This window comes from Bradyrhizobium sp. IC4060, assembly GCF_020193715.1.
In the GTDB taxonomy this organism is placed as follows: Bacteria; Pseudomonadota; Alphaproteobacteria; order Rhizobiales; family Xanthobacteraceae; genus Bradyrhizobium; species Bradyrhizobium yuanmingense.
Map to the genome: position 1 here is coordinate 1 of NZ_JADYVJ010000006.1, position 56,236 is coordinate 56,236.

At 64.6% G+C, this 56,236-nt stretch carries 54 protein-coding genes and 2 pseudogenes (1 of these 56 cut by a window edge); 22 read left to right on the forward strand and 34 right to left on the reverse strand.

The features are described 5' to 3' along the window. Both I6F16_RS38040 and I6F16_RS38045 read right to left on the reverse strand, forming a co-directional pair. Positions 1-310 (reverse strand): annotated as a pseudogene (locus tag I6F16_RS38040) (FAD-linked oxidase); the annotation flags it as partial. Further along, positions 279-761, reverse strand: a complete 483-nt coding sequence (locus I6F16_RS38045; protein ID WP_275970742.1) for an FAD-dependent oxidoreductase — start codon at positions 759-761, stop codon at positions 279-281. The pseudogene I6F16_RS38040 and the gene I6F16_RS38045, both read right to left, overlap by 32 nt. A 107-nt stretch (positions 762-868) precedes the next feature. Between I6F16_RS38045 and I6F16_RS20545 the strand changes: the two genes are divergently transcribed. Continuing rightward, positions 869-1,777 (forward strand): LysR substrate-binding domain-containing protein, encoded by a 909-nt coding sequence (locus tag I6F16_RS20545; protein ID WP_225113848.1) that lies wholly within the window; start codon positions 869-871, stop codon positions 1,775-1,777. 240 nt (positions 1,778-2,017) lie between these two features. Here I6F16_RS20545 and I6F16_RS20550 read toward each other — a convergent pair whose 3' ends face one another. After that, complete coding sequence (locus I6F16_RS20550; protein ID WP_225113847.1) at positions 2,018-5,410, reverse strand: adenylate/guanylate cyclase domain-containing protein; 3,393 nt, start codon at positions 5,408-5,410, stop codon at positions 2,018-2,020. A gap of 435 nt (positions 5,411-5,845) precedes the next feature. Continuing rightward, a complete protein-coding gene (locus I6F16_RS20555) occupies positions 5,846-7,084 on the reverse strand; it encodes an MFS transporter (RefSeq protein WP_036015149.1) in 1,239 nt (412 codons plus the stop codon). A gap of 130 nt (positions 7,085-7,214) precedes the next feature. Between I6F16_RS20555 and I6F16_RS20560 the strand changes: the two genes are divergently transcribed. Next, a complete protein-coding gene (locus I6F16_RS20560) occupies positions 7,215-7,823 on the forward strand; it encodes a TetR/AcrR family transcriptional regulator (RefSeq protein ID WP_311735306.1) in 609 nt (202 codons plus the stop codon). A gap of 344 nt (positions 7,824-8,167) precedes the next feature. Here I6F16_RS20560 and I6F16_RS20565 read toward each other — a convergent pair whose 3' ends face one another. After that, positions 8,168-9,541, reverse strand: coding sequence for a PleD family two-component system response regulator (locus I6F16_RS20565; protein ID WP_036025582.1), 1,374 nt, complete (start codon positions 9,539-9,541; stop codon positions 8,168-8,170). A 14-nt stretch (positions 9,542-9,555) separates the two neighbouring features. After that, positions 9,556-9,921 (reverse strand): response regulator, encoded by a 366-nt coding sequence (locus I6F16_RS20570; RefSeq protein WP_225113845.1) that lies wholly within the window; start codon positions 9,919-9,921, stop codon positions 9,556-9,558. A 242-nt stretch (positions 9,922-10,163) separates the two neighbouring features. Between I6F16_RS20570 and I6F16_RS20575 the strand changes: the two genes are divergently transcribed. The 3 genes from I6F16_RS20575 to I6F16_RS20585 are packed head-to-tail and all read left to right on the forward strand — an operon-like array spanning position 10,164 to position 12,168. Next, on the forward strand, positions 10,164-10,475 hold the full coding sequence (locus I6F16_RS20575; RefSeq protein ID WP_225173974.1) for a DUF3572 domain-containing protein: 312 nt from the start codon (positions 10,164-10,166) through the stop codon (positions 10,473-10,475). Then, complete coding sequence (locus tag I6F16_RS20580; protein ID WP_225113844.1) at positions 10,472-11,761, forward strand: DNA polymerase IV; 1,290 nt, start codon at positions 10,472-10,474, stop codon at positions 11,759-11,761. The genes I6F16_RS20575 and I6F16_RS20580 overlap by 4 nt, the downstream gene beginning before the upstream one ends. After that, positions 11,761-12,168, forward strand: a complete 408-nt coding sequence (locus tag I6F16_RS20585; protein ID WP_225113843.1) for an ACT domain-containing protein — start codon at positions 11,761-11,763, stop codon at positions 12,166-12,168. The genes I6F16_RS20580 and I6F16_RS20585 overlap by 1 nt, the downstream gene beginning before the upstream one ends. Positions 12,169-12,269: 101 nt before the next feature. On the opposite strand, the gene I6F16_RS20590 is transcribed toward I6F16_RS20585, so the two are convergent. Continuing rightward, positions 12,270-12,671: a RidA family protein gene (locus tag I6F16_RS20590; protein WP_018646938.1), complete on the reverse strand. Its 402-nt coding sequence runs from the start codon at positions 12,669-12,671 to the stop codon at positions 12,270-12,272. 224 nt (positions 12,672-12,895) lie between these two features. Further along, positions 12,896-13,741: a cell envelope integrity EipB family protein gene (locus I6F16_RS20595; RefSeq protein WP_225113842.1), complete on the reverse strand. Its 846-nt coding sequence runs from the start codon at positions 13,739-13,741 to the stop codon at positions 12,896-12,898. A gap of 231 nt (positions 13,742-13,972) precedes the next feature. Between I6F16_RS20595 and I6F16_RS20600 the strand changes: the two genes are divergently transcribed. The 4 genes from I6F16_RS20600 (at position 13,973) to I6F16_RS20615 (ending at position 17,112) form a co-directional block, all read left to right on the forward strand. After that, complete coding sequence (locus I6F16_RS20600) at positions 13,973-14,440, forward strand: RidA family protein (protein WP_225113841.1); 468 nt, start codon at positions 13,973-13,975, stop codon at positions 14,438-14,440. A 6-nt stretch (positions 14,441-14,446) separates the two neighbouring features. Further along, positions 14,447-15,193: a glycerophosphodiester phosphodiesterase gene (locus tag I6F16_RS20605; protein ID WP_225113840.1), complete on the forward strand. Its 747-nt coding sequence runs from the start codon at positions 14,447-14,449 to the stop codon at positions 15,191-15,193. A gap of 198 nt (positions 15,194-15,391) precedes the next feature. Continuing rightward, entirely contained in the window at positions 15,392-16,633 is a 1,242-nt protein-coding gene (locus tag I6F16_RS20610; RefSeq protein WP_036015190.1) for a GNAT family N-acetyltransferase, read from the forward strand. Positions 16,634-16,686: 53 nt separating this feature from the next. Then, positions 16,687-17,112, forward strand: coding sequence for an HIT family protein (locus I6F16_RS20615; protein WP_057029794.1), 426 nt, complete (start codon positions 16,687-16,689; stop codon positions 17,110-17,112). Positions 17,113-17,233: 121 nt separating this feature from the next. Here the strand turns inward: I6F16_RS20615 and tsaA are convergent, their stop codons facing one another. The 4 genes from tsaA to I6F16_RS20635 all read right to left on the reverse strand — a co-directional run bounded on the left by tsaA (position 17,234) and on the right by I6F16_RS20635 (position 19,956). After that, positions 17,234-17,725 carry a tRNA (N6-threonylcarbamoyladenosine(37)-N6)-methyltransferase TrmO gene (gene tsaA, locus I6F16_RS20620; RefSeq protein ID WP_057029795.1) on the reverse strand — a complete coding sequence of 164 codons (492 nt, stop codon included), beginning with the start codon at positions 17,723-17,725 and terminating at the stop codon, positions 17,234-17,236. Between the two features lie 32 nt (positions 17,726-17,757). Then, a complete protein-coding gene (locus I6F16_RS20625; protein ID WP_036015173.1) occupies positions 17,758-18,108 on the reverse strand; it encodes an AzlD domain-containing protein in 351 nt (116 codons plus the stop codon). Further along, positions 18,105-18,845, reverse strand: coding sequence for an AzlC family ABC transporter permease (locus I6F16_RS20630; protein WP_036039333.1), 741 nt, complete (start codon positions 18,843-18,845; stop codon positions 18,105-18,107). Before I6F16_RS20630 ends, I6F16_RS20625 begins: the two co-directional genes overlap by 4 nt. Before the next feature lie 157 nt (positions 18,846-19,002). After that, positions 19,003-19,956, reverse strand: a complete 954-nt coding sequence (locus I6F16_RS20635) for a lytic transglycosylase domain-containing protein (RefSeq protein WP_109143489.1) — start codon at positions 19,954-19,956, stop codon at positions 19,003-19,005. 88 nt (positions 19,957-20,044) lie between these two features. On the opposite strand from I6F16_RS20635, the gene I6F16_RS20640 reads away from it, so the two are divergent. After that, positions 20,045-20,683 carry an HAD family hydrolase gene (locus I6F16_RS20640; RefSeq protein WP_225113838.1) on the forward strand — a complete coding sequence of 213 codons (639 nt, stop codon included), beginning with the start codon at positions 20,045-20,047 and terminating at the stop codon, positions 20,681-20,683. On the opposite strand, the gene I6F16_RS20645 is transcribed toward I6F16_RS20640, so the two are convergent. Both I6F16_RS20645 and I6F16_RS20650 read right to left on the reverse strand, forming a co-directional pair. Further along, a complete protein-coding gene (locus I6F16_RS20645) occupies positions 20,680-21,717 on the reverse strand; it encodes a phenylacetaldoxime dehydratase family protein (RefSeq protein WP_225113837.1) in 1,038 nt (345 codons plus the stop codon). The two genes, I6F16_RS20640 and I6F16_RS20645, sit on opposite strands and share 4 nt — an antisense overlap. Positions 21,718-21,745: 28 nt before the next feature. Next, positions 21,746-22,762: a carbon-nitrogen hydrolase family protein gene (locus tag I6F16_RS20650; RefSeq protein WP_225113836.1), complete on the reverse strand. Its 1,017-nt coding sequence runs from the start codon at positions 22,760-22,762 to the stop codon at positions 21,746-21,748. 194 nt (positions 22,763-22,956) lie between these two features. On the opposite strand from I6F16_RS20650, the gene I6F16_RS20655 reads away from it, so the two are divergent. The 4 genes from I6F16_RS20655 (at position 22,957) to I6F16_RS20670 (ending at position 27,215) form a co-directional block, all read left to right on the forward strand. Beyond that, entirely contained in the window at positions 22,957-23,913 is a 957-nt protein-coding gene (locus tag I6F16_RS20655) for a helix-turn-helix domain-containing protein (RefSeq protein ID WP_225113835.1), read from the forward strand. A 149-nt stretch (positions 23,914-24,062) separates the two neighbouring features. Further along, entirely contained in the window at positions 24,063-25,088 is a 1,026-nt protein-coding gene (locus I6F16_RS20660; protein ID WP_225113834.1) for an aldo/keto reductase, read from the forward strand. Positions 25,089-25,220: 132 nt separating this feature from the next. Continuing rightward, complete coding sequence (locus tag I6F16_RS20665) at positions 25,221-26,642, forward strand: MFS transporter (protein WP_036025608.1); 1,422 nt, start codon at positions 25,221-25,223, stop codon at positions 26,640-26,642. Positions 26,643-26,765: 123 nt separating this feature from the next. Further along, on the forward strand, positions 26,766-27,215 hold the full coding sequence (locus I6F16_RS20670) for a PEGA domain-containing protein (protein WP_036025610.1): 450 nt from the start codon (positions 26,766-26,768) through the stop codon (positions 27,213-27,215). A gap of 77 nt (positions 27,216-27,292) precedes the next feature. Here I6F16_RS20670 and clpA read toward each other — a convergent pair whose 3' ends face one another. Together clpA and clpS are read right to left on the reverse strand one after the other, a co-directional pair. Beyond that, entirely contained in the window at positions 27,293-29,701 is a 2,409-nt protein-coding gene (gene clpA, locus I6F16_RS20675) for an ATP-dependent Clp protease ATP-binding subunit ClpA (protein ID WP_036015184.1), read from the reverse strand. 286 nt (positions 29,702-29,987) lie between these two features. Further along, complete coding sequence (gene clpS, locus I6F16_RS20680) at positions 29,988-30,320, reverse strand: ATP-dependent Clp protease adapter ClpS (RefSeq protein ID WP_036015195.1); 333 nt, start codon at positions 30,318-30,320, stop codon at positions 29,988-29,990. Positions 30,321-30,798: 478 nt separating this feature from the next. Here clpS and I6F16_RS20685 point away from each other — a divergent pair, with 478 nt between their 5' ends. Continuing rightward, positions 30,799-32,160, forward strand: a complete 1,362-nt coding sequence (locus I6F16_RS20685) for a TadE/TadG family type IV pilus assembly protein (protein WP_074448011.1) — start codon at positions 30,799-30,801, stop codon at positions 32,158-32,160. Positions 32,161-32,232: 72 nt separating this feature from the next. On the opposite strand, the gene I6F16_RS20690 is transcribed toward I6F16_RS20685, so the two are convergent. Next, positions 32,233-32,571, reverse strand: a complete 339-nt coding sequence (locus I6F16_RS20690; RefSeq protein ID WP_028135884.1) for a phasin family protein — start codon at positions 32,569-32,571, stop codon at positions 32,233-32,235. Between the two features lie 387 nt (positions 32,572-32,958). Between I6F16_RS20690 and I6F16_RS20695 the strand changes: the two genes are divergently transcribed. Then, complete coding sequence (locus I6F16_RS20695; protein WP_036025614.1) at positions 32,959-34,809, forward strand: D-alanyl-D-alanine carboxypeptidase; 1,851 nt, start codon at positions 32,959-32,961, stop codon at positions 34,807-34,809. A 232-nt stretch (positions 34,810-35,041) separates the two neighbouring features. Here I6F16_RS20695 and I6F16_RS20700 read toward each other — a convergent pair whose 3' ends face one another. The 4 genes from I6F16_RS20700 to I6F16_RS20715 form a co-directional block, all read right to left on the reverse strand. Next, positions 35,042-35,767 carry a DnaJ domain-containing protein gene (locus I6F16_RS20700; protein ID WP_225113833.1) on the reverse strand — a complete coding sequence of 242 codons (726 nt, stop codon included), beginning with the start codon at positions 35,765-35,767 and terminating at the stop codon, positions 35,042-35,044. Positions 35,768-35,837: 70 nt separating this feature from the next. Then, the gene (locus I6F16_RS20705) at positions 35,838-36,587 is read right to left on the reverse strand and encodes a hypothetical protein (RefSeq protein ID WP_036025619.1); all 750 of its coding nucleotides are present in this window, start codon (positions 36,585-36,587) and stop codon (positions 35,838-35,840) included. Positions 36,588-36,731: 144 nt separating this feature from the next. After that, the gene (locus I6F16_RS20710) at positions 36,732-37,592 is read right to left on the reverse strand and encodes an alpha/beta fold hydrolase (protein WP_036015213.1); all 861 of its coding nucleotides are present in this window, start codon (positions 37,590-37,592) and stop codon (positions 36,732-36,734) included. Between the two features lie 343 nt (positions 37,593-37,935). After that, entirely contained in the window at positions 37,936-38,859 is a 924-nt protein-coding gene (locus I6F16_RS20715; RefSeq protein WP_036015216.1) for a division plane positioning ATPase MipZ, read from the reverse strand. Positions 38,860-39,141: 282 nt separating this feature from the next. On the opposite strand from I6F16_RS20715, the gene panC reads away from it, so the two are divergent. Beyond that, positions 39,142-39,993, forward strand: a complete 852-nt coding sequence (gene panC, locus I6F16_RS20720; RefSeq protein ID WP_225113832.1) for a pantoate--beta-alanine ligase — start codon at positions 39,142-39,144, stop codon at positions 39,991-39,993. Here the strand turns inward: panC and I6F16_RS20725 are convergent. From I6F16_RS20725 to I6F16_RS20740, 4 genes are all read right to left on the reverse strand, one after another. Continuing rightward, the gene (locus I6F16_RS20725; protein WP_036015220.1) at positions 39,990-40,430 is read right to left on the reverse strand and encodes a DUF1489 domain-containing protein; all 441 of its coding nucleotides are present in this window, start codon (positions 40,428-40,430) and stop codon (positions 39,990-39,992) included. The two genes, panC and I6F16_RS20725, sit on opposite strands and share 4 nt — an antisense overlap. Positions 40,431-40,472: 42 nt before the next feature. Further along, complete coding sequence (locus I6F16_RS20730) at positions 40,473-41,474, reverse strand: hypothetical protein (protein ID WP_225173975.1); 1,002 nt, start codon at positions 41,472-41,474, stop codon at positions 40,473-40,475. A gap of 156 nt (positions 41,475-41,630) precedes the next feature. Beyond that, positions 41,631-41,834 carry a hypothetical protein gene (locus tag I6F16_RS20735; protein ID WP_085969273.1) on the reverse strand — a complete coding sequence of 68 codons (204 nt, stop codon included), beginning with the start codon at positions 41,832-41,834 and terminating at the stop codon, positions 41,631-41,633. Between the two features lie 275 nt (positions 41,835-42,109). Beyond that, a complete protein-coding gene (locus I6F16_RS20740) occupies positions 42,110-42,772 on the reverse strand; it encodes a glutathione S-transferase family protein (RefSeq protein ID WP_036025622.1) in 663 nt (220 codons plus the stop codon). Between the two features lie 74 nt (positions 42,773-42,846). Here I6F16_RS20740 and I6F16_RS20745 point away from each other — a divergent pair. Further along, positions 42,847-43,241 (forward strand): annotated as a pseudogene (locus tag I6F16_RS20745) (DUF599 domain-containing protein); the annotation flags it as partial. Between the two features lie 853 nt (positions 43,242-44,094). On the opposite strand, the gene I6F16_RS20750 reads toward I6F16_RS20745, so the two are convergent. The 4 genes from I6F16_RS20750 to I6F16_RS20765 form a co-directional block, all read right to left on the reverse strand. Continuing rightward, a complete protein-coding gene (locus I6F16_RS20750; RefSeq protein ID WP_036009816.1) occupies positions 44,095-44,352 on the reverse strand; it encodes a hypothetical protein in 258 nt (85 codons plus the stop codon). A 121-nt stretch (positions 44,353-44,473) separates the two neighbouring features. After that, a complete protein-coding gene (locus tag I6F16_RS20755) occupies positions 44,474-44,686 on the reverse strand; it encodes a hypothetical protein (protein ID WP_036044357.1) in 213 nt (70 codons plus the stop codon). A gap of 151 nt (positions 44,687-44,837) precedes the next feature. Further along, positions 44,838-45,014, reverse strand: coding sequence for a hypothetical protein (locus I6F16_RS20760; protein WP_225112492.1), 177 nt, complete (start codon positions 45,012-45,014; stop codon positions 44,838-44,840). 124 nt (positions 45,015-45,138) lie between these two features. Next, complete coding sequence (locus I6F16_RS20765; RefSeq protein ID WP_225112493.1) at positions 45,139-46,875, reverse strand: adenylate/guanylate cyclase domain-containing protein; 1,737 nt, start codon at positions 46,873-46,875, stop codon at positions 45,139-45,141. A 317-nt stretch (positions 46,876-47,192) separates the two neighbouring features. Between I6F16_RS20765 and I6F16_RS20770 the strand changes: the two genes are divergently transcribed. Further along, positions 47,193-49,382, forward strand: a complete 2,190-nt coding sequence (locus I6F16_RS20770) for a lytic transglycosylase domain-containing protein (RefSeq protein ID WP_225112494.1) — start codon at positions 47,193-47,195, stop codon at positions 49,380-49,382. 176 nt (positions 49,383-49,558) lie between these two features. Here the strand turns inward: I6F16_RS20770 and I6F16_RS20775 are convergent, their stop codons facing one another. From I6F16_RS20775 to I6F16_RS20785, 3 genes are read right to left on the reverse strand one after another with little or no spacing between them, the layout of a single operon-like run. Continuing rightward, positions 49,559-49,921 carry a hypothetical protein gene (locus I6F16_RS20775; RefSeq protein WP_225112495.1) on the reverse strand — a complete coding sequence of 121 codons (363 nt, stop codon included), beginning with the start codon at positions 49,919-49,921 and terminating at the stop codon, positions 49,559-49,561. After that, positions 49,918-50,106 carry a hypothetical protein gene (locus I6F16_RS20780; protein WP_036009825.1) on the reverse strand — a complete coding sequence of 63 codons (189 nt, stop codon included), beginning with the start codon at positions 50,104-50,106 and terminating at the stop codon, positions 49,918-49,920. The genes I6F16_RS20775 and I6F16_RS20780 overlap by 4 nt, the downstream gene beginning before the upstream one ends. Next, entirely contained in the window at positions 50,103-50,495 is a 393-nt protein-coding gene (locus tag I6F16_RS20785; RefSeq protein ID WP_036031659.1) for a hypothetical protein, read from the reverse strand. The genes I6F16_RS20780 and I6F16_RS20785 overlap by 4 nt, the downstream gene beginning before the upstream one ends. 639 nt (positions 50,496-51,134) lie before the next feature. On the opposite strand from I6F16_RS20785, the gene I6F16_RS20790 reads away from it, so the two are divergent. From I6F16_RS20790 to I6F16_RS20800, 3 genes are all read left to right on the forward strand, one after another. Beyond that, positions 51,135-53,120 carry a PAS domain S-box protein gene (locus tag I6F16_RS20790; RefSeq protein WP_225112496.1) on the forward strand — a complete coding sequence of 662 codons (1,986 nt, stop codon included), beginning with the start codon at positions 51,135-51,137 and terminating at the stop codon, positions 53,118-53,120. Then, entirely contained in the window at positions 53,117-53,788 is a 672-nt protein-coding gene (locus tag I6F16_RS20795) for a response regulator transcription factor (protein ID WP_225112497.1), read from the forward strand. The genes I6F16_RS20790 and I6F16_RS20795 overlap by 4 nt, the downstream gene beginning before the upstream one ends. A gap of 96 nt (positions 53,789-53,884) precedes the next feature. Further along, complete coding sequence (locus I6F16_RS20800; RefSeq protein ID WP_225112498.1) at positions 53,885-54,271, forward strand: response regulator; 387 nt, start codon at positions 53,885-53,887, stop codon at positions 54,269-54,271. Positions 54,272-54,326: 55 nt separating this feature from the next. Here the strand turns inward: I6F16_RS20800 and I6F16_RS20805 are convergent, their stop codons facing one another. Next, positions 54,327-55,298, reverse strand: coding sequence for a tripartite tricarboxylate transporter substrate binding protein BugD (locus I6F16_RS20805; protein WP_225112499.1), 972 nt, complete (start codon positions 55,296-55,298; stop codon positions 54,327-54,329). A gap of 176 nt (positions 55,299-55,474) precedes the next feature. Then, on the reverse strand, positions 55,475-56,236 hold the 3' portion of the coding sequence (locus I6F16_RS20810; RefSeq protein ID WP_225112500.1) for a threonine synthase. The gene runs 480 nt beyond the window's last position; only the last 762 of its 1,242 coding nucleotides appear in the window; its start codon lies beyond the right edge, outside the window; its stop codon occupies positions 55,475-55,477.

Here is a 56,236-nt window from a genome sequence, read left to right on the forward strand (position 1 = left end):
CGGGCGCATGGGTCAGGGATGCGAACAGCATGTGCTCGTCCGTGAGCGATCGCGTGCTGGTCCGGAAAAATTCCAGCACGTCGCGGGAACGCTCGATAGGGTGAACGATCGGGCCGCCGGTGATGATGGGCCCTACCGTATGGAGGTCGTATTCAAGACTGGTGGCAATCCCGAAGTTTCCGCCGCCGCCGCGCACGGCCCAAAATAGATCGGGCTGCTCTTGCTTGCTGGCCCGCACAACCTTGCCATCAGCGGTGACGAGTTCGACAGCCCGCAGATTATCCAACGCGAGGCCGTACTTGCCCATCAACCAGCCCAGTCCTCCGCCGAGCGTCAGGCCCGCGATGCCGGTGGTCGAACACGCCGCCGGTCACCGCAAGTCCGTGAAGCTGCGTTTCTCGATTGAGCTCGCCCCAGGTGACCCCGCCCTGCGCCCATACGGTCTTGCCGATCGCGTCGATCCGGACCCCCTTCATGGGTGAGAGGTCGATCATGATCCCGCCGTCGATGGTTGCGCGCCCGGCCACATTGTGGCCACCGCCGCGAACAGCGACCTCGAGGCCGAGCTTGGTCGCAAGTGCCACGGCATCCACGACATCAGCCGCACTGCGACATCTGGCAATCAATGCTGGCCGTTTGTCGACCAGCCCATTGTGAACCTTGCGCGCCTCGTCGTAGCCCTCGTCCGCTGGCTTGAGCAGTTCTCCTCCGAAGGAGGCGCTAAGTTCGGCGGCAGCGCTGGCAACAGATGCGATGGACATGACACGAGCTCCCTAGCTTGGCCCGCCACATCCTCGATCGCGGGCTGTCTCAGAGCAAATCCGAAGAATTCAGGTGACGATGAACTGATTTCACCTACACTCGCCGCATGCACAAGCTGCCGCCCCTGATCGAGTTCCGCGCTTTTGAGGCTGCCGCGCGTCATCTGAGCTTCAAGAAAGCCGCGGCAGAACTCGGCGTCACGCCGACCGCGATCAGCCACCAGATCGGATTGCTCGAGCAGTATTGCGGCCGCGCTCTATTCCGGCGCAGACCACGCCCTCTTTCGTTGACCGATGCCGGCGCGCGGCTGTTTCCCGCCATTCGCGGCGGACTCGAGGCGTTTGCCGCTGCCATTGCGTCCCTCAAGCAGGAAGGTGACGAGCAGCCGCTCCGGGTTACGACGACCAACGCCTTCGCTAGCCGCTGGCTCGTGCCCCGCCTGCCCCTGTGGCGGAAGTTGGATCCTGACGTGCCATTGGAAGTGATCGGCACTGACACGGTGCTCGATCTGCAGGCCGGAGACAGTGACGTTGCCATCCGTTATGCGACCAGCCGCGTACCGCCGACAGACGGAATCGTCGATGAACTCTTTAGCGATACGTTCTGGCCGATCTGCAATCCGGATTTGCTTTCAACCGGACGGCTGAAGAGACCAGTCGACCTCGCAAAGCACGTTCTGATCCACTCCTATTGGTCGCCGGCCGATCGTGAGCCACCGACGTGGCAGAGATGGCTCGGTTTGGCCCAGCGCCGGTGGCGCGAGGTGCCCCAATACAAGGACCTGCAGCACTTGAGTTTCCGGGAAGAACTGCACGCCATCGAGGCGGTGATCAGTGGGCAGGGCGTCGGGATCTTCAGTGATGTGCTCGTGGCACACGACCTCGCCGCCGGCACGCTCGTGAAGGCATTCTCGTTGAACCTACCCGGCTACAGCTTTTATGTGGTCAGCAGGCCAAGCCACCCGCGCGCGCGGACCATTCGGGTCTTTTCGCAGTGGTTGCGGTCGAGTACCTGATCCGGACCGGGTCAGCACAAAGTGCGAAGCCGGGAGAGGTCATGCGAATAACCCGAAGCGCGACCAGCAGCGCGGACCAACTCCAGCTGCGAACCGGAGCGACGGGGCCGACCCGAGAATTGACGGCGCCGAGCAGGTCACCGTTGCCCTTACGTTTCTTTAGGGTGCAGCGGAGTCGCGAAACCCGAGAACGTTACGGAGCTCCAATGGAGCGCGCTTACGACAAGCTCCACGTTACACTCAGAGTTCTTCCAGCAGCGCCTTGCTTTCCTTCAAGTCGCGAACGTCGAAGCCCTCGCTGAACCAACCGTAGACCGGCGCGAGAAGACCGCGTGCTTCATCACCCCTGTCCTGATCACGCCAGAGCCGGGCGAGACTGACGGCGGAGCGAAGTTCCCAGAGTTTCGCCTCCTGCTGGTGAGCAATCGCAATGGCGTGGCGAAACTCGGCCTCCGCATCGGCCTCCGCGCCTGGCCGAGCCCTTAGCATCAACTCGCCTCGGCGCCGATGCAGCTCGGCCTCGAACCACCGCACCCCCGATTTCTGGGTTAGTGCCAAGGCGTCGGAGAGTTGGCCGAGCCCCGTTTCATATCGTGCTCTCTTTGCCTCGGCTGCTGCGAGCTGCGCAAGGTAGAACGGAAGAGTCCATGCTGCGCCGGACGCCTGGAATCCCTCGATGCCGCGCCGCAGTAAGTCCACCCCGGCCTCGGGGTCGCCGGCTTCGGCCAGCGTCCAGCCGCGATATGCCGTCCCCATCGCGAGAAAGAAGGCAAAGCGCTGCTCGGTGGTGAGCGCAACCAGCTCGTCCGCCCGTTGCCCAACCATGCCCGCGTCTTCGAGCACGAAATGCAACCGGCAGGCAACGCTCAGCGCGAATGCGAGGCTGATCGGGTGCGACGAATCGCGGGCCTCTGCCAGAGCGTCACTGCTCTGCACGCGCGCCTGATCGGCGAAGCCAAGAAGGCCACACGTAAGCGAAAGGAACGAAAGCATCGCCACGCGGGCGTTTTCTGCGAACAGGGCCGTCAGAGAGCGCTGCTGCGCCGGATCGTAAAGGGCGAGCCCCCGCTCGAGATGGGTGCGCGCCAAGGCCAATTGTCCGCGATGAAGCCAGCTATCGCCGACTGCCCGATGACCGGCGACAAGAATGGCCGCATCGTTCTGTCGCCCGGCCAAATCGAGCAGATTCTCGGCGATGCGATGCGATCGGTCCGTTTCACCACGGACGTGATAATGCACGAACTCGCCCCAGAGTGCCTTGAGCAGATTCGGCGTGTCGTTGAGTGCCTCGCAGAGGCAACGCGCCCGGGCGTAGGCCCTGCCGGTCTCTTCGGCCGCGTGGCCCTTCGCGGCGATCAGTGCACCGCCGAGCGCGAGTTGAAGTTCAGTTTCGGTGCGCTGGCGCCCGGGAGCATCCGGCAGTTGAGATAGCAAATCAAGCGCCTTTCGCATCTGCGCGATTGCTTCTGTCATTGCCGATCGAGCCTTTGAACGCTCACCAGCCTCCTGCCAATAGGAAATCGCCTTTTCGGCCAAGCCCGCATGTCCGCAGTGGTGGGCGAGGATTTCCGGCTGCTCTTGGATGCCTCTAGCGAGCCTCTCCTCGAGTGCGCCAGCGATCCGAGCGTGCAGCTCGCGGCGTTGGCCGCGCAACATTGTGCCGTATGCCGCATCCTGGACCAGTGCATGTTTGAACAAGAAATTGGCGTCGGGCGGCTCGACACTCCCAAACACGAGGCCGGTGTTGATCAGCCGGTCAAGCGCCGCCCGCAACTCGTTGTCGCACCGCTGTGCGACCGAGGCCAGCAGATCATAGGAGAACTCGCGGCCAATAGCTGCGCCGATTTGTGCCACCTCCTTGGCGATCGGCCCAATCCGGTCGAGCCGCGCCATCAACGAAGCATGTAGCGTGGCCGGTACGGCAAGTCCGGGCAGCGGCGCGAAGGAGATCGCTCGCGCGATACTCTGGGGGCTTGTTTCGAGCACCGCTTTGGTCAACTCCTCAACGAACAGCGGCACACCATCCGTACGTTCAGCAATTTCATTGACGATTTCGGTCGGCAGCGTCTGGCCACCTGCCACGCTCCGGATGAGCGCAGCGCCCGCATTCTGGTCGAGCCGGTTCAGCACGAGCAAGCTGACATGCGGCTTTCCGGTCCATACTAACTGGAACTCGGGACGGTAGGTGATCAAGACCAAAACCGGCAGGCTTGCTACGCGATCGACGGTTCGGTCCAGCAGCTCGCGCGAGCTTGGATCGATCCATTGCATGTCCTCGAACACGATCATGATTGGACGTCTTTGCGCGAGAGCTTCAAGCTGGCGAACCAGAGCGGCGAAGCTTCTCTCCTTCTTTTGTTGCGGCGTACTCGTAACCGGTAAGTATAGATTATCGTTGGGGATCGACAGAAACTCGGCCAGGATCGCCGCGTCCTCGTTGGGCGACAATGCAGGCGACAGGAGCGCTCGAAGTTTGTCGAGCTTGGTCGTCGGTGTGTCCTCACGATCGAAGCCAGCCGCTCGCTGGAGTTGTGCGATGAAGGGGTAAAGCGCGCTTTCCTGATGATGAGGCGAGCAGAAGTAGCGCAAGCAGGTGTGCGGCTCTCGCTCGATACGCTCCTGAAGAGCCGCAACGAGGCGCGACTTGCCGATCCCCGCCTCGCCGACAAGCAGCATGACTTGACCGGTACCCGCCCGCGCATGGCGCCAGCTCCGCTCCAACCGCGCGAGGTCTTCCTCACGCCCAACCAGCGGGGCGAGGACCGAAGGGTGCAACGCCTCGAACCGGCTCTCCGCTGTTCCCTCACGAAGCACCCGCCAGGCTTGCACCGGTGCGGCGAAGCCCTTCAGCGTCACGGCGCCGAGATTCTCGTAGTCAAAGAGCCCGCCGATGAGCCGCCGCGTGTCCTCAGGGATGACTACCCCATCCGGTTCGGCGAGCGCTTGCAGTCGAGCGGCAAGGTTCGGCGTCTCGCCAAGCACGGCCTGCGCCTCCGCCGCTTCGCTGCCGATAAGGTCACCTACGACGACGAGGCCAGTCGCGAGCCCAAGACGAACCCGCAGCTCGAACTCGGCTGGGGCTCCCGGCGCGTGCCTGGTCGCGGCGATCTCAAGCGCAGCGCGCACTGCGCGTTCGGCATCGTCCTCATGCGCTGAAGGATGACCGAATAGTATGAGCATGCCATCGCCGATGTAACGGCTGACGGTGCCACCGTATTTGCGGACGACCGCCGCTACGCTATCGCGGTACTCAGCAATTATGTCCCGTAGATCTTCCGGATCGAGCTTTGTCGCAAGTGCCGTCGAGCCGACGAGATCGCAGAACATCACTGTGAGCTGACGACGCTCGGCGGAAGAACTTGGTGCGGCCAACAAGCCTGCGCGCTCCGTGACCGGTGGCACGATGGACGTCGCTGCGCCGGCCCCTCTCGTCATTTGCGGCGGTACGGTCGGCGTGAGCGCGGCACCGCAGTCGCCACAGAAGTTCTTGCCTGTCGGATTGTCGCCCCCGCACGCAGGGCAGCGAAAGAACAGCGGCGCGCCGCAATCGCCGCAGACCTTCGTTCCCTCCGGGTTGACTCTGCCGCAATTCGCGCAATCCATGGCCGCACCCGATCGAATTCCGACCGACATGAGTTCGCGTCGGTCTATGGGCGAATCTTGAAAGCGCGCTCTTTCAAGATTCTCTTCCCTCAGCCGCCTACCAAGCGCCAAGCATGATCAAACTCACAATGACCAGGAAGTAGACACAGGCGATAGTCGCAGGGAAAATGAGCCAGCCGGGCGTCATCGTTGCCTCCCGAGCGGTTGTCTCGAAAGCTTAAGCTGGCCGGCGCGATTAGGATTATGAACTGGCTAACACTCTGCAACTCAAGCCCATTTTCAATCTGAGAAGGCTGACCACAGCCTGACACGACCCAAACGCGAAATTGGCAAGCCCATGAACGACCGCCTGCCGAGTCGACGAAAAGTTCTCTCGCACGTCAGCAACCGAGCGCTTTGAGGCAAATGCAAATTTGTGAGAACGGCAGCGGTGCAAGGCCAAGGAAAACGACCACCCGCCCCGCCCTACGCTGTCCGCAGCACTGGCGTGGGCGGCTGCGACGGCCTGACAAGCGCGAACGCGACCTGCACGATCCCGCCGGCAAGGCCGAGCGCGACGCCGATGCGCCAGGCCATGGTGTAGGAGCCGAGCGCGTCGTAGAGCAGCCCGCCTCCGTAAGCGCCGAGGAAGCTGCCGATCTGGTGGCTCATGAAGGCGAGGCCCTGGATCATCGCCTGCCAGCGCAGGCCGAACATCTCGGCGACCGCGCCCGCGACCAGCGGGCCGACGCCCATCCACAGAAAGCCCATGATCGCGCCGAACAGCAGCGTCGAGAACGGGCTTGCCGGCAGCATGAAGTACCAGGCGAGTGCGAGCGAGCGCAGGATGTAGATCCCGCCCAAGAGCGCCAGCTTGTTCCAGCGTTGGCCGGCCCAGCCGAAGAACAGCGAGCCCAGCACGTTGAAGCCGCCGATCATGCCGAGCGTCTGCGCGCTCAGCATCGGATCGAGGCCGCAGATCGCGAGATATGACGGCAGGTGCGTGGTGAGGAACACGAGCTGCATGCCGCAGACGAGATAGGCGCAGGTCATCACCACGAAGGAGGCATTGCCGAACGCGGTCCTCGCCGCGGCTGCAGCCGTGGCATCATCGATCTCGTCGGCCGCCGGCTTCGGCAACGGAATCTTGTCGACGCGCCCGGCATACCAGGCCGCAGGGATCATCAGCACCGACATGATGACGAAGCCCGCGAGCCCGACGCGCCAGCCAAAGCCCTCGTTGAGCATCTGTCCGATCGGCGCCGAAAGTAGCGCGCCGAGCGAGCCCGCGCCGGAGACGATGCCGAGCACGGTCGAGCGCACCGTTTCAGGCACCGCGCGCGCCGCCACCGACATCGCGATCGCCGCCGCGGTGCAGGCGAGCGAGGTCCCGATCAGCACGCCGGCGCCGATCATGATGCTGAGAAGCCCATTCGCCGTCGCCATCAGCGCGAGGCCCGCGATGTACATCAGCGCGCCGGCGATCATGATCGGGCGGAAGCCGTAGCGCACGGTGAGTGCACCGGCGGGCGGCTGCAGGAAGCCCCAGGCGAGGTTTTGCACGGCCAGTGCAAGCGTGAAATCCGAGATCGAAATGTGGATGTCGTGCGTCAGCGGCTGCATGAAAATGCCGAGCGACTGCCGCAGCCCCATGCTCAGCGTCAGCATGATCGAGGCGCCGATCAGGATCGGCAAGGTGGGACGCAGAACCTGCAGCAGGGGCATTTTTCTTCTCCCTTCTGGGCGCGGCACGCGTGCCGTCGTCTGCTTTAGCCGATGTTTTTGGGTACACAGACCTGTGCACTTAGGCTATAGATGGAAGCGGCTGTCAAGCGAACAGGACGCATTCCGCTGCATGGCTCCCCCGCCCCTCCCACAGACGATGAAAGAGCGGATCCTTCAGACCGCCGACAAGCTGTTCTATCTGCAAGGCATTCGCGCCATCGGCGTCGATACCATCGCGGCCGAGGTCGGCATCAGTAAGCGCACGCTCTACAATCACTTCCCGTCCAAGGACGCGCTGATCGCGGCCTATCTCGAGCGCCGCTTCGTCAGCGCACGCCCCTCCGACAAGCCGCCCGCCGAGCAGATCCTCGCGACGTTCGATTCGCTGGAGCGGCGCTTCGCGGCGAAAGACTTTCGCGGCTGCCCATTCGTCAATGCGGTCGCCGAGCTCGGCCCCGGCGACCGCGCCGTGAAGAAGATCGCGATCGCCTTCAAGGAAAGCCGCCGCCTCTGGTTTCGCGACCGCCTGACCGAGCTCGGCGTTGCCGAAGCGGACGCGCTCGCGACGCAGCTCGTGCTGCTGGTCGACGGCTCCATCGCGCAGGACCTCGTGCGCGATGATCCGGCGATGGCCAGAGCCGCGAAGGAAGCGGCGAAGGTGTTGTTGCGGAATGCGGGGGTGGATGTGGGCGAGGATGCGAACCCGGCGGAGAAACGGAGCAAGCGCGCTCCAGACTAACCGTTGTCGCCTGATCGCTCGCTGTCATCACCCGCGAAAGCGGGTGATCCAGTATTCCAGAGACAGTGAGGCTAGACCCGAGACGCTGCGGCGTACTGGATTCCCCGCTCCAGCGCGACTGCGCACAAGGCGGGGAATGACACCGGAATTTGTGGAGGAAGCGCGGGCGCCTGACTACCCGTCAGGACCATTTCGCGACCCTACCAATATGCTCCTGTTTTGCCCGACGGGTCAAACGACGCCGCTGCCGGCGCAAATTATCTCGCCACCCGCGTAACCCATTGATCCCGCTCGCGCCGGCTACTGTGCATGGGGTTGTTTTCGCAACTTTGTGCGGGCGGCCCTCACGCCGCCTGCGACACCACGCGGTTACGCCCGTCGTGCTTGGCCCGGTAGAGCGCCGTGTCGGCGCGCTTGAGGACGTCGGCCACCGCCTCGCCCTTTCGCTCGAGCGTGGTGAGGCCGATCGAGATCGTGACCTCGATGCGCTTGGCCCCCTTGTGGATCGCGAAGGGCTCACCCGCTATCGAGCGGCGCAGGCGCTCGGCGACCATGCCGGCAACATGGAGATCGGTCTCGGGCATCACGATGACGAATTCCTCGCCGCCGTAACGGCAGGCGAGATCAATGCCGCGGATCGATTTGCGCACGCGCACCGCGAACTCGCGCAGCACGTCGTCGCCGGCATCGTGGCCGTAATTGTCGTTGATCGACTTGAAATAGTCGATGTCCAGGATCATCAGCGCCAGCGGCTTGCCACGGGTCGCGGCCTGCTCGGCGAGCGTCGCCAGATGGCTCTCCATGTAGCGGCGATTGTGCAGGCCGGTCAGCGCGTCGGTGATCGCCATCTCGATCGAGTTCTGCACATTGTCGCGCAAATGATCGGTGTAGCGGCGGCGGCGGATCTGGGTGCGGGCGCGCGCCAAGAGCTCGGTCTTGTCGATCGGGCGCAGCAGGTAGTCGTTGACGCCGATCTCGAGGCCGCGCAGCAGCCGTGTCGAGTTCTCGGGGTCGGCGATGGCCAGGATCGGCACGTGCCGCGTGCGCTCCAGCGATCGCGCCTGGCTGCATAGGCGCAGGCCGTCGAAATTGTTGAGGTCGAGCGAGACGATCAGGAGGTCGTAATTGCCTTCGGCGGCGTGGAATAGCGCCTCCGTCGGGTTCGGCTCGACGTCGATGGTGTGCTCGGCGGCGAGGATCGTCGCCAGCCGCTCGTAGGAGGACTGGCGGTCGTCGACCAGGAGGATGCGGCCGCCCTTGCCGGTGTCGGCGATCGCACTGCGCTCGGGCGCCTGCATGCCGATCTCGAGCGAGGTGATGGCGCGCATGCGCAGCTCATCCGTCATCATCTTCAGCCGCGTCAGCGAGCGCACCCGCGCGATCAGCACGACGTCGGAGACGGGTTTGGTCAGGAAGTCGTCGGCACCGGCCTCGAGCCCGCGGTTGCGGTCGGCGGGGCTGTCGAGCGCGGTGACCATCACGACGGGAATGTGGTGCGTCGCCGGATCGGTCTTGAGGCGGCGGCAGACCTCGAAGCCGTCCATGTCGGGCATCATCACGTCGAGCAGGATGATGTCGCATTCGGCACGCCTTGAGATCGCGAGCGCCTCGGTGCCGTTCGCGGCGGTCATCACGTCGAAATATTCGGCGGAAAGGCGGGCCTCTAACAGCTTGACGTTGGCGGGGACGTCGTCGACGACCAGGATACGCGCGGACACTGTGAACTCACTTCCTATCCGATAAAACGCCGGACCGTCTCAATGAATTTGCCGACCGAGATCGGCTTGGACAAATAGGCTTCGCAGCCGCCCTCGCGGATGCGCTCTTCGTCGCCCTTCATCGCGAACGCCGTGACCGCGACGACGGGAATGGCGCGCAGCTCCGGATCGTCCTTGATCCAGCGCGTCACCTCGAGGCCGGAGACCTGCGGCAGCTGGATGTCCATCAGCACGAGGTCGGGCCGCATCTTGCGCACGAGGTCGAGCGCCTCGTAGGCGTTGCTGGTGCCGGAGGTCTGGTACCCGTGCGCCTCCAACAGGTCGCGGAAGAGCTTCATGTTGAGCTCGTTGTCTTCCACGATCAGGACGGTCTTAGCCATCCCGCCCTCCTGATTGGTCCGAAGGACCGGTACATATGACGCCTCAGACGCCGCTTCCCGGCGTTTCGAAAACTGGATTCAAACTAGCCTCAGATTCGCTTGAGTTTCGTTAAACCCGAGGGTCCACTTTCTGCGATGTGGTTTCCAGTTGCTTGTCCGGGGCCGGAAGACTTGAGCACGAGACTCGGGCATGATGATTCCAAATTAGAGACCGAAAGTTAACGGAAAGGCAAACCGTCCCCGTGAAAAAGCCTGTTCACAACCCCCGCGAAGTCGCTGAAATCGTTGCGATTCAGGCCCTGTGCTTCGTCGCGGGCGAGCCTGAGCGGCTGGGCCTGTTCCTGGCCGAGACGGGGGTCGGTCCGGAGACCCTGCGCAACGCCGCCGCGGACCCGAATTTCCTCCTCAGCGTGCTCGATTTCGTGATGCGGGACGATGCCACGGTGAAGGCCTTTGCCAAGGTGGCGGAACTGCACCCGACCAACGTTGCCGCGGCGCGGCAGGTCCTCGGCGATGCGCTCGGTGACCCCTCCTGGGAGCGCGACGTGCCGTGAGCGTCCCAGAGCCGGCCGGGCCCCGCTGCTTCTGCCGGGATTGTCTGGCCGATCTGGATATGGGCCTGCGGCGCTGCACGGCCTGCGGTTCCCCCCGCCTCGTCCGCCACCGCTCGCTCGCCGGCCTGACGATTGCCCATATCGACTGCGACGCCTTCTACGCGACGGTCGAGAAGCGCGACAACCCTGACATCGCCGACAAGCCCGTCATCATCGGCGGGGGCAAGCGCGGCGTGGTGTCGGCGGCCTGCTACATCGCGCGCACCTATGGCGTTCGCTCGGCGATGCCGATGTTCAAGGCACTGGAAGCCTGCCCGCATGCGACCGTGATCCGCCCGGACATGGCAAAGTACGTCCGGGTCGGCCGCGAGGTCCGCCAGGCCATGCAGGCGCTGACGCCGCTGGTCGAGCCGCTCTCGATCGACGAGGCCTTCCTCGATCTCTCCGGCACCGAGCGGGTGCACGGCATGATCCCCGCCAAGGTGCTGGCGCGCTTTGCCCGCAACGTCGAGCGCGACATCGGCATCACCGTCTCGGTCGGCCTGTCCTGCAACAAGTTCCTGGCCAAGATCGCCTCCGACCTCGACAAGCCCAGAGGCTTTGCCGCGCTCGACCAGGAGGAAGCGCGGTTGATGCTGGCGGAAAAGCCGGTCGGCTTCATCTTCGGCGTCGGTCCCGCGACGCAGGAACGCCTGGTGCAGCGCGGCTTCCGCATCATCGCCGATCTGCAGAAGGCCGACGAGATCGAGATGATGCGGCAGTTTCCGAGCGAGGGCCGCAGGCTGTGGCGGCTCGCACGCGGCATCGACGACCGCCGCGTCGAGCCTGACCGCGGCGCCAAGACCATTTCAAGCGAGACGACGTTTGAGACCGACATCCGCGATTTCGCGACGCTGGAGAAGATCCTGTGGCGACTCTGCGAGAAGACGTCGTCGCGCCTGAAGAGCAGCGAACTCGCCGGCTCCACCGTGACGCTGAAGTTGAAGACCGCCGATTTCCGCCAGCGCACGCGCTCGCAATCGATCGCCGCCCCGACGCAGCTGGCCGCGAAGATCTTCTCGATCTGCCGCGAGATGCTGGCCAAGGAAATCGACGGCACCGCCTTCCGCCTGATGGGCGCCGGCGTCAGCGCGCTGCGCGAGGGCTCGGCGATCGATGACACCGACATGCTCGACCGCCGCGCCGCCCACGCCGAACGCGCGGTCGACAGCCTGCGCAAGAAGTTCGGCAGCGCCGCGGTGATCCGCGGCATTGCCTATGAGGGCCCGGAGAAGGCGCAGGAGTGATGACGGGTGAACGCGATCTCAATGCGCTGCTGAGACTGATGAAGCCGGAGCTGCGACCGGGCACCTTCGTATTTTGCACGATAGCGGCAGACGAGACTATTCCCGCAGCAGTCGATCCGCTCCTGATCTTCCGCGAGGCGGAGGGCACAACGGTCGTAGCACCGCTGGAGGATGCCGAACGCGCAGGACTGCGCTACGAATTCGCCTCACGCCTGATCACGCTCACGGTTCACTCCGCGCTCGATGCGGTCGGCTTCCTGGCGGCAATCACGGCGCGCCTCGCCGACGCCGGCATCAGCGTGAATGCCGTGTCGGCGTTCCACCACGACCATCTCTTCGTACCGTCCGACAGAGCCGACGAAGCGATGGCGGCTCTACAAGAGCTGTCAGAGGCGAAGCACTCATAGCAGCTGTAGCCCGGATGGAGCGGAGCGCAATCCGGGACAGTGCTCCGTGGCGACAGGCTTCCCGGATTACGCTTGCGCTTCATCCGGGCAACAGGAAAACCTCAATCCGCAACCGCGACCGCCTCGATCTCGATCAGCCATTCCGGCGCAGCGAGCGCGGAGACGCCGACGAGCGTCGAGGCTGGCGGCTCCATGCCTTCGAAGAAGGCCGAGCGGGCCTTGCCGATGATGGGCCGCAGCTCCGGCTTGTAGTTCACCACGAAGGTCGTGATCTTGACGATGTTGGAATAGCTCGCCCCCGCGGCCTTCAGCGCGAGGCCGAGATTCTGCATCACCTGGGTGGTCTGCGCAGCGATATCGCCCTCGCCGACGATCCGGCCCTCCTCGTCGGTCGAGACCTGGCCGGAAATGTAGATCGTGCGCGCCCCCGTCGCGGTGACGACGTGGGAATAGGCTGGATTGTGATGCAGGCCGCTGGGGCGGAGATGGTCGAGCTTCGGCATGGGCTGGCTCCCCGAATTTGTGGTTGGGAGGGAGCGTAGCGGGAGAGTGTGACGAGAGCTAGCCCCGTCATTGCGAGGAGCGAAGCGACCAAGAGAGATCTCGTAGGGTGGGCAAAGGCGCACTTGCGCCGTGCCCACCATCTATCAACGATTATCGAGAGAAAGCGTGGGCACGATCCGCTTTGCCCACCCTACGACGCTGCTCGCGACGAGAGACCTAGCCCTCAATTACAGGGCTTGCTGTCCTTCACGTCGAACTTGCCCATGGCGCCGGAGATGACGAAATCGTTGTAGTCGAGCATGAGCTGGCGCGAGACGCCGTTCTCGTAGAGCTCGAACGCCATCGCATAGACCGGCGTCTGCTCGCCCTCCTTCTGCTGGGCCTCGCGGTCGAAATAGCTGACGGTGACTGGCCAGCGCTTGAGCGACTTCATGTGCTCGTCCGCAGTCGACGGATCGGACGAGGTGGCGCGGTCGGCGGGGATCGGCTGACCGATCACGGTCAGCGTGTTGTAGACCTTCTGGCCGTCATCGGAGCCGTCATAGACGGAGAGCTCCAGCAGCGATTTGCCTTCCTTCGCGGCGGCGATGATGCGCTGGATCTGCTCGGTCGGGAACACGATCTTGCCGTCGAGCGTGAACGTCTTCGGCGCCGGCAGCCTGAGCTTGACGTTGATGTGGTCGCCGTCGCGCTCGGCCGAGCCGTCGACGCGGCCGGCATCCGCCTCGTTCATGCGCGTCTCGATCTTGAAACGGTAGCTCTTGCCGGCGGCATCCTCCCAGGAATTGGAGCGGAGGTCGCTGAGCGTGACCTTGCCCTCGCCGCTGTCGAGCTCGGAGACCTGGCGGAATTCCGAGGTATAGCCCTCGCAGGCGTTCCCCGTGAAATTGTAGAGGATCCGGCCGCGGGCGCTATTGACCGAATTGGTGCGCGATTTGACGAGGCGGAGATCATACAGCGCCTGGTGCGCGAGAAACGGACCGTTGGCGGCCTCGGCTACGCCGCCAAGGCCAACACTGGCCGCGGCAAACGCCATCACACCGAGCGAAGTCCGGAAAAGGTGCACCATGTCTGTTCCCTGAGGAAAGCGCAGATTCGACATTTTAATGACCGTTCCATTGCGCCGCAACTGAGGCCGTCCACGTAAAATTGCCCCTCCACGTTGAACCTACCGGCCAGCCTCAACAAAAATGCAGCCCCTCCGGTTGCTTGCATGTGGCGGCACGATGGGCGAAACAGGGCCCGCCCGGCCATCCAGGGACGCGCCGGAGCGAAGGATTTTTGGACAACGAGGTCGGACATGGCGGGCACGGTCGAGCAGAAACTGGCGGAGCAAGGCATCAAGCTGCACGAGGCCCCCACCCCCGTCGCCAACTACGTGCCGTTCGTACGCACCGGCAACCTTCTGTTCGTCTCCGGCCAGGTCTGCTTCGACCCCGCTGGCAAGCTGATTGCCAAGGGCAAGCTGGGCGCCGGCGTCTCGATCGAGGACGGCACTGCCGCCGCGCGCGGCTGCGCGATCAACCTGCTGGCCCAGGTCAAGGCGGCGCTCGGCGATCTCGACAAGGTCGTACGCGTGGTGCGCCTCGGCGGCTTCATCAACTCGGCCCCGGATTTCCTGGATGGGCCGAAGGTGCTCAACGGCGCCTCCGACCTGATGGTTGCCGCCTTCGGGGACAAGGGCCGCCACGCCCGCACCACCGTCGGCGTCGCCTCGCTGCCCGCGGATGCGGCGGTCGAGGTCGAAGGCGTGTTCGAGGTCGCCTGACGCCAAATGCGCGCTCCGGATTGGCTGACAGCGCGGCCGGTCGCCCATCGCGGCCTGCATGACATTTCGCGCGGCATCGTCGAGAACATGCCGGGCGCGGTGCAGGCTGCGATTGCTGGTAGTTTTGCGATCGAGGTCGATATCCAGCTCTCGGCCGACGGCGAGGCCATGGTCCATCACGACCATGCCCTGGGCCGACTCACCGAGGCCACCGGCGAGGTGATCGCAAAGACCGCGACCGAGCTGAAGGCCGTCAGGTTCAAGGACACCGACGAGCGGATGATGTCGCTCGCCGACCTCTGCGCCATGGTCGCCGGACGTGTGCCCCTGGTAATCGAGGTGAAGAGCCATTTCGGTGGCGATCGCAAGCTGGTGAAGCGGATGGCCGAGGTGTTGGCCTCGTATGACGGCCCCGCCGTCGGCATGTCCTTCGATCCCGACCAGGTGCTGGCGCTGCGTGACCTGTTGCCCAACCGTCCGCGCGGCATCGTCGCGCAGCGGAGCTATGAGGACGAGTACTGGGCCAACCTCACCCAAGAACAGCGCGACAGCATGCTGTACCTCCGCCATGGCTTGCAGACCCAGCCGCATTTCGTCGCCTTCAAGGTCGACCACCTGCCGGCCCCCGCCCCCTGGATCGCCCGCAACCTGTTCGGCTGCGCCCTGCTCGGCTGGACCGTCCGCACCCCGGAGCAGCGGAGCCGGGTCGGGCGGTATGCGGACCAGATGATCTTCGAGGGGTTCGTGCCGTAGCACCTCGCGTGTCCCGGACAAGCTGCAACGCTTCAGCGTTGCGGCGCAGAGCCGGGACCCATCTCTCCACGAGCGCGCTGCCACATGGGCCCCGGCTCTGCAGCGCCCGCTGAAGGTGCGCTGCGCTGCGTCCGGGGCACGAGAGCGAGCTTTCTCCACCCCTTGAAGTCGCTGCTGCAATGCACGATCTTGGGCACGATGCCATCATCCGAAATCACGCTCGAGGCCGTCCCGTCCATCGGCGAAGTCTCGCCCGAGGATTGGGACGCCTGCGCGAATCCGGGCAAAGCTTGTAATGGCCATGGCGCGGGAACCTCATCCGCTCTTCCAGGCGATTCCGCCAGCATCTTAAAACCCGCCTATAACCCGTTCGTCTCCCACGCCTTTCTCTCTGCGGCCGAGAAATCGGGTTCGGCCACGATCCGGACTGGCTGGGGACCCCGGCATCTGGTCGCCCGGCTCGGCGGCCGCGTGGCTGGCGTCGTGCCCTGCTATCTGAAATCGCACAGCCAGGGCGAGTACGTCTTCGATCGCGGCTGGGCGGATGCCTATGAGCGCGCCGGCGGGCGCTACTACCCGAAACTCCAGGTCTCGGTTCCCTTCACGCCGGCCACGGGGCCGCGGCTGCTGGTGCGTGATGGCGTCGATCGCGAGCGTATCACCGAGGCGCTGGCGAGTGGACTCATAGCGCTGTGCGGCGTCAGCAAGGCCTCCTCCGTCCACGTCACCTTCGCGCGGGAGTCAGAATGGAAGCTGCTCGCCGAGCACGGCTTCCTCCAGCGCACCGACCAGCAGTTCCACTGGCACAATGAGGGCTTTGCGAGCTTCGACGACTTCCTGGCGACGCTGAACTCGCGCCACCGCAAATCGATCAAGCGCGAGCGGCGCGATGCACTCGCAGCCGGCGTCACCATTCACTGGCTCACCGGCAAGGACATCACCGAGGATGCCTGGGATGCCTTCTTCGCATTCTACATGGAGACCGGCTCGCGCAAATGGGGCCGGCCGTACCTGACGCGCGAGTTCTTCTCGCTGATCGGCGAGTCCATGAGCGAGGACGTGCTGCTGGTGATGGCCCGCCGAAACGGCCGCTGGATCGCGGGCGCGATCAACTTCATCGGCTCGGACACGCTGTTCGGCCGCAACTGGGGCGCGGTCGAGCATCACCCGTTCCTGCATTTCGAGGTCTGCTACTACCAGGCGATCGATTTCGCGATCAAGCGCGGCCTCAAACACGTCGAGGCCGGCGCACAGGGCGAGCACAAGATCGCGCGCGGCTACCTGCCGCGCACCACTCATTCCGCCCACTTCATCGCCGATCCCGGCCTGCGCCGCGCCATCGACGATTACCTCAAGCGCGAGCGCGCCTATGTCGCGGAAGCCGGACGAGAGCTCGCCGAGCTCGGCCCGTTCCGCAAAGCGGCCGACGAGGCGCCTTGACGCGTCGCCACGGCTGGTGACAGTAAGCGCAAATCGTTCGAGGAGCCGCCGCCATGACCGCCTACGACACTAACAACATCTTCGCGAAAATCCTGCGCGGCGAGCTGCCCTGCTACAAGGTCTACGAGGATGAGCACGTCTTCGCCTTCCTCGACATCATGCCGCGCGTGCCCGGTCACACGCTGGTGATCCCGAAGGCTCCTGCCCGCAACATCCTCGACATCAAGCCCGACGATTACGCCCATGTCGCCCGAGGCGCGCACAAGATCGCGGCCGCCGCAATGAAGGCGTTCAATGCCGACGGCATCACAGTGCAGCAGTTCAACGAGCCTGCCGGCGGACAGGTTGTGTTTCACCTGCACATGCACGTGATGCCGCGCCACGACGGCGTCGCCATGCTGCCGCCTGCGAGCCGCAAGGAAGACGACAAGGTGCTGCAAGAGCACGCGGCGAAGCTGATGGCGGCGTTGAAGGGGTAGCCGGCGCTGCATCCTCGTCATTGCGAGGAGCTCTTGCGACGAAGCAATCCAGACTGCCTCGGTGGAGGGATCCTGGATTGCTTCGCTGCGCTCGCAATGACGAGGTTGGAGCGGAGGCCCCTCACTCCGTCTCGAAATCGCCCGTCTGCGGCGCGGCCAGCGGCGTGAACTCGCAGCGGTCGGGCTTGATGTCGATCAGCGGCGTGTTGTCGATGCAATCGAGGCCGCGCACCAGGATGGCATTGCCCTCGATGCCGACCAGCTTGACGATCGAGGTGCCGATCGGATTGGGCCGCACCGGCGAGCGCAGCGAAAACGTGCCGCGGGTCTTTTCGTTGTTCTTCGGGCTCTGCAGGACGATGTCGCGGCGCGAGCGGTCGAGCCAATAGAGCACTTCGAGGTTGCTGTAGAAGTCGACGCCCTTGATGGCCGGCACGAACGGCTCGAAGATCTCGAGGCGGCAGATCGGACCGTCCTGACGTCCCTGCCGCGGCGTCTCCAGCCGCGACGACCAGGGCGTGCGGATACGACCGATGAAGACGAGGCCGGCATCTTGCGTCGGCGGCAGCTCGATGGCGACCTCGCCCTCGCGGAGCTCCTGTTCGCGAACCATATGTCCTGTTCCCTGGCTGTTCGCTGGCGGTTTTAGCCCAACCACCACTTGCCGGCCAGCATGAAGACTTCGCCCGTGACCACGCCCGCGAAGATCGAACGGCGGGTCAGCAGGAAAACGACGAGCCCGGCACCGACCGCGCCATAGCGCAGGACATCAGGCACGCTGGCCAGCGCGCCCGGTGGCTGGACCACGATCTGGGCGATGACGCCGGCCAGGATCGCGGTGGCGACCGCTCTGACCCAGACCAGCAGCTCCGAGCCCTCGTCGATGCCGCCGCCGAACCACAGGCCCAGCATGCGCCAGATCTGGTTGGGAACGACGCCGGCGACGAACAGGACGGCCAGCGCGTGCCAGTCGCCGATCGCTTGCGCAAAGCTCATGCGCGTACCTCCCGCCACCAGTGCACGCCATAAGCGATCGTCCCGGCGACCACGCCGCTGACGAGGATATCGAGGCCGGAGTTCATCTTCGCCGCCAGCGGATAGAGCACGATGCCCAGCACGAGCGCGACGACGTCGGCGACCTCGCGGCTGTTGCGCGCCGTCGAGAACAGGAACGACAGCGGCGTCAGCAACAGGATCGCCGCACCAAGCGTCTGCGTCAGGTTGGCGGCGAGGAAATAGCCGACGATATTGGCGACAAGGCACACGGAGACGAGCCCGCAGCCGAGCCCGTGGACGAAGGCGATCCGCCGTTCGCGCGGCACCTGCGGCAGGAAGCGGTGGCATTCGACCCACAGCGTCACTGCGGTGAGATGCGCGGCGAAAATCAGCTCGCGCCGCTTGGTCGTGGGTGTGCGCATCAGCGGCAGCACCGAGACCACCATTGGAAACAGGCGGATGGCGCTGACGGTCACCGCGATCGCCGACTGGATGATGGTGGCGCCCGAGCCGAGCGTGGTGATCAGGATGATCTGCGCCGGACCTGCCCAGACGAACAGCGTCGAGCACAATGCCCAGAGCAGGCTGAAATGGGTGTCGTGAGCGAGCGCACCGATGCCGAGATAGGTCACGAACAGCACGATGGTGAGGATCGTCTGCGTGATCGAGCGCAGTCCCCACGCGAAGGCGCGCCAGGGACTATTCCATTGCGGTGAATCGAGCGGAGGAAGCGCCACGGGAGCTTTGGCCGGTAAGGAATCGTGCCCGCATAACGGGCGAGACGGGTGCGCGCGTCAAGGAAAGGCGCGGCGGGGCTGGCATGCATGACAGCCAGGCTCATCGCCGTCATTCCGGGGCGCTGCACTTGGCGCGAACCCGGAATGACGGCTCATCCTACCCCGCCACACCCCTGTTCCTCAGCACGAAACACGCCCCGCCCGCCTTGCGGATGCGGTTGCACAGATCATCAGCCTCGGCGCGCGTATCCGCGCCGATGCGGACCTGATAGAACGCGCGTGTGCCACGGCTGCGCATCACCGAGGAGAGCAGGCTCGGATCACGCTCGCCGATCACGGTGCTCAGTTTCGTCACGGCCCGGGAATACATCGCGAGCGCCCTGTTGCGGTCGAAGCCGGCCGCGAGCTGCACGCCCCAGATCTTTGCGGCTGCAAGCTCGACATGCTGCTCGAGCTCGGCGACGAATGGATTGGGAGCACGCTTGAGCAGCGCGATCAGATCACGGCAGCTCGTCGTCGGCGAGCTCGGTGGTCCCTTGCCGGTGCTCCCCGCCTTGGCCCAGGCATCGACGCTGGTGCCGGTGATGGCATACACGTAATTGCGGGTCTGCTCCGGCATCGGCCCGGTGCCGGCGAGCCATTCCTGCACGCGCCGGGGGCCGGCATTGTAGGCGGCCGCGGCAAGGCCGAGATTGCCGAACTGGTTGCGCAGCTCATTCAGGAATTCGGCCGACTTCGGCAAAGCCTGCACCGGATTGAACGGATCGAGCAGACCGCGCTCGCTGGCAGTGCCCGGCATGAACTGCGCGATCCCCTGCGCATGCTGGCCGCTGCGCGTCATGGGCCCGACCGCATCGGCCTGGAAGCGGCTTTCCTGCCAGATCACGCGCGCGAAGAATTCCAGCGGCAGGTTATTGTCGCGCGCGGCCGCCTCCACGATCAGGCAGATCGACTCCCGCGTGTCGCTCTCGCGGGCATCTTTCGGTTTCTCCGCTGGCTTCTCGGGTTCCTCGGCCTTCGGAGGCGCATCGGTGGAGGGTGCCTCCTCCGCGAGCGCCGGTGCCAGCAGCAAAGCCTGGCACAACACAGTAATGACCCGAGCTATTCGCATGGCATTGACGCTATCGGACAAATCGGACCTTGACTTGGAACCAGAGCCAACTAGCAACAGACGGCAGTATCAACACCGGTCATGCCCGATGGTGACAATCTTTTTTGATCTCGACGGCACGCTGACGAACCCGAAGCCCGGGATCACCCGCTCGATCCAATATGCGCTGGAACGGCTCGGCGTTCCCGTGCCGAGCGAGGACGAACTGACCTGGTGCATCGGCCCTCCGCTGCTTGCCAGCCTTCGCAAGCTCACCGGAGCCGATGAGCTCGCCGACCGAGCACTGCTGCTCTATCGCGAGCGCTTTAGCGATATCGGCCTGTTCGAGAACGAGGCTTACAGCGGAATTACGGACACGTTATCTTCGCTCGCAGCGACACGTCAGCGCATGTTCGTGGCGACCAGCAAGCCCGCCGTCTACGCCAGCCGCATCGTCGATCATTTCGGCCTGAAGCCGTATTTCGAACGCGTGTTCGGCTCCGAGCTCGACGGCACGCGTGTCGACAAGCGCGACCTGCTTCGCTACGCGCTCGACGAGACCAGCGTCGATGCGAACAGCGCGATCATGATCGGCGACCGCAGCCACGACGTGGTCGGCGCCCGCACCAACGGCATGACCGCCATCGGCGTGCTCTACGGCTATGGCAGCGAAAGCGAGCTGCGGGAGGCCGGCGCGCATCACATCTGCGCGGCACATCCCGAGCTGCTCGGCCATTGTGTCGCTTAGGTGCTGACAGTTTCGACCGCCGCTAGCATGCCTGTCTTCGGGTGACAGTTCAGATATTCGAAGAACTGTTCGTCGGCGGCCGCCACCGTCACTTCGTGATAGAGCCGCAGCTTGGCTGACGGCCCGAGCGTCGACAGATATTTCATGCCCGCGCCGAAGATCCTGACATGGGTCGGATGCGACTCCGCCCAGCGTTCGAGCGCGGCGAGGCTCTTCCACCAGCTCTGCCCGTAGGATTTTTCGCTCGCGCTTCCGTCGGCCGCCAGCACCTGCATGTAGCGGTTGGCATAGCAACCAATCGCGAGGCCATCATCGCGCAGAAAGTCCATGCCTTCGCGTAGCACCGGTTCGACGTCGTCGAGATAGAGCTCTCGCTCGGATGCTTCCGTATCGCTCCAGTCCTGCCCGGACCGGATCAGGCAGAGATTATCGTGCGCCACGACTCTCAGCCGCGGGCCGTCGCAAATCAGCTCAGGCGCGCCACCAGGCGCCATCGCATCAGTCTGCGACAGCGGGATACGGTCGCGCATCCCGCCCCAATAGGCGTGCTCCTGCACCTCGCCGCTCATGCCTTCCGCAACGACGGCCACACCTTCCGGCCGATCGGACGAGGAGAACAGCGTCTCATGACGGGTCACATTGGGACGCAGCACCTCGATGAAGGTACCGATGCCTTCGCGCTTCCGCCCGGTCCACATCTCGCGCGCCCGCGCGAACCAGGCATCAAAGCGTGCGAGATCGTCCCAATAAGCGACCGTGACCACATTCTCGCTGCCGGACTGATCTGTACAACTTGCCCGGTCCCAATGCGACGGACCGCCATGGATTGCGAACAGTCCTGCGAGTTCTTTCAACGCGTCCATCGCCGCCGGTGCCGCACCACCATGCTGGACACCGAAATAGGCCATTACGACGCGGCTGACCGAAGGCTTGTAGCGCGCCACGAAGGACGGATATGGCGGCTGGTAATCGTCCGGCACGCGCTTGTGGCGCGTGCGTGGAGTTTCGAGATGCACAGGAATCGCGGATTCCATGGCCATGCCCTCCCCGTGATCGCGGCGATCAGCTTGCCGCCGCCGCAATGTCCATGGGCTCGACGGTATCGACCGGCAGCGCGAACTGCTCGACCCGCTGGTACCGCTTCTTGTTGAGCAGCAGCCGTGTGACGTCAGGCCGCGAATAATGTCCGACGGGATCGGCAGCATTCTTGGCAACGCCGATGGCGCCGAGATCGATCTCGGCGATCAGCAGGCCTTCCTGATCGGGTGCCAGCTTGTCCCCGATCTGACTGCCGTCGGGGCCGTAGATGGCCGCAAAGCCGCCGCCCGCATGCAGCAGCGCATTCTTGTCCGGCCGATCGCAGAGCTCGTCGATCATGGCCTGCGAGACGGTGGCGCAAGGCGCGAGCACGAAGCAGGAGCCTTCCACCGCATAGACGCGCGAAGCCGCGTTGTTGACCTCGGCCCCTAATGCCGGCGCGAAGGGATCGTAGAGCGAGAAGCTCGGCCAGGCCGCGACATGGACCTGCTCGTTCTGAGCGTACATCGCGTATTTCGATAGCGGCTGCAGATGCTCCCAGCAGCACAGGGCGCCGAGCCGGCCGATGTCGGGCCGCGCATGCACGGCGAGGTCGCTGCCGTCGCCTTCGCCATAGACCGTGCGCTCGGCATGGGTCGGCCGCAGCTTGCGGCGCTTTGCGATGGTCTCGCCATCAGGGCCGATCAGCCATTGCGCGAGGTAAAGGCTGCCGCCGTCGCGCTCGGACAAGCCGATCACGGCGGTGAGCCTTGCCTTGCGCACGGCCTCGCGCAGGCGTTCGGCCTGCGAGCTGTCATAGGACAGCGAATTGTCGAAATAGCGCTGCACGAAGCCCCGCCCGATCGCCCAGGCCGGGGAGTCCAGCCAGATGTGCCAGGGGTAGCCGGGGATAAAAGCTTCAGGAAAGGCGATCAGCTTGGCGCCCTTTTCCGCGGCCTCCCCGATCAGCGCGATCGACTTGTCGATCGAGGCGTCGAGATCGAGCCAGGCCGGTGCCGCCTGCACCACCGCAACCTTGTATTTCGGATGTTCGATGCCCATTGCCGCCTCCATTGCCGGTTGATCGCAAGCCACGTCCGATGCAGTCTATTTGGCCAAGCTGGGCGGCCAGGCGCTCGACCACGGCGGAACAAAAACTCGACTGGAAGGGATCGCCCGGTACGGAATTTGCCTCCGGTCAGGCTCGATCTGCGCCAACATGCGGTTTTGCAGGATGTGAAAGGGAGGCTGTCCTGATGCCAATCCAGTTCACGACAGACGGCAGTCCCGGCTACCGGCGGCTCGCGCTCTGGCAGGACATCGTCTGCGACGTCTTCGTCGGGCTCGACTGCAAGTCCGACCTCGGCAGCGCCTTTCATGGCTCGGTCACGCAGGCCTCGCTCGGCAAGGCCGTGTGCTCCGAGGTCTGCTCGGACCGCCAGCACGTCTTCCGCACACCGTCGCGCATCGCGCGCTCGGATCAGGGTTTCGTCCTAGTCGCACTCGGCAATCGCGGCAACGGTGGCGTTGTACAGGACGGCCGCGAGACCGTGATCCACCCCGGCGAGTTCGCGCTCTACGACACGACGCGCCCGTACGAGCTGAAGTTCAACGACAGTTTTACGCAGACCATCTTCAAGGTCCCACGCGAGATGCTGCAGCGGCGGCTCGGCGGCACCGAGACGCTGACCGCAATGTCATTCGGCGCTGACGTACCGCTCGAGCGGCTCGCCTATGATTTCATTATCCGGCTCTGCCAGAATGCGGATAGCTTGGCTCCGGATACGGCCACCGCTCTGTCGGAGCAGGCAGTTGATCTGCTTGCGATGGCATTGAGCGAGCGGCTCGGCAAGTCATCGCTGCCGTCCTCGACCCACCGCTCGGCCCTGCTCTACCGAGTGAAGGCGCACATCCGCGCGCACCTCGCCGATCCCGATCTCTCGGTCGCTGAAACCGCAGCCGCGCTCGGCATCTCGCCGCGCTATGTCAACGATCTTCTCGCAGACGAGGACACCTCCTTCCAGCGTCATGTCCTTGCCGAACGCCTCGCCCGATGTCGGAGAGATCTCGCCTCGCCTCTGCTCGCCCATCGCCACATCAGCGAGATCGCCTTCGCCTGGGGCTTCAACGACCTCTCGCATTTCGGCCGCGTCTTCCGCGAGCATTTCGGGATGTCGCCGCGCGACTTCCGGCAGAGCCAGTTGCGGCATTGAGGTGCATTCCAGTCGGCTGTCATCTGCACGATCAGGTCATGCCGAGCAGGGCCGGTATGTGAGCAGGTGATAGGACACGGCGCCTGCTTGCAGTATCTTCCGCCGCCAAGGCCGCCACGATCATCAGCGGCCAGCCGAGGAGCAGATCGATGGAATACCGACGCTTGGGCCGGTCCGGCCTTATGGTGCCTGCCTTGAGCCTGGGAACGGGCACGTTCGGCGGCGTCGGCCGCCTTGCGGCATGGGGCACGACGGACGCGACCGAGGCGCGGCGTCTTCTGGACATCTGTCTCGAGGCCGGCGTGTCGATGTTCGACACCGCAAATGTCTACTCGCTCGGCGAGTCCGAGCGGGTGCTCGGGCAAGCCATCAAGGGTCGCCGCGACAAGGTCCTGATCTCGACCAAAGCGACCTTCCGCTTCGGCGACGGTCCCAACGATATCGGCTCGTCGCGTGAGCACCTGCTCAAAGCCATCGACGGTTCGTTGAGCCGGCTCGGCACCGATTATATCGATCTTTTCCAGCTCCACGGCTTCGACGCCTTCACGCCGTCCGAAGAGGTGCTCTCGACTCTCGACGTGCTCGTGCGCGCCGGCAAGATCCGCTATGTCGGCGTCTCGAATTTCTCGGGCTGGCACCTGATGAAGTCGCTCGGCGTCGCCGACAAGCACGGTTTTCCGCGTTACGTCGCCAACCAGACCTACTATTCCCTGATCGGGCGCGACTACGAATGGGAGTTGATGCCGCTCGGCCTCGACCAGGGGTTGGGCGCCGTGGTCTGGTCGCCGCTCGGCTGGGGGCGCCTCACCGGAAAGATCCGCCGCGGTCAGCCGAAACCGGAAGTCAGCCGCCTGCCCAAGACGGCCGAATTCGGACCGCCCGTCTCGGACGAGCACGTCTACCGTGTCGTCGATGCGATCGACGAGATCGCGAAGGAGACCGGCAAGAGCGTCTCGCAGATCGCGCTGAACTGGCTGCTGCAGCGTCCGACGGTCTCGACGCTGATCATCGGCGCACGCAACGAGACCCAGCTGCGCGAAAATCTCGGCGCGGTTGGCTGGTCCTTGACCAAGGACCAGGTCGCAAAGCTCGATGCCGCGAGCACGGTGACGCTGCCCTATCCCTACTGGCACCAGCGCGTGACCTTCAGCGACCGCAATCCACCGGCGGTGTAGGACAGCTGCATCAAGCGCGCTTGGGTAAGCCGGCGCGCTGGCGGCCGGTTCCGGAACTATCGCGGCCCTGCCCTGTTGGCGCAATACTCGGCATGTGGCCGAGTCCGATTCGCCAACGATACGCCGCTCACGATGTCGACAGTCACCATTGAGCATGCCGACGGCCTGCCGCAGCCGCAACGCAATCAGGCGGTGCTGACCATTGCGCTCGGCATCGTCATGGCGGTGGTCGACAGCACCATCGTCAATGTGGCGCTGCCGACGATCGCGGCCGATCTCGATGCGACCCCGGCCTTGTCGATCTGGATCGTCAGCGGCTACCAGCTCGCGATCACGATCTCGCTGCTGCCGCTGGCTTCGCTCGGCGAGATCGTCGGCTATCGCCGCGTCTATCTGGTCGGGTTGGCGCTGTTCACGCTGGCCTCGGCCTTCTGTGCGCTGGCCCACACGCTGCCGCTGCTGACGATCGCGCGCATCCTCCAGGGCTTTGGCGCGGCCGGCATCATGAGCGTCAACGCCGCGCTGGTGCGTTTCACCTATCCGCGCAGCCTGCTCGGCCGCGGCATCGGGCTCAACGCGCTCGTCGTCGCCTTCTCGGCCGCGATCGGCCCGACACTCGCCGCCGGCATCCTCGCGGTCGGAAGCTGGCCCTGGTTGTTCGCGATCAACGTGCCGCTCGGCGTGGTGACACTGGTGCTGGGCCTGCGCAGCCTGCCGCACACCAAGCCCGCGAGCCGCTCCTTCGACTGGCAGAGTGCAGGGCTGTCGGCGATCACGTTCGGCGTCGGCATCGCGGCGGTCGACAACGTCGGTCATGGCGAGGCCGCGATCACTTGTCTCGTGCAATTCGTCATCGCGATCGCCGCGGGTGCGCTGCTGATCTATCGCGAGACTCACATGACCTCGCCGCTCTTGCCGATCGACCTGCTGCGCATCCCCGTTTTCGCGCTGTCGATTGCGACCTCGATCGCATCGTTCTGCGGGCAGATGCTGGCCTTCGTCGCGATCCCCTTCTATCTCCAGAGCCGCTTCGGCTATTCGGCCGTGCATATGGGTCTGTTGATCACGCCATGGCCGATCGCATTGGCGTTTGCGGCCCCTCTCGCCGGCCGCCTGGTCGAGCATTATCCGGCCGGCCTGCTCGGCGGTATTGGGCTCACGCTATTCGCCTGCGGCCTTGGCGCGCTCGCCTTCCTGCCGGCGACGCCAACGCCGCTCGACGTGATCTGGCGGATGGCGCTCGCCGGCGCCGGCTTCGGTCTGTTCCAGACCCCCAATAACCGCACCATGATCGCAGCCGCCCCGCGCGAGCGCGCCGGCGGCGCCAGCGGCATGCTGGGGACGGCGCGCCTGCTCGGCCAGACCACCGGAGCGGCGCTGGTGGCGCTGTTGCTCGGACGGTATCCGCTTGAGGGGACCAGGCTGGCGCTCCTTGTCGGCGTTGGATTTGCGCTGTGCGGCGCGATGCTGAGCATGCTGCGGCTTTCCACAGCCGGCGCGCGCGGTGCCGAGCACGTCCGCGTGCAGGACGATCAGCGCCTGCGGGGTGAATAGCCGGACCCGACCCGGTTCGCGCGTAGTCGTGCACAACCTCCGCGTGGCTTAACTATTCGGAGCAATGGCCTATTGCCCTCCCGCCCCGGTTGCGCATAGTGGCGGTGGGACAAGGGGCATTTCATGCGTTCATTTGGAATTGTGGCGCTCAGCGTCATGCTGGGCGGCTGCGCGTCGGTCACGCGCGGTACGACGGAGAATATCAGCATTTCATCGACACCATCAGGCGTGGAAGCCGTCGTCAGCGGAATGGACGTTCCGACCACCTGCACGACCCCTTGCTCCGTGGTCGTCAAGCGGAACGCCGACATCTCGATCACCTTCCAGAAGGAAGGCTATCAGCCGCAAATCGTTCCGCTCAGCCGGGACGTCCAGACGGGCGGAGCCGCGGGTTTTGCGGGCAATCTCCTGTTGGGCGGTATCGTCGGCATGGGCGTCGACGCAGCGACCGGAGCCGCGACCGATCACAAGCCGAATCCGGTCATCGTGACGATGCAGCCGTCGGTCCCGCACGCAGCACCGCGCGCACCGAGAAAGCCGCGGCCACCGCGCGAACCGCAGGCCGGAACGTAAGGCCTCCTCGCGCAGACATCGGTGCAAACAAAAAGGCCGGCTTTGCAGCCGGCCTTTTCGATTTCATCACGTGCCGATCAAACCTTGACCAGCGGCCCCTTGGAGGTCGGCCCCTTCGAGCCGCCGGGGCCACCCGGCTTGGATTTGCCCGGCGGGCGCTTGCGGGTGCCGGGCAGCTTCTCCTGCTTCGGCGTGACCGGGCCCTCGACGAATTCGAAGCCGATCTTCTCCTTGGTCTCGTCGGCCTCGTCCTTGACAAGGACGACGCGAACGTGGCCGCCACCCTTGAGCTTGCCGAACAGCACCTCGTCGGCCAGCGGCTTCTTGATGTGCTCCTGGATCACGCGCGCCATGGGACGTGCGCCCATCTGCTCGTCGTAGCCGTGCTGGACCAGCCAGGCCTTCGCCGGCTCGGACAGCTCGATGGTCACATCGCGGTCGCCGAGCTGCGCCTCGAGCTGAAGCACGAACTTCTCGACCACGGTGCCGATCACCTCGACGCTGAGATGGCCGAACGAGACGATGGCATCGAGACGGTTGCGGAATTCCGGCGCGAACTGCCGGTTGATCGCCTCGTGATCGTCGCCTTCCCGCTTCGACCGGGTGAAGCCGAACGCCTGCTTGGCGAGATCCGCCGCGCCGGCATTCGTGGTCATGATCAGGATCACGTTGCGGAAGTTGACCTGCTTGCCGTTGTGGTCGGTGAGCCGGCCGTGGTCCATGATCTGGAGGAGCACGTTGTAGAGGTCGGGATGCGCCTTCTCGATTTCGTCGAGCAGCACCACGCAATGCGGATGCTGGTCGACGCCGTCGGTGAGCAGGCCGCCCTGGTCGAAGCCGACATAGCCGGGAGGCGCGCCGATCAGGCGCGACACGGTGTGCCGCTCCATGTACTCGGACATGTCGAACCGCAGCAGCTCGACGCCGAGCGTCGCCGCGAGTTGCTTGGCGACCTCGGTCTTGCCGACGCCGGTGGGGCCAGAGAACAGATAACAGCCGATCGGCTTCTCCGGCTCGCGCAGGCCGGCACGCGCCAGCTTGATCGAGGCGGCGAGCGATTCGATCGCCTTGTCCTGCCCGAACACGGTGCGCTTCAAGGTCTGCTCGAGATGCTTGAGCACCTCGGCGTCGTCCTTCGACACGCTCTTCGGCGGGATCCGAGCCATCGAGGCGATCGTGGTCTCGATCTCCTTGATGCCGATGGTCTTCTTGCGCTTGTTCTCGGCGACCAGCATCTGCGCCGCGCCGGACTCGTCGATCACGTCGATCGCCTTGTCGGGCAGCTTGCGGTCGTGGATGTAGCGCGATGAGAGCTGCACCGCCGCCTCGATCGCCTCATTGGTGTACTTCAGCCGGTGATAGTCCTCGAAGTACGGCTTGAGGCCCTTGAGGATCGCGATGGCGTCCTCGACCGTCGGCTCGTTGATGTCGATCTTCTGGAAGCGCCGCACCAGCGCGCGGTCCTTCTCGAAGTGCTGGCGATATTCCTTGTAGGTGGTCGAGCCCATGCAGCGGATCGTGCCCGAGGCGAGCGCGGGCTTGAGCAGGTTCGAGGCATCCATCGCCCCGCCCGACGTCGCGCCCGCACCGATCACGGTGTGGATCTCGTCGATGAACAGGATGGCGTTGGGATGCGCCTCGAGCTCCTTGAGCACCTGCTTCAGGCGCTCCTCGAAGTCGCCCCGATAGCGCGTGCCGGCAAGCAGCGTGCCCATGTCCAGCGAGAACACGGTGGCCGCCGCCAGCACCTCCGGCACTTCGCTGTCGACGATGCGCTTGGCGAGCCCTTCTGCGATCGCGGTCTTGCCGACGCCGGCTTCACCGACGAACAGCGGGTTGTTCTTCTGCCGGCGGCACAGCACCTGGATCGCGCGATTGATTTCGGAATTGCGTCCAATCACCGGATCGATCTTGCCGTCGCGCGCCTTCTTGTTGAGGTTGACGCAATAGGTCTCGAGCGCCTCGCCCTTCTTCTTGGCGTCCTCGTTACCCTTGGTCTCGGTCTCCTCGTCGACGCCGCGCACCGGCCGCGCCTCGGAGACGCCCGGCCGCTTGGCAATGCCGTGGCTGATGTAGTTGACGGCGTCGTAACGCGTCATGTCCTGCTCCTGCAGGAAATACGCGGCATGGCTCTCGCGTTCGGCGAAGATCGCGATCAACACGTTGGCGCCGGTCACCTCTTCGCGACCGGACGACTGCACATGGATCACCGCGCGCTGGATCACGCGCTGGAAACCGGCGGTCGGCTTGGCGTCGTCGGCGCCATCCGTCACCAGGTTCTCGAATTCGGTCTCAAGGTAGTTGACGAGGCTCGTACGGAGCTTGTCGAGATCGACGCTACAGGCGCGCATGACGGCGGCTGCATCGGAGTCGTCGATCAAGGAGAGCAAGAGATGCTCGAGCGTCGCGTATTGGTGATGACGCTCATTTGCGATCGCCAGCGCACGATGCAGGGATTGTTCAAGGCTTTGGGAAAAAGTCGGCATTCGCGTCCTCTATGGCCCCCACCATCATGATCGTCATCGCCCGGTCAGGCAACAACAACCTTTGTCACATATAGTTATACAAGACCGCGGCGAAAGACCGGTTCCGCGACTCGGCGGCGACACACTTGCGGCATTTTCGATGCAAAACCCGTTCCGATTTGGGCGGGATCGGCGCCGGCGCAGAATTCCGTAGTTTTGCCGGCTGCAGCCCACCGCGCGCAGCCGCAACGCGACAATCACACTGCGGCTTGTACAAGAGCCGGCTTCAAACGCGCCGCAAGCCGTCTTACTTCTTTTCCATCACGCATTGCAGCGGGTGCTGGTGCTTGCGGGCGAAATCCATCACCTGCGTCACCTTGGTCTCGGCGATCTCATAGGTGAACACGCCGCACTCGCCGATCCCGTGATGATGGACGTGCAGCATGATCTTGGTCGCGGCTTCGATGTCCTTGTTGAAGAACTTCTCCAGCACGTGAACGACGAACTCCATCGGCGTGTAGTCGTCGTTGAGGATCAGCACGCGATACAGGTTGGGCCGCTTGGTCTTGGGCTTGACCTTGGTGATGACCGACGTGCTCGGACCCGAGGGAGTACCCGAACGGTTGTCGTCATTGCTCATGCGAGGCGCGTCGGCAGCGGCTGGCGCGGACAGATCGAGGCTGGAAGTCAATTGCAGCATGGCACAGGCGTTCAAATTCCCCACGGAAGCGAATGGCGGTCACCGCGCGACCCCGCCCTTCGGAGCCTGGCGCAGGCGCACCGCCTTGGATCGCCTCTCCCGGCAAATGCGGTCGAGGCCGGATCGCTCGCCAGCAATATGGCCCTGCCCCCGGCCCGCCGCAAGCACGCGGGGGTTCAGCCCATGCGGTCGCAGCAGTCCCGATTCCCGGTCCGGGCGATCCTGATCAGGTTAATCAATCCGGAGCGATTTGACAAAAATTTCCGCCCGGCACGTTTAGAACGTGTTGACCAGGAACCCGGCCGTTAACCCGGCCGCGACGGTTTTCCGCAAAACGCTCCGTTTTTCTACGGTCCAATTTACCTGCCATTCAATGGCATGGCGCGAAATCGGGCAAAACACAGATTTCGGGATCGTCATGTCTGGTCTGCCCCTCGTCAGCCGCCTTGGTCGACAACTCGCCCGTTTCGCAGCGGCCGAGCAAGGCAATATCGCAGTGATCTTCGCCATTGCGCTCGTTCCAGTGCTGAGCTTCGTCGGCGCGGCGATCGACTATAGCCGCGCGGCCCAGGCGCGCACCGCGATGCAGTCGGCCCTCGATTCCACCGCGCTGATGCTGTCACGGGACCTGTCCGCCGGCACCATCTCGACGTCTCAGATCTCCACCAAGGCCCAATCCTATTTCAACGCCCTGTTCACGGACACCAAGACCCTGCCCTCGGTCAGCGTCGGCGCCACCTACAACGCGAGCACCAGTATCGGCTCGACGATCCAGCTGACCGGAACCGGCACCTACACGACGAGCTTCATGAAGATCGCCGGCTTCCCGACCCTCGACGTCGGCACCTCATCCACCAGCGCCTGGGGCCTGACGCGCATGCGCGTGGCCCTGGTGCTCGACGTCACGGGATCGATGGCGTACGACGACAAGATGCCGGCGATGAAAACGGCCGCGAAGAACCTGGTCGACCAGCTCAGCGCGCTCGCGAAGACCAACGGCGACGTCTACATCTCGATCGTGCCGTTCGCCAAGGACGTCAACGTCGGCAGCAGCAACTACACGAAGAGCTGGATCGACTGGTCCGACTGGGAGGCCGTGAACGGGACCTGTAGCAACACATCCTACACGAGACAGTGGACCTGCGTTAACAACGGCAAGATTTGGACACCGAGGAACCACAACACGTGGAACGGGTGCGTCACCGATCGTGACCAGGACTATGACACCAAGAACACGACTCCAGTGAGCAGCAATTCGGCTACGCTTTTCCCGGCCGAGCAATATTCCTACTGCAACTCCAGCAATTCGGCCTACATCCAGCCGGTCATGCCGCTCAGTTACGATTGGACCTCGCTCAAATCTCTGATCGACAAGCTGGTTCCGACCGGCAACACCAACCAGGGCATCGGCCTTGCCTGGGGCTGGATGACGCTGTCGATGGGCGACCCCATGAATGCCCCGGCCAAGGACACGAACTACACCTACAAGGATGCGATCGTCCTGCTCTCCGACGGTCTCAACACGCAAAACCGCTGGTACAGCGGTGCTTCGCAGATCGACGCTCGCCAGAAGGTCCTCTGCGACAACGCCAAGGCCCAGCCCAACAACATCACGATCTATACGGTGCAGGTGAACACCGGCGGCGATCCGACCTCGAGCGTGCTGCAATATTGCGCCAGCGGCAGCGACAAGTTCTATCTGGTCACTTCGGCGAGCCAGACGGTCTCGGTGTTCAAGGATATCGGCACTTCGCTGTCGAAGCTGCGCGTCGCACGCTGACGGTCGCATCGCTCACAACAAAAAGCCCGGCTGGTTCAGCCGGGCTTTTCGATTCCAGGATGTCTCGAGACGTTACTGAGCGGCCGGGGTGAACTTCGACACGATGGTCTCGACCGGCTTGAACGCCTGCTTGGCGAGGTCGCTGTAGAGGCCGGCGATCTTCTGCGATTCCGCGACAAAGGTTTCGTAGGCGGAACGGGCAAAATCGGTCTGCGCTTCCATCGCCTTGTCCAGCGACTTCACGCCGGAAAGCTTCTCGACGAAGGACTTGGTGTCTTCGAACGACTTCTTCGTGTAGTCGCCATAGGCGCTGGCGATCGCCTGGAGGCCGTGCTGCACCGAGGTCGCGGAGGCAACGCACTGCTCGAACTGCTCTTTCCCGTAGCTCTGGAAGTCTTCAACCTTGAACATTTCGGAATCCTTTTCCCTGGCTCGCGTCGGGAAGCCCCGGCTCCCTGACTCCGCCCAAAATTAGTGCAACGCACAACAAAGTCAAGAATCTTGTGCGACGCACAAATCCGGCGCAAATCGCAGAGATTCCCGGGGTTTCCCGCAAGGGTTCCTTAAGCTTTTGGAAACCGGGCCACCCTACTTTGATTCCCTGGACGTGGTCACATCCGCGAGCGGCCAAAAGCCGTTTGAGAACATCACCTTAGCCAGAACAGCGGCTCGGGTCCAACGTCCCCCGCGGCCAACAACCAGCGGAGGGACAGCCTGAGCAGGTAATGATCCCGGGTCCGTCGGGCACAATTTCGCCTCACGAGCCGGTGATCAAGTCAGAAACGGGGACGGGGTTCCATGCTTCGTAAAAACTTGTCTGCCTCGCGCTGGGCGCGGGTTGGCGTTTTCGGGCTTCTTACGGTCACCACCGCAGTCATCTTCACCGTCGACGCAGCCGAGGCGCGGCGCCATCGTCGACATTATGCGCACCACCGGGTGCAGCACGACGTGTCCGAGAGCTCCAGCTCGAAATTCGCGTCCATCATCATCGACGGCAATTCCGGCGCAGTGCTCCAGGCGACGAGCCCTGACGCGATCCGCCACCCGGCCTCGCTGACCAAGATCATGACGCTCTATCTGCTGTTCGAACGCCTCGAATCCGGCAAGATGAAGCTCGACACCGAGATGCCGGTGTCCAAGCACGCCGCCGACCAGGATCCCACCAAGCTGAATCTGCGTGCCGGCCAGACCATTCGCGTCGAGGACGCGATCAAGGGCCTCGTCACCCGTTCGGCCAACGACGCAGCCGTGGTAATCGCGGAAGCGATCGCCGGTGACGAGGACGACTTCGCCCGGATGATGACGCGCAAGGCGCGCTCGCTCGGCATGTCCAGGACGGTTTACCGCAATGCCAACGGCCTGCCCAACGACGAGCAGGTCACGACCGCGCGCGACCAGGCCACGCTGGGTCGCGCCATTCAGGAGCGCTTCCCCCGCTACTATCGCTATTTCGCGACCTCGACGTTCAATTGGCGCGGACAGTCGATCCGCAACCACAATCGCCTGCTCGGCAGTGTCGAAGGCGTGGACGGCATCAAGACGGGCTACACCCGCGCCTCCGGCTTCAACCTCGTCAGCTCGATCCGCCGCGGCAACCGCCACCTGATCGGCGTGGTGCTCGGCGGCCGCAGCGGTGGCTCGCGCGACGCCATCATGCGCAACCTGCTCGCGGAGAACCTCGACAAGGGTGCGACCGTCCGCACCGTCGCTGCGGTCACGGAGCGCAACGGCACTGAAGCCAACACCGATGTCGCCGATGCCTCGGATATGCCGGCACGGCCCGCCCTGCCGGTCCAGGCCGCGGCGGCCCCTGCTCCTGAAGCCGCCCCTTCGCGCCTCGCCGCGCGTCTGTCGACGCTGGCCGCAGCGACTGCGGCGATGCCTCCCGCTCACTCCAAACCCGAAGCTCGGCCGACGGAGTCCAAGGTGGAGCCGGCGCCGCTCACCAATGGCGTTATCTCGAGTCAGCCGCTCTCCATCATCCCCGGCTCGTCCGAGCCGATGAAGCCGGTTCGGGTCAAGACCGTTCAGGTCAAGGCCGGCGCCGTGAAGGTCGCCTCCGCGGCTCCCGCCCAGGGTGGTGTCCAGGTCGTTGCGCCACCGGTCACCAGCACCGTCCCGCACCGCTCCGACGTCGCGGAAACCTCCGGTGCCGTCGTCGCCAGGGCAGATCTCATCAACAAGCCGGAGGCGGTGAGCCAGCCCGAAGCGCCGAAGGCCGAGATGGCCCGCACCGAACTGCCGCGGCAGCCGGCGGGCTTCGGTACCGGCAACGGCATCCTTGGCGTGCTGCCGGCCGCAACCCCCGCCGCACCGGCTCCCGCCGCACCCAAGCTCGCCTCGGCCGACCCGGCGCCGCAGCCGATCCAGATGAGCGCCACCACCAAGCCCGCCGTCATCCACAGCGGCTGGATCGTCCAGGTCGGTGCGCTCGAGAGCGAGAACGAAGCTCAGCAGCGCATCGACGCGGCCCGCAACTCGGCCCGCGGCCTGCTCAGCAAGGCGGACCCGTTCACCGAGCCCGTCGTCGCCAAGGATAATCGCAAGCTTTACCGCGCCCGCTTCGCCGGGCTCGAGCGCGATCAGGCCGAAGCCGTCTGCCGCACCTTGAAACGTGCCGAGATCTCCTGCATCACCGTTCGCAACTGATTTTCTTCTCCGCTCCAGACCAAATGCCCGCGCCTTGCGCGGGCATTTTCGTTTTGGTGAGGCGGTGATGCGCAGGCTGTTCCGGACAAGGCTGTTCCACGACAACCTCTCGTCAAGGATTTACGGTTAAAACTTTGCTCAAGGGGATCGACCACGCCGACAAGGGCGGGCGACGGCAGACAGAGCAAACGGAGCTCACGCGGTACGGGCGTTTGTAGCGTTGGTGCCGGAGTTAGCCGTTATGCGTGCGAAGCAGAGTATCCTTGGCCTCGTTTACCCGGGCAGCGAGATACGTCGAGCCCCCCTGGTCGGGATGGAGTTTCTTCATCAGGGACTTGTGGGCCCGGCTGATGTCGTCGCGCCCCGCTCCCGGCTGCAAGCCAAGGATCTGATAGGCTTCCTCCGCCGTCATTTTGCTGCTCGCCGCCGTGCGGCGCTGCCGCCCTGCCGTATCGCCCTGCGCGTTCTGACGCCAAGCGGGAAACCGGCGGTCCAGATAGCTTTCAAGTAGGGCCACGCTCTCGGCGTCGAACGTCGGGACCATCGCGAGCAAGCCGGCGAGATCGAATTCGTCGAGATTGAGCCCGGCATGAGGCCCCGCAACGATCTGGCCAGAAAGCTGGCCGGAATCGTGGTCGAGCCGCATGTCCAGGAATTGCGAGCGCACCCGCGAGGCCTGCCCGGACGGGCGCGTCGCACCGCCGCCGAACAGCCCGCCGACATTGCCGAAGCCGGCATTCGCGAGTGGTGTCCAGCCGAGCAGGCCCGCGCCGAAAATTCCGAGCGGGATCGCAACCGCCAGCTCGCCGCGCAAGCCGGTGAAGGCCGCGACCACCAGCGCCAGCACGCCGCCGCCGAACTTGAGGGTGCGCGCCAGCACCGCTGGATTGGCGGAGCGGAACATCTGGAGCAGCAGGTACAGCGTGATAACGGCGACAGCGCCGGCGATCAGGGTCATGGCCGGAATATAGTCGTGCTGTTGTCAAAAAGCATGGCGCCCAGCGCCGCAAGCCGCACCGGCCGGGCCGCTATTTCATCTGGCTGATCAGCTTCGCCGCGCCACTCACGCTTCCAGCCAGCTTCAACAGCGCCTCACGTCCACCCGCGGCATAGGCCGCAGCTGCCCGCAACAGCTCGCGCAGCTGCGCTGCCGCACCGGGATCGAACCGGCACCAGGCACCGCCAGTCAGCCGCGCCATCTCGCGGAAGGCCTGTTCGGCGACCGCGTCATGGCCCTCCTGAAAGACGAATACGGGCACCTTGAGCATGCCGAGCTCGCCGGCCTTGGCGCAGAGCTCGTCGATGTCTTCCTCCATGGCATCGCCGACGAAGACCACGGCCCGAACGCCGGATGCGACTGCCTCGCGCCTAGCCTCGCTCAGGACCTTGCCGATCTGGGTATCGCCGCCGCGGCAATCGATCTTGCTCATCAGCGTCGCCAGCCTGGCGCTGTCTGAAATCCAAGCCGTGGCGCGGCACTCGTTGAGGCCGCGATAGTAGACCAGCCGGATGTCGAGACTGCCGAGCGCTGCGGTCTCGCGAAACATGTCGGCCTGGAGCGCGCAGGCCATGTCCCAGGTCGGCTGCCGGCTCATGGTCGCATCCAGCGCGAAGATCAGCCGCCCCCTCGCGCCCGGGGCATGCGGCGAGAGGGTCCGCGCCTTGGCAACGAACGCGGCGATGTCTTCCGAGGTCGAGGTTTGCGCTTGCGGCAGCACGCCGTCTGCTCGCGCCGAGACGGTATCGCGGCCGCGCGGTTTGATGGGTTCGCCCGACATCGCAGCTACACCTTGCGTCAACAGCTAATGTGGTCAGCGCATGCGGCCCGGTCAATGCGCAAAGCCTCCGCAGGCGGGCGCCGGCGGAGGCTTTGCCAATTGATGCAGCCTTGCGACGACGTCAGCTCGGTAAGCTCTTGGAAGTCAGCTCTTGGCAGGAGCCATCAGGGCAACGGGGCCCGGCTCGAGGATCTTGGGCGGGGCGGACTGCGTGTCGACCGGTGCGATCTCGCTGTCGGTCGCGCTCAGGAACTTGTCGAGCATGCTCTGGATCGAGCTTTTCGCCACATCCGGACCGGTATCGCGCATGTCGTTGTGCTGGAACTCGGTCTTCACGACCTGAATGCCTGCCTGCTCGCATTCCTCGTCGGTCGGAATCACGCCGGCGTCGGCCTTGAACTGCGGATCCTGGGAGCGGAACGACAGGATCTTGAACTTGCCCGCGGTGACGAAGGGCACGCGCAGATTGTCGAGGGTGACGACCTTCTTGACCTCATCCGGATACTGCTTGGCGAAGTACATGGTGATGTCGCCGCCCATGGAATGGCCGACCATCGTAACCTTGTCGTAATCGGCGTTGGGCTGAACCTTCTTCATCTCGTGCACGGCGAGATGGATGTTGGCGACGCCGCGCAGGATCTGCGGCAGCCGGCCGACATAGAGCTCGCCGGGCTTGGTGACCATCGGAGGATCAGTCGGCAGATCGTGCTGCGGGCTCATGACCATGTAGCCGCGCGCAGCGAAGATGTTGGCGAGGAAGCCGTATTCGGTGTTCTTGACGGTGTTGCCGTGATTGATCACCGCGACGGGCAGCTTGATCATGCCGGCATTGGCCTGCATTTCCTTGTCGCGGCGCACCGCGATGGAAACAGGCACCGGACGGTTATCGCGCGAGGCATCGTAGAATGTGATGGTCTCGTGCTTGATCGCCCACTTGCTCGCCGTGAAATAGGCGATGCCGCAGAGGGCACTGACCGAAACCAGAACGGCAATTCCACGCTTCATTTTCGTCCTCAGCCTCAGGCCTAAGCGGCCTGAATCCCTGTTGAAAATCGTGTTCTCCGGGGCTCTTCGTCCCCTTGTCGCCTATTCCCTAATATATGTCACAGCAGCGTGACAGGAAGGCTAAATGTTGTGAATCCGCAGCCCTTTCATTGTGCGTTGCACTCGTTCGGTGAGCACCCCATTCTCATACCGCTACGTGAGGGTGCAGGTCCCTATTCGACGCAACCGGTCTTGATCGGGTTCGACTCGCGGTAAACGCAGGGTGAAAACGCGCGCGGCGCAGTCCCGGTTCCCGCGCCAGCCGAAGGCCCGGATCGGCCGGGAGTAGCCTTATACCGCGAGGTCAGGCGCCGAGGATATCGTGGACCTCGAGCGGCTTGTCGACCTGGCTGAACCACTCGGCCCGGTTGGCCGCGCGGCGGCGGCCGCGCTCGTCGAGCGGGAGCTTGAGCTGGCGGAGCAGGCTCGTCACCTCCTCCCGCGCAGTGAGATGGCCGAGATTGGGCCGCATGCCGAGCGTGGCCTCGTCGATATCGTCCAGGGCGGTCAGGCCGCGTGGGAAGAATTCGCGGTACACGACGCGCTCGGCGAACCCGTCGACGTAGCGGAAGCCGAGCCGCAGCGACAGATCCTTCAGGCCCTCGGCGACGAGCTGCTTGTTGCGCGAGCCGAGCATGGAAAGGCGGTTGCGCACGACGATCCAGTCTGTGGTTGCGCCGTCGAGCTGGCGTCGCTTGCGCCTGACGTCACGCACCATCTCGGCGTAGTGGCTCTCGCCCGTCACTGCGTAAGTCGCGGGATCGACGGTGCCGAGCACGTCGAAATCGAGGAAGCTGTCGTTGATCGGCGTGACCAGGGTGTCGGCCATCGAATGCGCGAGCCGCATCAGATAGCTGTCGGTGCCGGGCGTATCGATGACGATGAAGTCGAAGCTGCTCTCGACCGCGGAGACGGCTTCCATGAACTGCTGGAACTCGGAATTCTCGTTCTCGGCAATCTGCATGGTCTCGCCGAGCTTGATGCAGCGATGCACCGGCAGCTCGAGGTCGAGCTTGGTACGTTGCGCCCAGGCGGACCGGTTGCCGATGTAGCGCGTGAAGCTCTGCTGGCGACAATCGAGGTCGATGGTGGCGACGCGCTGGCCGGCCTTCAGAAGTGCAACGGCGATGTGCAAGGCCGTGGTCGATTTGCCGGAGCCGCCCTTCTCGTTGCCGAGCACGACCACGTGCGCCGAGCCGGATTGGCCTTGGCTAGCCTGCACAAGCATGGCGATCCTCAACACCCCTTGCGAATATCTTCGAGTTGACCGCGTCAGCGGTCAAGTGAAATGCGTAACAGGAAATGCAAATTGCAACGCGCCGTTCTCACGATGTGTCGCGGCGCCGTCTTTCGTCTGTGATCCAGCCCACAATGTCGCGACGTTCTACGCCGCCTTGCGCGGGATGCTGTGCCGCATCCGGATGCATGGCGTCCACGATCTCCGCTTGTTAAGGTTAGCCGCCGGGCGCGACGCCCCGCACCTGCGCCGCTTCCCAATCGTCGAGTCCCAATGTCAGCAAGCCCATTGATCGCCCGCACGGTCCCCGCCCTGCGACGCGCCGTCGACAATCTCCGCAAGCGAAAGGCCACGATCGCACTGGTCCCGACCATGGGGGCACTCCATGACGGGCATGTGTCGCTGGTTCGCCTCGCCAAGCGGCGCGCCAGCCGCGTCGTGGTGTCGATCTTCGTCAACCCGACCCAGTTCGCTCCGACCGAGGATTTCGGCGCCTATCCGCGCACCTGGAAGGCCGACATCGCCAAGCTCGCGGCCGAGGACGTCGATATCGTCTGGCACCCGGGCGTCGCGGCCATGTATCCGGAGGGGTTTGCCACCCGCATCGCGCCGGAGGGGCCGGCGCTCGCCGGCCTCGAGGACCGCTTCCGCCCGCACTTCTTCGGCGGTGTCGCCACGGTCGTCGGCAAGCTGTTCACGCAAGTCCGGCCGGATGTCGCGATCTTCGGCGAAAAGGATTTCCAGCAATTGCGCGTGGTGACGCAGATGGCGCGCGACCTCGACCTCGGTGTCAAGGTGATCGGCTCCCGCACCGTGCGCGAGCGCGACGGACTCGCGATGTCCTCGCGCAACGTCTACCTCTCGCCCGAGGAGCGCCAGACCGCCATTGTCCTCTACCGCGCCATGAGAGAGAGCGCCGGGCGCATCCGTGCCGGCGATTCGATCGCGCCGGCGATGGCCGGCGGTGCAGACATGGTCAAGGCGGCTGGCTTGGTGCTCGACTATTACGAGGTCCGCCATGCCGAGACGCTGGCACCGGTCACCTCGCGCAAGGACGGCCCCTTGCGGATCCTGGTCGCAGCCAAGCTCGGCACCACCCGGCTGATCGACAATATGGCTGTTTAGAGCAGTCCGAGGTCACGCAGCTCGCGCCGCATCGGCTCCGGCATCGCCGCAATCGAGCCGGCCGCTGACTTGCCGAGATCGGCCGGCACGGAATCGTCGGTCAGATAGCGCCAGCCCTGGAACGGGCGCATCGGCCGCGGCGAGACCGAGATCACTTTCGGCTGCATCACGATCCGGCAGCGCCCGATGCCGTCCTTGTCGCGGAACGGCTCGATGCCGATGATCTTTTCGCGCGCGGCGATCTCGCCCTTGATCACCCAGTAGAGCGAGCCGCCGGCGAGGATCTCGGCGTCGCGCTTGGGCACCATGCGGGTGATGTGGATGTGATGTTGCGGCAGACCCTTCTTCTTGGCGGTCTGCATCCGTTCGGCCACCCACTCCTTCAATTCCTTGACGGAGTCGCAGCCGACGGCGAGCTTGATCAGATGGAGTGGCATGCCCAAGCATTAGCCGGGCAACCCAGCATTTGGAATGCCGATCTACTCGTTATCCGCAGGCGCGGGCGCGGCGGTCGAGGCCGGCGGCGGCGCGAGCGGAACCGGCGCCGTAGGCGCACGCGCAGCCTTTTGGGGCGGCGGCTTCTTCGCAGCCGGCGGGCTCGATGCCGGAGGCGCTGCGGCCTGTGCGGAGGCCGCGGCCGGCGCACGCGGTGCTGCCGCCGCATTTGCGGCCGGCGCGGCCTGGCGCGTCGCCGCCGTGGGCTCCGGATTCATGATGCTCACCGGCGGCGTCGAGGACGCGCTCGGGAACTCGGCATTGGTCGGCCTGCCCGTCGGCATTGACGGCGGCAGTCCGGCGAGCGCGGCGTTGGCGGGCATCGCCGCTGCGGCTGCTGCGGGCGCGTTCCAGGTCGGCGCATAGCGCGCGACCAGGGTCTCGTAGAGATGGGAGTCCATGTTGGCGGCAACCTGCTGCTGGTCGGTCAGCGAGCGGAACGCGGCGCAATCGAACTGCGTGCAGCCGTCACGCGCCACCAGCACATGTGCAACGAGACCGTAACGATCCCGCTCGAGCGACTTGCGCAGCACCTTCATGTCGAGGGTCAGGCTCTTCTCCGCCGTGGCGACATCGCCGAGCGCGGTCAGGCGGTCGATCCTGGCGGCGGTGTAGGAGACCGCCGCGGCCGCAGCGTCAGGCGCTCCGAACAGCGCCTTCTCGCAGCCGGCGCCAACGGCATCGCCGGCGAGATCGTCGAGACAGGACAGCGCAGGCAGACTCGCGCTCACCACAGCTTGCGCGCGCGCCTCGGCCGGAGCGGACGGCGCGTCCGGTCCATAGAGACGCACCGTGGCTGCGCCGGCGATCGCGATGGATAGCAGGGTAATGACGGTCAGCGCGCCGTTCGCGACCGATCTGTCGGCGCGCAACAGCGTGATCAGCAGAATCAATCCGAAGAATCCGGCAGCCGCCAGCGTCATCCAAATCGGGAAGGCCGGCGAGAGCCAGATTTGGTCGAGCGAAGTGGCCCATGCCCAGTTCATGCGCGACGTCCCCTCACGCGAGCAAAGAGCGGATGGTCAAGCGAGCACCGCGAGTCGGCAACTGCCCCCGCCCACCCTTGTGAAGGTGAAGCGGGCCTTTTGACGGCGGCAGAGTACAATTCCCGGGAGGCGCCTATGCACTGACGGCGTCGGCCTTCAGGAGAGCGCGAGCTGGCTTTCCTTGGCGACGCGCTCGAAGGCTTCGGTCGAGCTTTTGATCCGATACTGGCAGTCGTCGCCTTCGGTCGGGAGCAGACGGATGACCTCATACGCGCCGCTCGCAGCCGGACGCGCGACATTGCTGGCCGTGAATAGGACGCGCGTTCCCACGGGGAATTTGTGCTTCAACACCCTCTCCATTACTCAAACAGCGCCCGCCTCGCCCAGTGTCCCACTGCGAGGGCCGGCCGGAAACCCGGGCGGCTGTATAGCACGCGTCCGATGCTTTTGGCCAGCGCCATGCCGGCATGGCCCGCGCACAATTTTTGCAGTTATTTCAGGATGATAACGGGACAGCCGGTGGGGCGATGGTACCGGCGGAGCTGCTTATTCCGCCGACCTGTCGCAGGCCTGTCGCACCCTCCTCCCGATCGGCTGGCGTCCCCGCCTCCGGCCGGCGCCGGTCGGACTGCCGCTCAGGCGTCCTCGAACTTGGCGATGACGAGCGTTTCGGCCAGTCCATCCCGGGTCCATTCCTGGAACGCCGGCAGCGCCATCATGGTCTCCATGTAGGCCCTGGTGTCCGGCGCCACCTCGATCGCATAGGTGCGGAAGCGGTGCACGACGGGGGCATACATGGCGTCCGCCGCACCGAAGCGGCCGAACAGGAACGGTCCCTGTGCGCCATAGCGGGTGCGGCACTCGCGCCAGATCTCCTCGATGCGCGCGATGTTCGCCTTGGCATCCGCCGACAGCGCCACGGCGCGGATCGGCCGGTGCAGGTTCATGCCGCATTCGTTGCGCAGCGCCACAAAGCCGGAATGCATTTCGGCGCATACCGACCTGGCATGCGCGCGCGCGGCGACGTCGTCAGGCCAGAGCTTCGCTTCCGGATAGCGCTCGGCGACGTACTCGATGATGGCAAGCGAATCCCACACGGTGACGTCGCCGTCGACCAGCACGGGCACCTTGCCGGCGCGGCTGAAGGACAGGATCTGCGCCTTGTCGGCGGGATCGTCGGTGTAGAGCGGGATCAGCGTCTCCACGAACGGGATGTCGTTGGCGCGGAGCGCGAGCCAGGGCCGCATCGACCATGACGAGTAGTTCTTGTTGCCGATCGCGAGTTTCAGCGCAGCCATGTCACTGGTCCTTCGTTGAGTCCTGCAGTTGCAGCCGCTTTTAGCGCCATCGCCTGCCGCCAATCAATCGTTGCTCGCCCGCTTTGTGGGAGCTGAAATGCGTCGGCCTCGTGCTGATTTGCGTCTACGCCTTCTTCAAATTCGCCTGGGCCTATCGCCTGTTCAACTATGTCGCGATCCTGTTCGGCGGTATGCCGCCGGCCTCACAGCGCGACACCCCCGAGGCCGAAGCCCACGTCATCCGCACCTCGCGCCTGTTCGAATCCGCCGGCCGCCACTTCAACCGCGGCCAGCGTGCCTTCTTCTTCGCGCTCGGCTATCTCGGCTGGTTCGTCAGCCCCTGGGTGCTGTTCGTGACCACGGCAGCGGTCGTGGTCGTGACCTGGCGGCGGCAGTTCGCGTCCAGCGCCTGGGCCGCGATGGCACCGGGGCGGTGGATGGTGGTGAGGGGATGAAGCGAGGGCATTGAGCCACGTGTCCCGGACAAGCTGCAACGCGTGAAGCGTTGCGGCGCAGAGCCGGGACCCAGCGCCACACGGATTGCTCGGAGGCATGGGCCCCTGCTCTGCAGCGCATCGTCGAACCGGACGATGCTTCGCATCGCCGGGGGGACGCTGCGCTGCGTCCGGGGCACGAGATCGGATCACAGACATGCCTTCGCGATCTCGCGGCTGCTTCGCCCGAGCTTTGCTTCGTCTCGCCGCCCTCAGATGCAAGAGGGCGCAGGGAAGGCCGGGTGCCGGCGGCACCCGCGGTCCGCTGCGCGAAAAGCACACGCAGGAAGAACCGCACAGCAGCATACAGGTGAAGCCCAACACACGGCCTTCCCTGCGCGATGGTCGGACGGCTTATGCCGCGCTCTCCCGGGAGCCGAGTTCCCTTTGGCCTCCCTCGCTCCCGCGAAAGTCGCCGGCACCGCGCCGGTTGACGCCAATGCCGCATTCGCCAGAGCTTGACCGTAGCAACGACGGCCAGGACCACACGGTTTTGCCGTACGCGCGGTCCGTTGGCGCCGCAGGGTTCGACGGCGTTGTGCACGTTGCCATCGAAATGCCGGCGCGACGAACCTGACAGCGCCGCTCGTCCGTACGAAGCCTCGGGGCTCACGGAGAGCAATCCGCCCTGCCCTCAGCTCTCGTACACGACGCTGCCGCGTCCACCGCAAGCCCGGCTCGCGACAATGACGACCGCATGGTCGCCCCTCGAGATTGAGCCGGGATGGGCGACACATACGTCATTTCCGAATTTCGGTAAAGCGGAATATTTTTATGCGGGCAGATTGACAGAGAAGCGAAACACCGACGAGACGGCGACGCCGAACATCAGGACCGCCCGCGCGAGCGTTGCGCCTGGGCCCAGGCGACAGCGACATCGCGTGGCGGGGCATCCACGCGCTTGATGGGGGTCAATTCGCCGGAGGCCGAGACGATCGCCGTTTCTTCGCGGCGGCAACGCGTGCAGACGAAGCGGACCTCGTGCGGCGACGCCGACCAGCTCGACCGTTTCACATTGGCCGCCATCGGCCAGGCATCGCAATGCGAGCACGACACCAGAAATCGACCGGGATCGAGCATACCCATTCCATTGGACTCCGCGTCCTGCCGCCTCCTTCAATGATTAATGCATGTGAATCGTTCCGGTGCTCCAGCACCGCCGGCATTGGCTCGAGGGCCCTACCGGTTCCGCGCATCCGCAAAGTGCTCAGCGGGCGCCCTTGAGGGTGCAGGAGGTCGTGCAGGTGACCGTCGTGCCGCGGTCGCACGTTTTGCAGGCGCTGACGCACTGGTTCATGTCGCGTGGATTGTAGCTGTAGTTGCGCAACGGACAGGCCGGCGTCGTCGAGCCGGTGATGTCCTGCTCCTGATCGCAGGCCGCCGTCATGAGCGCGAATATGATCACTGCAACGAGGCGCATGGGATTGCCCTGTCAGACATGGCAAATCACACTCACGAGGCGCGCTGCATTGCAGCGAACCCCGGCCTTCCCACCAACGAGTGTCACCGACCGGCGATGCTCGCTTGCTCCAAGGATGCGCGCCAAACGTTAAGAACGGATTTCAGCCGGCTCAGGCCGCAGCCGTCGTCGCGATCGCCTGCCGGATATCGACGGCCAGCTGACGGTACTGTTCCCCGAGGTTCAAATAGAACTCGCGCTTGCTGCTGTCGGTGGCGAGCTTGGCGATCAGCTCGCATTCGGCGGTGAGCGTCTCGAACCGTTCCAGCCTGTCTTCGAGATGTGTCATCGGCGTGTCCCCATCAGACGCCTCATGGACATCCAACCTAAGCCCGGGAAATAGGTCACGGCGAACATCGTTATGGAGTAGCATCTTTTTTTCCGGCGCGGCGTGCCCGACCGCAAAGGCACGGCTATTTCTGCTCCAGCCGCCAGACGCCGTCCCAATCGGGATCCGGCGGATTGGCCACAAATTGAGCGATGCGGCCGAGCATCGTGCGCGAGGGGCCGTCGCCGGGGACTGCCTCGAGCGCCGCGTTGAAGGCGGCGCGGGCCTCGTCGAAGCGCCGCGCACGATAGGCGGCGAGACCATCGGCATAATGCTTGCGCAAGCTCACTTGCGCATTGCTGAGCGCGCCTGGTCTCGCCATCAGCTCGAAGATCGCCTGCGGTGCGCTTTGGCCCGCGACCGCCAGACGATCGATCTCGCGCAATTCCAGGCGCGATCCGATCCCGTCCGCGGTCGCCTGCGAGATCAGGATGCGGGTGCCGTACACCTTGTTGACGGCCTCCAGCCGCGAGGCGAGATTCACGGCATCGCCCATCACGGTGAAGCTCATCATCAGCTCGGAACCGATACTGCCGGTCAGGACCTCGCCCGTGGCGATGCCGACGCGAAGATCGCACGGCGCCGGCATGGCGCGGATGCCGAGCAGGTCCGGCAGCTGCTTCTGCAGCGCGGGCACCTGATCGGTCATCTCGACGGCGGCGAGCCCTGCGAGCAGACCCTGCTCCTCCTCCTCGATGAAGGGCGGCCCCCAATAGGACATGATGGCGTCGCCGATATATTTGTCGATGATCCCGCGATTGTTCCTGATGGGAGCAGACATCACGGTGAAGTAGTGGTTCATCACCTTGACGAGGCCGCGCGGCGTCATGCCCTCGCTCATCGAGGTGAAGCCGCTCATGTCGCAGAACAAGATGGTCATCACCCGGCGCTCACCGTCGATGGCGACCTCCGGCCGGTCGATCAGGCCCTGCACCACCTTCGGGTCGATGTAACGGCCGAAGGTCTCGCGAATGCGCTCGTTGTGCCTGAGCTGCTCGATCATGCGGTTGAAGGCGGCAGCGAGCTCGCCGATCTCGTCCTGTGTCGAGACGGTGATGGGCTTGTCGAACCGGCCCGCCTCGACCTCGCGGGCGCCGGCCAGCAGCAGGCGCACCGGTCGCGTAATGCCGCTACTCACCAGCAGCGCAAACACGAAGCCGACGATCGCCGCGAGCAGGGTTACGACCCCCGAGACGATGATGGTCTGGTGCTGGCGGCCGATCACCTGAGACGTCGAGAAATAGACCTGCGCCAGCATGTCGGCGCGGATCGCATCGACCTTCCGGTTGAACGCATCGCGCAGCGTGTCGAGGTGTTCCAGCGTGCCGCGGGCCGCGGCCATATCCTTGGCGTCGACCTGCTTGAGCAGTTTCGCATTGCCCTCGTCCAGATCGCGCCGCAGCTCGGTGACGGAGCTTTCGATCCGGACGTCGAGCCGTGCCAGCGCGGCGTTGTCGGAATACGTCCTGGGGTCGTCGATGATCGCGTTGATGAGCTTGCGAGCGGCCTCGGCCTCCCGCTCGAAATTGCGGTCCAAGGCCTCGAAGTCGCGAAGCCGCGCCGCGTAGGCCTCCTCGTCCGACGGCGCCTCCATCCTGGTCATCACCATCCGCCGCTGCGCCAGCGCCCGTTCCAGCGAGCGGATGTTCGCGCGCGCCAGATGGCTATAGGCCGGGATGTAGCGGTTGGTCAGCTCGTCGAGCAAAATGCCGACCTGGCTGGACATCACCATCGACAGGATCGAGGTGACCAGCATCAGGACGATCAATCCGAGCGCGATGCCGACGATCTTGCGCCGGATCGACTGGTTGAAAATCGGCATAGGTACAGGGCAAAGGTTGAAAGGATGAAGAGAAGGAACTCATACACCGGATTTCGCCGAGGGAACACGCGCAATCTGGCCGTTCCGGCGTCCTGTACCGTGCGCAATCGTCGCGCGAGTCCAGATCGTTAACAAAGGTTAAAGCCACTGCCTCTTCCGTGCTTTCGGAAGTTCCCCAGTTCCAATCCGTATTTTGCCGCATTGTTGCGACAGCCTGAGGATGCGACACGATGCCGACGCATCGTTCGGTACTTTGATTCGCAAGCCGCATGTCGCGGACCTTGGTTTGTAGTGGTTTTCGCAGGGGGGACCATCCAATGAACCAGTGCCTACGCTCGCTCGCGTGTGTCGTTGCCGTGGCCGCGATGGCCCTCCTTCCCACCGAGCTTGCGGCGAAGAGCAGTCAAAAATCATCCGCACCGAAGAAGACGCATGAGGCGAAAGCGGGCAAGCACCGCCACGCCTCCGCCGGCAAAGCGCGGCACGGCAAGCACGCCGAGGCCAAGCGCAAATCGAAGAAGGCGGTCGAGGAGCCCGCGGCCAAGCCGGCGCTGCCGCCGCTGACCGGCGATCTCGCCGCGCTGAAGGACGCCATCGACCTGACGCGCAAGGGCAAGACCGAAGACGCGAGCGCTGCGCGCGACCGCATCACGGACCCTGCCGGACAGAAGCTCGCCGACTGGTTCATGCTGCGCCATCCCGACAGTACCGCGAATTTCAAGCGCTACGCCGCCTTCCTCGCCGCCAATCCCGGTTGGCCGAGCAGCGCCCTGCTCCGCCGCCGTGCCGAGGCACGGCTGTGGCAGGAGAAGGCCGACGCGGCCATCGTGCACAAGTTCACGATGGATCGCCCGACCAGCGCCAAGGGCAAGTTCGCACTCGCGCGCGTCCTGCTCGCCGAAGGTGAGATCGACAGGGCTGCGCGGCTGGTCCGGGAAACCTGGCGCGCGGAGGAACTGTCCGAGCGGAGCGAAGAGGACTCCTATGCGGCGTTCGGCGACCTTCTGTCCGCCGACGATCACCGCGCGCGCATGGACAAGCGCCTCGGCGCCAAGGATTATGCAGGTGCGCGGCGCGCGGCGAAGCGGCTCGGCGAGGACGCGCTCGCGATCGTGAAGGCCTGCGCCGCCGTCACCGGCAAGGCGAGCAAGGCCAAGGATCTGCTCGAGGACGTCGCGGCCGAGGAGCGACGCGATCTCGGTTACGTGCTGTGCCGCGCGCAGTGGCATCTTCAGAACGACCGCATCGACGACGCGGCCGAGGTGATCCTCGCTGCCAAGCCCGACATGATGGCCGCGCAGGACACCGATGCCTGGTGGCGCGAGCGCCGCATGCTGGCGCGCAAGCTGCTCGATCAGGGCAAGGCCAGGATCGCCTATGACGTGGTGCACACGGCCGCGGTGCCGGAAAAGGAGGTCTACCGCGTCGACTATCACTTCATGTGCGGCTGGATCGCGCTACGCTATCTCGACGATCCCAAGACGGCGATGGTGCATTTCGCCTCGATCGACGCTGGCTCGTCCAATCCGATCGCGCTGTCGCGGGCGCATTACTGGCGCGGCCGCGCGGCCGAAGCCATGGGCGCGGCGGCCGACGCGCGCATGAGCTACCGGGCGGCGGCGCGCTATCACACCGCCTATTACGGCCAGCTCGCCCGCGCCAGGCTCGGCCTCGACGGCATCGAACTGCGTCCGCCCTCGCCGGTGCTGGCCTCGGCCGATGCGCAGCTTGCGGACGAGCGCGTGCGCGCCGCCGACATGCTCTACGGCATCGGCGAGCGCGACATGGTGTTCTATTACGCCGAGGATTTCGCCAAAGAGAGCACCGACGTCGCCGCGCTGGAAGCGCTCGGCGAGCTTGCGGGCCGGCGCAACGATGCGCGCGTGATGCTGGAGGTCGGCAAGACCGCGCTGGCGCGCGGGCTCGCGCTTGACCATTACGCCTTCCCGACTATCGGCATCCCCGAGCACAAGCAGGTCGCACCGGCGATCGAGACCAGCGTGATCTATTCGGTGGCACGCACCGAGAGCTCGTTCGAGCAGCGCGACAAGTCGCATGCCAACGCGGTCGGGCTGATGCAGGTGACGCCGGAAGCGGGACGCGACACCGCGAAGCGCTTCGGCCTGACTTACGACTGGGACAGGATGGTCTCCGACCCCGTCTACAACACGCAGATGGGCGCCGCCGAGCTCAGCGCGCTGTTCTCGGAATATCGCGGTAACCAGATCATGACCTTCGCCGGATACAATGCCGGCCGCGGCCGCGTGCGTGAATGGGTGCAGAAGCGCGGTGATCCCCGGGACCCCAACATCGATCCGGTCGACTGGGTCGAGCGCATCCCGCTGTCCGAGACGCGCAACTACGTCCAGCGCGTGATGGAGAACGTGCTGGTCTACCGGGCAAGGTTCGAGGGCAGCAGCATGATCGCCGGCAAGAGCGACCAGCGCGTGGTGACGCACGAGGCCAGCGCAACGGAGCCAGCGGCGGCCGCAGCACCCATTCCCTGATCAACGCCGCCGGGGCTGGACGCGGCGCCTGCAAGAATACGGTGCTGCGGCTTCTACGCGCGTGCAGCCGCGCAGCTAAAGCGCGATGCGATTAGGATGAATCGTCATCGCGCTTTAGGTTATTGTTTGAGCATGATCGTTTCGGAAAACCGCTTCACACTTTTCCGGATCATGCTCTAGGTGTCACCTCCTTCCATCGTGATCGGGTCGCGACTGTCCAAATAGGCGCCGGTCAAAGCTCTCGCGAAGGTCCAGGCAGTGATCGTGCAGCCCCAGCACCAGACGGCACTCATCACCGTCAACGTCTGGATCATGCTGCTAGCGGCGAGCTCGACCTTGCCGGCAATTGGTTCCGTCCGCCCAGGCACCGGCCAGTGCATGAACAGCGTGGAGAATTCGCCGCGCCGGTAACAATCGTCGTCACAGTAACGGCGCTGCGTCCGCGCATGGCGGACATAGCCGGAGCGGAGCGACCGCGAGCATGTGCTGCACGCGGCCGCGTGCAACGGCGGCTCGTGATTGACCACCACGAATTTCATGAAGCCGCTCTCACGCCATCTTTGGCGAGCGTCTCGCAGAACAGCGCGTAGCACTGATGATCGCAGTAAGGCAGACGGGTCGCGATCTCGCGCAAATAACTGCCGCTGATCGGCTCGCAGCACTGCATGCACGAGGTCTGCCGGAACGGGGTCCGGCCGTTGACCAGCACGAACGCGAATCTCATGTGGCACCTCCCAAAGCGAAGCAGTAAACGCTGTCGAGCGGAGACAGTGCGGGCGGTGGAGCGCACAGATGGTTCCGGCCGTCCGGATTATCCCTGTTTCGCTCCACCTTTTGCGGTGGGATCAGAATGTATCTCCCGTCCTCCCGGCGCCGCGCATAGATCTGGCCGTCGATGTACTTGATGTCGGTCGGATAACAGTCGGCGCTGTTGCAACAACTGAGGCTCGGGTTATCAGGCATGTGCCAGGTGGAATAGAACTTTTCGTGCAGCGCCTGGTCCTGGGGTGGGTGCTTGCGATGAACGGCACCGTGTCCCGTCTCCTGTGCCTGGCCGGCCGCGATGGGGGCGATGAGAACGATCCAGCAGAAGAGCTTGCATGAGCGGTTCAACGCACGGCCTCCCGGATCAACTCTCCAATCCAGCCTTATGCGACCTGGGCCCGAAACAACCACCGGCGGTCGCGTTCGCTTCGCGTGCGGAAACGATCAACGCACTTCTTGGAGCAGAGCGCCGTGCGCCAGGAATAGTAGCGGATCAGGCCAAACTTGCCGCCGCACACCGCACAGCCCTTGACTGAGGAGCAACTTTCGGACGCCGATGGGCGACGCTCAGGAAGTACCGACATATCGCACATTGCTGTCTCCCTCTGTTGCTTGCGCTTTTCTCGGCTGTTCGCTTCGACACTCCCGATGGTCGAGAGGCTAGTCCGCCGGGCACGAAACGCTCAATTGTACGGAGGTAAAATGGCCGACATGACTAGGCATGGAGGAGCTATACCTAAGTTTGTCCCGTATTCGCCCGGGCCCACGCGGCCCGAATTCAACGAGACGGCGCACGACGCACCGGCTGCACGGTCACCGTGAACCTCGGCCGGCACGGTGTCCTTGAGGCGCCGCAATGGACCTGGCGGTGAGCGGACGGTCCAAAGGCGAACGTCATGACGGCCGACCCGACTTTGGCTGGAATTGCTCCTCTGGCCGCAACGTGCTCTACTCCTGTTCACGCAGAGAGTGCCGGGAGCGTCAGCGATGAAGCCTGGCCGGGCAGCGACGTTCGGAAAGTCAGCCGCGCAATTCCTCGTCGGCTGCTTGAGGCAAACTGTTCCTGCCAAGCAGCGCACCGATTCCAATGCCGCCGACTTGCTTGAAGCGGTCAAGCAGTGGCAGCAGGTCTTCGAGCACACGCCGGTCATGTACTTCATGGTCGATCCGGCCGGTACCGTGATCAACGTGAACACATTCGGCGCCGAGCAGCTGGGCTACACGCCGGCGGAGTTGATCGGCCGATCCGTGCTGGATGTCTTCCTCGCGGAAGATCGCGCCACTGTCCGCGCCTGTGTCGCGTTGTGCCTCAAGACCCTTGATCAGTCACACACCTGGGAAATCCGGAAGGTTCGCAAGGACGGCTCGAAGTTATGGGTGCGCGAGAACGCCAAGGCCATGCTGCGGGCCAATGGCGGGCCGATCGTGCTGGTCGCCTGCGAGAACATCACCGAACGGAAGGAGGCCGAGAACGCGCTGCGACAGAGCGAGGCTTATCTCGCCCAGGCGCAGGAATTGAGCCACACTGGTAGTTTTGGCTGGAAGGCCGCAACCCGCGAGATCACCTGGTCCAAGGAGACCTATCGCATCTTCGAATGCGAGGAAGGGACGAAGCCCGCGATCCCCTTCATGCTCCAGCGGATCCATCCGGAGGACCGGCTCGCCGTGCAGCAGACGACGGGCCGGGCGGCGCGCGAGGGCAAGGACTATGATCACGAATACCGGCTGGTGATGCCCGACGGTTCCATCAAATACGTCCGAGCGGTGGCACGGGCAACGCGAGATGCTAGCGGTCGCGTTGAGTTCGTCGGATCGGTCACCGACATCACGGCGACCAAGGAGGCAGAACGCAGGCTTCGTGACAGCGAGCAGCGCTTTCGCGATTATGCCGAAACTGCGTCTGACTGGTTCTGGGAAACCGGGCCGGACCACCGGGTCACCCAGATATCCGAGCACTCCGATACCAACACCGCCCCCGCCGGCCTGATCGGGCTCACGCGTTGGGACATTGCGCCCGACGCCGCTCTCGAGCCCGAAAAATGGCGACAACATCGAGCGGCGCTCGACGCCCACGTCCCGTTCCGCGACTTGGTGTACCGCAGCAAAGACCGTAGTGGGCAGCCGATCTACGTCCGGACCAGCGGCAAGCCCTTCTTCGACGCGGACGGCACTTTCCTGGGCTACCGTGGCGTTTGCACGGACGTAACCGCCGCCATCCGGGCCAACCAAGCCGAAGACGCGCTGCGCAAGGCCCAGGCCGAGCTCGCCCATGTGACACGTGTCACGACACTGGGTGAGCTGACCGCTTCGATTGCGCACGAAATCAATCAGCCGCTCGCTGCAGTGATCGCAAACGCCGACGCCTGCCTCGCCTGGCTGCAGCGCAGTCCGCCGGATCTCAAAGCGGCCCGCCGCTCGGTCGAGTGGATCATCGAGGACGGCAGGCGTGCCGGCGACGTGATCCGTCACGTTCGGGCGCTCGCCAAGCGTTCTGACATCGAGATGGTTCCGCTCGACGCCAATGCGGTCGTGCGGGAGGCCGTCGCGCTGGTTCAACGCGAGATGGCCAGCCACGCCGTGTCCGTCCGCATGGAGCTGTCGTCGGCACTGCCGAGGATCTTTGGCGATCGCATCCAATTGCAGCAGGTCCTGATCAACCTGATCATGAACGGGATCGAGGCCATGGCAGACGTCCACGATCGCCCGCGCGAGCTGGCGATTCGCTCACAGGCGAGCGGCGATAGCGCGATGCAGGTGAGCGTTTCCGACTGCGGAACCGGCATCAGCGAACAGGCGATAGACCGCCTGTTCACGCCGTTCTTCACCACGAAGTCCTCCGGCATGGGCATGGGCCTGTCGATCTGTCGATCGATCATCGAGGCCCATGGCGGGCGACTTTCCGCCATATCAAACCAGGAGCGCGGCGCGACTTTTCAGATCACCTTGCCCCTCCACCGAGAGGAAGCATCGTGACCGAGCGCGCGGACTCTTCGCCGCCGCAGAAGGACGGCGATCAGCCCCTTGTCCTCATCGTCGACGACGACGCGTCCATGCGCCGTGCGCTCACCAATCTGTTCGAGTCGGTCGGTCTCAAGGTCGAAGCATTCGGCTCGGCGCCGCAGCTCCTGCAGGCCAAGCCGCCAGACGTCCCGAGCTGCCTGGTGCTCGACATCCGCCTGCCCGGAACGAGCGGCCTCGAGCTGCAGGCCGATCTTGCCAAGGCAAATATCCACACGCCTATCATCTTCATTACCGGTCATGGCGATATTCCCATGACGGTTCGGGCCATGAAGAGCGGGGCGATCGATTTTTTGACCAAGCCGGTCCGCGATCAGGACATTCTCGACGCAGTTCAGGCCGCGATCGAGCGAGACCGCAAGCGCCGCGACCTCAACAGGATGGTCTCGACGGTCAGATCACGCTTCGAGTCACTGTCCTCGCGGGAGCGAGACGTATTGTCACTGGTGACGTCCGGCCTGATGAACAAGCAGGTCGCCGCCCAGCTCGGATTGGCCGAAATCACCGTCAAGATCTACCGCGGCCAGATCATGCGGAAGATGGGCGCGAAGTCGCTGGCCGATCTGGTGAGAATGAGCGAGGCGCTCGGGATCGGCCCGAACAAGCCCGATGCACAAACCTAAGTATGAGTTTCCAATCGTGACCGGCAGGTCCACCTTGCGCCTTTATGTTCTAGCCGTGGCGACGGCAAGCGTAATTCCCGGCGAGGAGCGGACGTCTTGTCAGTGGCTTCGGTCATCTCGGTGCTTGACGACGACCCCTACGTTCGGGCCGCGATCAACAATCTGCTGGAATCGCGCGGATACAACGTCCACACATTCGCCTCGGCGGAAGAGTTCCTGAGCTCGACCGATTCGAGCGACACCTCGTGCGTGATCGCCGACGTGCAGATGCCGCTGATGAGCGGAATCGATCTGTTGACGCAAATGCGGGCGCAGGGGTCGGCTACGCCGTTCATATTCATCACAGCTTTCCCGGATGAGGGCGTGCGTGTGCGGGCGCTCGATGCGGGCGCAATCTGTTTTCTCGGTAAGCCGTTCGCCGCCACGGACCTGATGCAATGCCTGGACCGTGCGCTGGCACCAGGTCACCAAACCACGTCGTGAGCGCCCCGCCGCCAGCAAACGCGGCGGTGACGCCGCGAGGAGTGCGCCGCCCGGTTCAATCCACCTTGATGTTCGCCGCCTTGATGATCGGCCACCATTTGGCGATCTCGGCCCTTTGCCGCGTGCCGAGCGCTTCGGGCGTGAGCTGATCCTTGGGTGTCATCTCGAGACCCTGGCTTTCGAGCTGCTTGCGCACCGCAGGATCGTTCAGCGCCTCCACGGCCGCGGCGTTGAGCTTTGCGACGATCTCCTTCGGTGTGCCCTTCGGCACCCACATGCCCGACCACAGCGTCATGTTGAAGCCTTTCAGGCCCGCCTCCTCCGCGGTCGGGATCTCGGGTGCGGAGGCGAGGCGCTTGTCGTCGGTCACGGCGTAGGCGCGGATGGTGCCGGCGCGGACCTGGCTGATGGAATTGGAGGTCTGGTCGACGATGATGTCGATCTGGCCGGCGATGAGATCGTTCAATGCCGGTGCAGTGCCGCGATACGGCACGTATTGCAGCTTGATGCCGGAGACGCTCTCGAAATAGACGCCGGCGATGTGGCTGCCGGAGCCTGCGCCGGCCGTGCCGGCGGTCGGCGGCGACGGCCGCGACTTCAGCCAGTCGATCAGCTCCTTCAGCGAGGTCGCGGGCACCGCATTCTTGCTGACCACGATCATCGGGTTGCTCGGCAGCAGCACCACCGGCTCGAGGTCGGCAACGAGGTCGAATTTGAGCTTGTAGACGGCGCCGTTGGCGACGTGGGTCCCGAGATGGCCGAACGAGATGGTGTAGCCGTCCGGCGGTGATTGCACGGCACGGCCGACACCGATCGAGCCGCCTGCTCCGGTGACGTTCTCGACCACGACCGGCTGGCCCAGCGGCACCCGCATACGCTCGGCGAGCACCCGCGCCATTGCGTCCGAAGGGCCCCCGGCCGCGAACGGCACGATGATGGTAATGGGACGCGAGGGAAAATCGTCGGCGCGCGCGGCGCCTGCAACAGCGAGAACAGCAATCAGCGCAGCCCAGAAGGCCTTCTTCATTGTCTTCTCCCCAGTGATGTCTTTTTCTTCACCTCGCCCCGCTTGCGGGGAGAGGTCGAATTGCGAAGCAATTCGGGTGAGGGGGAGTCTCCGCGAACTCAACTGTCACTGTGTTTGCGGAAGCAGCCCCTCACCCCGACCCTCTCCCCGTAAGAACGGGGAGAGGGAGAAGCAAGTTAGAACTTCGAATAGTCAATCGGCTTGTGGCGATCGAGCGTGCGGGTGACCGGCGGCAGCGGATATTTCAGGCCGTTCGCGCAGTTGAACAGCATGACGCGATCGGTCTTGCTGACCCGGCCGTCGGCGAGACTTTCCTTGTAGGCGGCGTAGGTCGCGGCACCCTCGGGGCAGAGCAAGAGCCCCTCCTCGCGCGCGACCTCGTTCAGCGCCGCCGAGATCTTGTCATCATCGACGGCAATGGCAAAACCTTTGCTCTCGCGCACGGCACGCAGGATGAGGAAATCGCCGATTGCCTGCGGCACGCGGATGCCCGAGGCGATGGTGTGTGCGTCCTCCCAGCGCGTCGCATGCTCGGTCCCGGCCTCATAGGCGCGCACCATCGGCGCGCAGCCGGAGGCCTGCACCGCGACCATGCGCGGGCGCTTTGAGCCGATGAAGCCGATCTTCTCCAGCTCGTCGAACGCCTTCCACATCCCGATCAGGCCGGTGCCGCCGCCGGTCGGATAGAAGATCACGTCAGGCACGTCCCAGCCGAGCTGCTCGGCGAGCTCGAGGCCCATCGTCTTCTTGCCCTCGATGCGGTACGGCTCCTTCAAGGTCGAGGTGTCGAACCAGCCGACTTTCGCCTTGCCCTCGCCGACGATCTTGCCGCAATCGTCGATATAGCCGTTGACGCGGTAGACGGTCGCGCCCTGCAGCTCGATCTCGCTGACGTTCACTTCGGGCGTATCGGCCGGGCAGAAGATCGTGGTCTTGAT

Coding starts and splice junctions, on each gene's coding strand:
- I6F16_RS38045 (WP_275970742.1), bottom strand. CDS start 761: ATGTCCATCGCATCTGTTGCCAGCGCTGCCGCCGAACTTAGCGCCTCC.
- I6F16_RS20545 (WP_225113848.1), top strand. CDS start 869: ATGCACAAGCTGCCGCCCCTGATCGAGTTCCGCGCTTTTGAGGCTGCC.
- I6F16_RS20550 (WP_225113847.1), bottom strand. CDS start 5,410: ATGTCGGTCGGAATTCGATCGGGTGCGGCCATGGATTGCGCGAATTGC.
- I6F16_RS20555 (WP_036015149.1), bottom strand. CDS start 7,084: ATGCCCCTGCTGCAGGTTCTGCGTCCCACCTTGCCGATCCTGATCGGC.
- I6F16_RS20560 (WP_311735306.1), top strand. CDS start 7,215: ATGGCTCCCCCGCCCCTCCCACAGACGATGAAAGAGCGGATCCTTCAG.
- I6F16_RS20570 (WP_225113845.1), bottom strand. CDS start 9,921: ATGGCTAAGACCGTCCTGATCGTGGAAGACAACGAGCTCAACATGAAG.
- I6F16_RS20585 (WP_225113843.1), top strand. CDS start 11,761: ATGACGGGTGAACGCGATCTCAATGCGCTGCTGAGACTGATGAAGCCG.
- I6F16_RS20590 (WP_018646938.1), bottom strand. CDS start 12,671: ATGCCGAAGCTCGACCATCTCCGCCCCAGCGGCCTGCATCACAATCCA.
- I6F16_RS20595 (WP_225113842.1), bottom strand. CDS start 13,741: ATGGTGCACCTTTTCCGGACTTCGCTCGGTGTGATGGCGTTTGCCGCG.
- I6F16_RS20600 (WP_225113841.1), top strand. CDS start 13,973: ATGGCGGGCACGGTCGAGCAGAAACTGGCGGAGCAAGGCATCAAGCTG.
- I6F16_RS20605 (WP_225113840.1), top strand. CDS start 14,447: ATGCGCGCTCCGGATTGGCTGACAGCGCGGCCGGTCGCCCATCGCGGC.
- I6F16_RS20610 (WP_036015190.1), top strand. CDS start 15,392: ATGCCATCATCCGAAATCACGCTCGAGGCCGTCCCGTCCATCGGCGAA.
- I6F16_RS20615 (WP_057029794.1), top strand. CDS start 16,687: ATGACCGCCTACGACACTAACAACATCTTCGCGAAAATCCTGCGCGGC.
- tsaA (WP_057029795.1), bottom strand. CDS start 17,725: ATGGTTCGCGAACAGGAGCTCCGCGAGGGCGAGGTCGCCATCGAGCTG.
- I6F16_RS20625 (WP_036015173.1), bottom strand. CDS start 18,108: ATGAGCTTTGCGCAAGCGATCGGCGACTGGCACGCGCTGGCCGTCCTG.
- I6F16_RS20635 (WP_109143489.1), bottom strand. CDS start 19,956: ATGCGAATAGCTCGGGTCATTACTGTGTTGTGCCAGGCTTTGCTGCTG.
- I6F16_RS20640 (WP_225113838.1), top strand. CDS start 20,045: ATGGTGACAATCTTTTTTGATCTCGACGGCACGCTGACGAACCCGAAG.
- I6F16_RS20645 (WP_225113837.1), bottom strand. CDS start 21,717: ATGGAATCCGCGATTCCTGTGCATCTCGAAACTCCACGCACGCGCCAC.
- I6F16_RS20650 (WP_225113836.1), bottom strand. CDS start 22,762: ATGGGCATCGAACATCCGAAATACAAGGTTGCGGTGGTGCAGGCGGCA.
- I6F16_RS20655 (WP_225113835.1), top strand. CDS start 22,957: ATGCCAATCCAGTTCACGACAGACGGCAGTCCCGGCTACCGGCGGCTC.
- I6F16_RS20660 (WP_225113834.1), top strand. CDS start 24,063: ATGGAATACCGACGCTTGGGCCGGTCCGGCCTTATGGTGCCTGCCTTG.
- I6F16_RS20665 (WP_036025608.1), top strand. CDS start 25,221: ATGTCGACAGTCACCATTGAGCATGCCGACGGCCTGCCGCAGCCGCAA.
- I6F16_RS20670 (WP_036025610.1), top strand. CDS start 26,766: ATGCGTTCATTTGGAATTGTGGCGCTCAGCGTCATGCTGGGCGGCTGC.
- clpA (WP_036015184.1), bottom strand. CDS start 29,701: ATGCCGACTTTTTCCCAAAGCCTTGAACAATCCCTGCATCGTGCGCTG.
- clpS (WP_036015195.1), bottom strand. CDS start 30,320: ATGAGCAATGACGACAACCGTTCGGGTACTCCCTCGGGTCCGAGCACG.
- I6F16_RS20685 (WP_074448011.1), top strand. CDS start 30,799: ATGTCTGGTCTGCCCCTCGTCAGCCGCCTTGGTCGACAACTCGCCCGT.
- I6F16_RS20690 (WP_028135884.1), bottom strand. CDS start 32,571: ATGTTCAAGGTTGAAGACTTCCAGAGCTACGGGAAAGAGCAGTTCGAG.
- I6F16_RS20695 (WP_036025614.1), top strand. CDS start 32,959: ATGCTTCGTAAAAACTTGTCTGCCTCGCGCTGGGCGCGGGTTGGCGTT.
- I6F16_RS20700 (WP_225113833.1), bottom strand. CDS start 35,767: ATGACCCTGATCGCCGGCGCTGTCGCCGTTATCACGCTGTACCTGCTG.
- I6F16_RS20705 (WP_036025619.1), bottom strand. CDS start 36,587: ATGTCGGGCGAACCCATCAAACCGCGCGGCCGCGATACCGTCTCGGCG.
- I6F16_RS20710 (WP_036015213.1), bottom strand. CDS start 37,592: ATGAAGCGTGGAATTGCCGTTCTGGTTTCGGTCAGTGCCCTCTGCGGC.
- I6F16_RS20715 (WP_036015216.1), bottom strand. CDS start 38,859: ATGCTTGTGCAGGCTAGCCAAGGCCAATCCGGCTCGGCGCACGTGGTC.
- panC (WP_225113832.1), top strand. CDS start 39,142: ATGTCAGCAAGCCCATTGATCGCCCGCACGGTCCCCGCCCTGCGACGC.
- I6F16_RS20725 (WP_036015220.1), bottom strand. CDS start 40,430: ATGCCACTCCATCTGATCAAGCTCGCCGTCGGCTGCGACTCCGTCAAG.
- I6F16_RS20730 (WP_225173975.1), bottom strand. CDS start 41,474: ATGAACTGGGCATGGGCCACTTCGCTCGACCAAATCTGGCTCTCGCCG.
- I6F16_RS20735 (WP_085969273.1), bottom strand. CDS start 41,834: ATGGAGAGGGTGTTGAAGCACAAATTCCCCGTGGGAACGCGCGTCCTA.
- I6F16_RS20740 (WP_036025622.1), bottom strand. CDS start 42,772: ATGGCTGCGCTGAAACTCGCGATCGGCAACAAGAACTACTCGTCATGG.
- I6F16_RS20750 (WP_036009816.1), bottom strand. CDS start 44,352: ATGGGTATGCTCGATCCCGGTCGATTTCTGGTGTCGTGCTCGCATTGC.
- I6F16_RS20755 (WP_036044357.1), bottom strand. CDS start 44,686: ATGCGCCTCGTTGCAGTGATCATATTCGCGCTCATGACGGCGGCCTGC.
- I6F16_RS20760 (WP_225112492.1), bottom strand. CDS start 45,014: ATGACACATCTCGAAGACAGGCTGGAACGGTTCGAGACGCTCACCGCC.
- I6F16_RS20765 (WP_225112493.1), bottom strand. CDS start 46,875: ATGCCGATTTTCAACCAGTCGATCCGGCGCAAGATCGTCGGCATCGCG.
- I6F16_RS20770 (WP_225112494.1), top strand. CDS start 47,193: ATGAACCAGTGCCTACGCTCGCTCGCGTGTGTCGTTGCCGTGGCCGCG.
- I6F16_RS20775 (WP_225112495.1), bottom strand. CDS start 49,921: ATGAAATTCGTGGTGGTCAATCACGAGCCGCCGTTGCACGCGGCCGCG.
- I6F16_RS20780 (WP_036009825.1), bottom strand. CDS start 50,106: ATGAGATTCGCGTTCGTGCTGGTCAACGGCCGGACCCCGTTCCGGCAG.
- I6F16_RS20790 (WP_225112496.1), top strand. CDS start 51,135: ATGAAGCCTGGCCGGGCAGCGACGTTCGGAAAGTCAGCCGCGCAATTC.
- I6F16_RS20805 (WP_225112499.1), bottom strand. CDS start 55,298: ATGAAGAAGGCCTTCTGGGCTGCGCTGATTGCTGTTCTCGCTGTTGCA.